This window comes from Pseudomonas sp. NPDC087817 (assembly GCF_044742875.1).
Classification (GTDB): Bacteria; Pseudomonadota; Gammaproteobacteria; order Pseudomonadales; family Pseudomonadaceae; genus Aquipseudomonas.
In genome coordinates, this window is record NZ_JBIUVJ010000039.1 from 1 (window position 1) to 49,340 (window position 49,340).

Here is a 49,340-nt window from a genome sequence, read left to right on the forward strand (position 1 = left end):
GCGCCCGCGCGCGGCGTCCGCCACACCCCGGCACGCTGACCGCTCGGCCCTGTCCGGGCCAGCGGGTCGCACACCGAACGCGCGGCCAGCAGGTTGCGCAAGGCATCCGGCGGTTCGCTGTCGGCGTCCGGGCGCTGTAGCACCAGGATATGGCAATGCTGGAGCAACTCTTCCCAGCGGTGCCAAGTGGGCAGGCCGCAAAATGCGTCCCAGCCCAAAAGCAGAAAAACCTGGGTCTCGGCGGGCATTTCGGCACGCATCAACTCCAGGGTATCAATGGTGTAGGACGGTTTGTCCCGCTGCAATTCGCGGGCGTCCACCACCAGCGGCGGCACTCCGGCCACCGCGCACTCGACCATCGCCAGCCGGTCCTGCGCCGACACCTGCGGCGTATCGCGATGCGGCGGCCGCGCGCTCGGCGTCAGGCGCAACTCATCAAGCGCCAGCGCCTCGGCGACTTCCAACGCACCGCGCAAATGGCCGATGTGTACCGGATCGAACGTTCCGCCCAGCACGCCGATGCGTCGGGGGCGAGACTCGCTGCCGGTTTGCGGCGCTGTCAGGTCGAGGTCGGTCAAGTCAGACCGGCGCCTGGCCGCGCAACTGGCCATCTCCGACCACGATGTACTTCTCGCAGGTCAGTCCTTCGAGGCCCACCGGGCCGCGGGCGTGCAGCTTATCAGTAGAAATGCCGATCTCGGCACCCAATCCGTATTCAAATCCATCGGCGAAGCAGGTCGGGGTGTTGATCATCACCGACGCCGAGTCGACTTCGGCCACGAACCGGCGGGTGTCGGCGAGGTTTTCGCTGACGATCGAGTCGGTGTGGTGCGAGCCGTAATGGTTGATGTGTTCGATGGCCTGGTCCAGACCGTCGACCACGCGGATCGACAGGATTGGCGCCAGGTACTCGGTGCTCCAGTCGTCTTCGCTGGCCGCTACGGCCTCGATAATCGCCCGGGTGCGCTCGCAACCACGCAGCTCAACGCCTTTTTCGCGGAACTGGGCGGCCATCGACGGCAGGAAATCCTTGGCAACAGTTTGATCGACCAGCAATGTCTCCATCGCACCGCAGATGCCGTAGCGATAGGTCTTGGCGTTGAAGGCGATACGCTGGGCTTTCGCCAGATCGGCGTGGGCACTGACATAAACGTGGCAGATGCCGTCCAGATGCTTGATCACCGGCACACGGGCATCGCGGCTGATGCGCTCGATCAGGCCACGGCCACCGCGCGGCACGATCACATCGACGTACTCGGGCATGGTGATCATCGCGCCGACGGCGGCACGGTCGGTGGTTTCGACCACTTGCACCACGGCAGCGGGCAATTCTGCCTCGGCCAGACCGCGTTGAATGCAGGCAGCAATGGCACGGTTGGAGTGAATCGCTTCCGAGCCACCGCGCAGGATGGTTGCGTTGCCAGACTTCAGGCACAGGCTGGCGGCATCGATGGTCACGTTGGGACGGGACTCGTAAATGATCCCGATCACCCCCAGTGGCACGCGCATCTTGCCAACCTGAATCCCCGACGGGCGGAAGCTCATGTCACGGATTGCCCCGACCGGATCCGGCAATGCAGCCACCTGGCGCAAACCAACGATCATGCCGTCGATGCGTGCAGGGGTCAGCTCCAGACGCTCCAGCAGTGCCGGCTCCAGACCATTGGCGCGACCAGCGGCCAGATCCCGTTCATTGGCTGCGGCCAGCTCCGCACGAGCAGCGTCCAACGCATTGGCAGCGGCCTGCAAGGCGCGGTTTTTCTGCGCGGTGCTGGCACGGCCGATGACCCGGGAGGCTTCGCGGGCGGCGCGACCCAATCGGGTCATGTAGTCAAGAACGGACTCAGTCATGGTCTGCTGGGGTCTTGGCAAAGAGGAAAGCGGCAGATTATAGCTGTCGCGTCCCGGGACTAACAGCGGTGACGGGCGGATGGTCGAAATGGATTGCGAATTGCCAATGTTCAGCCGTAATTAAGCCTCGGATTGTTATCATTCCGACCTTCTCAGCCTGGATAAACCCTGCCTGCCATGTCCAACCTGACCATTAGCAACAGCGCCGAGCGCCTGCCATTGGGCCTTCCGGACGCTTTTTTCGACCGTGACGCGCAACTGCTGGCCCGGGATCTGCTGGGTAAAGTCATCCGCCACCGGGTCGGCAATCTGTGGCTGAGCGCGCGAATCATCGAAACCGAAGCCTATTACTGCGAAGAAAAAGGCAGTCACGCCTCCCTCGGCTACACAGAAAAACGTAAAGCTTTGTTTCTGGATGGTGGCCACATCTATATGTATTACGCCCGCGGCGGCGATTCGCTGAACTTCAGTGCGCAAGGGCCCGGCAATGCAGTACTGATCAAATCGGCTCATCCGTGGGTCGATGAAATCAGCGGCCCGGCGAGTCTGGCGCAGATGCTGCTGAACAATCCGGATGCACAAGGTCGTCCGCGCCCGTCGCAGAAACTCTGCGCCGGCCAGACATTGCTGTGCAAGGCGCTCGGCTTGAAGGTGCCGGTATGGGACGCCAAGCGTTTCGACCATGAGGTGCTATTGGTGGAAGATACCGGGCCGGCGCCCTCGCACATCATTCAAACCACGCGCCTGGGCATCCCTCACGGTCGTGACGAGCACTTGATGTATCGCTTCGTCGACGCTGCTTACGCTCAATGGTGCACGCGGAACCCGCTGCGCCGGGGTCAGGTCGAAGGTCGCGATTATTTTGTATTGCCCATGTCGGAAGCAGATTTGAAGTAGAAGGAATTCCCTGTGAGAGCGAGCCTGCTCGCGAAAGCGCTCGGTCAGCCATGGTTATTTCGCCTGACACTCCCTTTTCGCGAGCAGGCTCGCTCCCACAAGGGCCAATTGAAGATTTGATGGAGTTGTTTGTATGGGCCCATGGCTCGATAGCGTGACCGGATGGCTGGCCGCCAATCCACAATGGCTGGCCGCAGCGGTGTTCATTGTGGCCTTTGTCGAATGCCTGGCGATTGCCGGGTTGATCGTACCCGGCACGGTGTTGCTGTTTGCCGTGGCAGTGATGGCCGGCAGCGGCGCCTTGTCGTTGAGCGAAACCCTGTTGCTGGGTTTTCTCGGCGGCATCCTCGGCGATCTGGTTTCGTACTTCCTCGGCCGCCACTTCCACCAGAACATCCGCAGACTGCCCGGCCTGCGCCATCATCCGGAATGGATGGCGGGCGCCGAGACCTATTTCCAGCGCTACGGGATCGCCAGTCTGCTGGTCGGACGCTTCATCGGCCCGCTAAGACCGATGCTGCCGATGGTCGCGGGGATGTGCGACATGCCTTTCCCGCGCTTCGCCGCCGTCAGCCTGCTGGCCGCCGCCGGCTGGAGCCTCGCCTATCTGCTGCCCGGCTGGGCCACCGGCGCGGCTTTCCGTCTGCCATTGCCGGAAGGTTTCTGGCTTGAGGCGGGCATCGTTGCCGCCAGTATTGCCGTCATGGTCGGCCTCAGCGTGAACAGCAGCCTGCGCCGCCACCGCCGCGCGACGATCTGGATCAGCAGCATGAGCCTGCTGATTCTGATCGGTCTGTTCATCGGTTATCCGTACCTGACCGCCCTCGATCAAGGCGTGATGACACTGGTCCAGGAACATCGCCAACCGGTGCTGGATGAAATCGCGGTCACCCTGACGTTGATCGGCGAGTTCCGCAACATGCTGCTGTTCAGCATCTTGCTGACCGGTCTGTTGCTGGTGTGCCGCCAGTGGCGTCAGGCCGTTTTCGCGGGCGGCACCCTCCTCGTCACCGCACTCGCCAACACCGTCACCAAACAGTTTTTCGCCCGGGTACGCCCGGAAGTGCTGACCGATCCGATCACCAGTTACAGCATGCCCAGTGGCCATGCCTCCGGCTCGTTCGCGCTGTTCCTGACCCTGGCCGTCCTTGCCGGACGCGGGCAGCCGCCACGCATGCGCCTGACGTGGCTGCTGATCGGCTGCATACCGGCAATGGCGATTGCGCTGTCGCGCGTCTATCTCGGCGCCCACTGGCCGACGGACATTCTCGCCGGCGCCATGCTCGCCGCCTGCATGTGTGCGGCAAGCCTGTGGCTGAGCCAGCGCCAATCGCCGCTCAATGCCATGCCGTTCAAGGTCTGGTGGCTGATCCTGCCGGCAATGGTGGCGTTGTTCGGCTTTTTCGTGCTGCGTCATTTGCCCCATACGCTGTTGCGCTACGCCTACTGATCAAACGCTTCTTTACGCATCTCCCCTGCCCACTCTCCGAGGATTTTTCCGACGAGAGTGAGGCCAACTTCTTATTCCCATCTCTGATTCTTCCCAGCCAACTTCCTACAAGCCTCAGTTTTATCGAAAATAAAAAACTGAAGTTACACATTCAAGATAAAAGCATTGCAACTCCCCCCTCACGCTCAGTACAAAATCAATTAGATTAAGCCCACGCGTTCACCCCGCATCCGACAAAGCAAATCACTCTCGCGAATTTGGCTTTGTACTTGAGCGCACGTCAAATAAATACTCTGCCAATACATACCCAGCAACAGCCAACTTTATACAAGTTCAATGGCAACGGAGTTTCAATGAGCCCGAAGATACCCAGAAAGCCACCCACTACATCTCCGAACAAGACAGAAAACAATTCACCCACTACTCGACAACCCGACAACAACCCGTTGTCTTCATCGCCTTTCGCCAGGCCGGTCGATACCTGGCCGCACAATACGGCGACTGAAATTTCCCTGTCCCATTCCAACAGGGATCCGGTGCGCAAGCCTGCCGTGGTCATCAGCGAATTGCCGGGCAGCCGCATTACCGCACAGGCAGCAGACAATCCGTTTAACCAGTACTGGCTGAGACCCGACTTCCTGCGGGGTCTGCAACAGGCCGATGCAGCGGGCTTTCGATTTATTGTCGGACGCCGCTTCGTCGACGTGGAACATGAAGGCGCACTGCATACGGCACATGTCGAATTCGATGCAACACTCGGCACCTGTCAGGTCAAGCTGCTGACGGAGCGCGATGCGTCCGGCCCACTTTTGGTAAAAAATCCCGGACGCCCGACCTGGCGACTCGCGACCCAGACCGGTGCAAACCCCGTCGTCAACCGAGCGCCACAAGCGGCAAACAATACACCGGCAAAAAGACCGGGTCCGGCCGGGGACGTGCAAAGCGAAAGCGCGGCCAAACAGCCGCGCGCTTCCAAACCCGCCACCATACTCAAGCAGAGCCAATACACGGCATCGGTGCACTCGCCCGACGGGCAAGGTTATTACCACCTCAAACCGGCACTGGGCTCACTGGAAACCGGCACGCGCTTCGCCTTCAAGGATCGCCACGGCAACTGGATTGAGGTCGATCCGCCAAGCGCTGGTTTCAGTGCGCAGCCCACGCATTTGAAACACTGGACCGACCAGGAAATCTGGGAGGTGTACGCCATTCAAGGGGCTGACATAGCGCGGTTCAGGGTAGAAGCGCAAACACTCGGCAAGCCCCCGCAATGGGCTGAAGCCAATGTCACGGCAAACCCGGCCGCTGACCTGCTGCACGACAGCCTGCGCTGGCTGCACCCGACACTCAGCCCGGATGCACGCGAAGCGTTGTTGCAGTCCTATAACCTGCTACCGAGCCAATTGCTGCGTTTGCGCCTGGAGATGAAGACCGAACTGAAGATTGCGCCGTGGGCCCAAGCACACAAGCAACTGACGGCAGACTTGAGTAATCCGCAGACTCTCACCCGGCTGAGTCAGGACCTGAGCAACGAACTCAATCTCAAACACGGCGCCCGGCACGACTGGTATCACCCCGAAACCAGCCTGACCACGCCGTTACGTGAGGCACTGCTGGCCAGGTTGGGTTATCGGCGCAACAAGAATGACTGCCTGTATCGAACTGACGTACCGGCCTTGTTCAGGGGCGATGATCGCACCCCGTTCGAACTGGCGAATGACAATGCAATGCTCCCCCGTTATGCGCACAAACCGGGCGCGGCGACGCACAAACCGATCAGCGCCACCTTCAGTCTGAAGGAAGGCCTGATGTATGGCAGCGCACCGGACCCCGAGTATCTCCAGTACAACTCCCAGACCAACAAATATCCCGGCAAAAGCGCCGGTGGGGCCACTTCGGATAGCAGTTCCGGTGACTCCAGTGACAGCGACAGCAGCTCGTCATCCGGTTGGTCGGACGCCGACGATCCAGTCTTTCTGGATAACGAACGCAACTACGTGACGATCCGCGAACGTCAGACCGAAATGTTCATTTACGCGCTGGACACCCGCACCCTGGAAGTCGTGCCGCATGAAGAGAACCACCTGTTCAATTCAAAGGCCCGCGAGCAGCCGCAGACCTGGTTTCCCGACGACGACTATGAAGGCCTGATTTCGGTCACCCAGGCAGGACTCGAAGCCGAGCGCATCTGGCTGTTGAACTCGACCCTGACCAAGGGCGCAAAAGTCCAGGACATTACCGAGCAGGCCGGGGACCGCGCCGAACATATTGAAGCGGCCACCCATGCCGGACGAGCCAATAAACATGAATATGACCAGTTGATTGATCAAGTCGAGGCGAGTGGCAAACCGATATTGATATTGTCCGGCGATAAAAAAGAATATGGCGATGACATTGTCTGGCCTTGAATAACAAACGCCCGACACACCTAGCCAGTCAATCCGCAACAAGTTACCGACTGCTAATAAACAGCAACTCCAACAAACATGATTACAACTCCCGCATGACGCTACGGGAGCACTTTCGTTCGCCCGCCGGTATGGAAACCGGGACCGCATCGCGGTTATTTATAAAGGATTGAAACAATGGCAAAACTTATTCAACCCGCTGTCGAAATGGTAACTTTTCGCACACTTGAGGTTTCGGAAATCAACGCTTCGGCCAACACCCACGCACCACCGGCCGGGCATCTGCAAGTACCTGCCGCGCTGCCTGAGCCGACAGCCAAACCGGACAAGTCCTCAACACCGACACTCAAGTCTCTCGACAAACGTCATGGCCCGTTGCGCATCGGCGAATTCACCGTGTCCCGGGTCGAGCTTGAGGTTCTCGGGGCGAAAATCAACGGAATGCCCCTCAGTCCGGACAATGTCAATCTGAAAGTGGCCGATCTGGACTTTCTCGACTCCATGAGTTTCGACCCGGCCAAAGTCGTGGCCCGTATCGTTGCCACGGACGTGGCCGCAAGTGAGACCGTAGCGACGCTGATGTTCGAGATTTCCACATTGCGCTCGGTCGATGCGCCCGCTCTCATGGTCAGCGCCGAACCGGTCACGCCCGGCAGCCAGATAGATCGTCTGGACAAGCTGACCAATGCCGCGCAGAAAATCGATATCCGCCGCGTCGACGCTCTCGACTACCTGCCATCCTGGGTCCACAAGGGCAAAACCTACCTCACCAGCGGTGCTGGCGTGGGTTTGCAGGCTTATGGCATCTACAGCGGTTATATGGGTCTGGTAGAAGCCATCAAGGTCGGTGACTGGGGCGAAGCGGCGTTCAACGGTGGCGCCATCAGCGCTGAACTCGGATCCTTGATCATCGAGCGGGGCTTGACCAAAACCGGTGAAGCGATGCTTCAAAATGGTTCGAAGATGTTCGGGCGGTTCCCCGCAACCACCGTGGGAAAATACCTTTCTCGGGGCGCCGGGCTGATCGCGAGCATCATCACTTTGCCGTTTGACATAGTCAGTGCGATCAAATCGTTCAATGCCGCCGCCGCAACTTCCGGCAAGGAAAGCCAGGATCATTACGTTGCGGGCGGTTTGGCGGTGGCAGGCGCAGTCATCAGCATCGCGCTCGGCATCGCCGCAATGCTCGGCTTTGGTGCCATCGCCGGCCCACTGGGCATCCTCGCGGCTGTTGTGCTCATCCTCACGGCAGAAATCTACCGGGCGGTCAGGGTTGTCGACGACATCGATGATTACATCGAGTTGACCGTCCACGAACGCTTGCGCTCCGGCTGGTTCGCCTTCACCCGGCAGGAGCTGGATGAAGACGTCATGGATCGCTTCAAAATCGCGCAGTTCTCCGCTCACTATCAAAAACAACTGCAGGGCGCGACCGAGCAACTGCTTGAAGGCGCCTACAAGAATTATGTGGAACATGTCGTCAATGGCAACTACCGGGTGGTGCTCGAACCGGTGAAAGTCTGGCGCTACCAGTGGGACGAAACGCTGGGCGAACAACCCTATAAAGCAGACAAGCTGCCCACCGTAATCAGCGCCGATGACCGCATCGACGCCCGCGACGGGCTGCCGGCCGACCTCAAAGGCGTGATCACCGGCACACCCGGGGACGACAAGGCCATTTTGTGGCGACTGGGTGGCGGCAATGATCAGGTTGTCGGCGTACAGGCCAGGCCCAATATTTTCAGTTATGCCGAAGGCGAGAAAATACTGACCGGGGGTGACAAGAATGATGTGTTCTATTTCGAGAGCACCCACCAGGAATTCGCGCGGGTCGAAAAACCGGCAAAAAGCAGCGTCCTTGATGCAGGTGAAGGCAATGACACGCTGACCTTCGAAGGCTCGCGCCCGACCCGCGATACTCGCCATGTGGGTTACGACGTGAACCTGCAGACCGGCAAGATCGCGTTGCGAAGTCACGATGCTACGGTCGCTGACCTGGAAGTGGCGCAACTCCAATCCATCGAAAATGTTTCGACACTGCGCAATGGCTCAAATCGAATCACCGGCAGCGACGAGGCCAACCAGATTTCGGCCAACGGCAACGACCACGTCACGGCCGGTGCCGGTGACGATACGATCATCATCCGCGGGACGGACTGTCGGGTCGGTGGCGGCGTCGGCATCGATCGCTATTACATCGCCGACACCGCAGCACGCCCCGTGATCATCGAAGACGGCAAGGAAACGAGCATCATCGAGTTCGGCTGGCCGTTGGCGCGGATTCAACGCTGGCAGGTCATTGGCACCTCGCTGGTCGTCACCTCCCTCAAAGGCGTGGATGGCGAGGAGCCCGATCATGTGTTGACGATTGAAGGGGTTTATCAACAGATCGACGACAAACGCGTGATAAAAAACAGCCGGCTGCTGCTCAAGACCCAGGACCGTTACGAACTGGAACCGATACTGGCGCTGGAACTGGCGGACAACCTGGATCATGACGTCGAGTGCCGGGTGCTGGTCATTGGCGACCGCCCACCTGCCCCGCACATCGCCAACAGCGGCACGGTTGATATCTTTACGCACCCGGCCGCGCATCATTTTGTCTCGCGCAATGGAAAGCGCCTGAATATTTTCGCCCCCGCCAGCACTGCCAAAGCCGCCCGAACCCTTCATCTGGACTACGACGCCGACGAAATCCTCGATGTCAGGGTCAGTTACGACGTCAGTGTCAGCAGTAATGCGTCAGGCGTTCGCTATTTGCAGTACGAACAGTTCAACCTTTGGCTGCGTCTTCCGTCGAAGCTGCTTAATTTCACCGGTGTGATCAAGGCCAGAAAAGAACGCGATAGTCAGACCGGCTTCAGCAATATCAGGACCACCCTTGTGCAGGTCAGACACCCGATCGTACTGATCATGCGCGATGGCACCTCGTATAACGTTGCCGCTCCGCGCGTGCCCTACCGGGAAGACGCCGATGCACCAGGCAGCAAAACCCTGACGACCCGGGAATGCCTCAAACTCAGGCAAGGCAAGTACCCGTTCGTCAGACCTGGGCCCATCAAACCCGTGCAACTGGGCGCCAAACCCCAGGAAATCAACTTTCCGCCACCGCCACACAATGGCACTTACGTATTGCACGGCCAGGCGTCTACCTACGATGTCTATCCGGTCAGCAACAGCACGTTCAGCCTGTCCACTCCCGGGGCCATTGCGCAAACGTCCGACGCGTCGGCATGGACCATTTTCACTACAAAAATGACTGAAAAGATTACCCGCGACGATATCCGGCTGGATGCACACCACCTGCAAATTGGTAGCGTCGTCATTCAACTTCCCAGTCTGGACCACGCCGGCCCGGTGGAGTCGATCAGCGTTGCGACGTCGACCGGCAATATCTACCAGGTCGAGCTGCTGTTTGAAGTGATGCAACTTTATGTAATCGACGCGCAGGGCTACGCAGACCTCGACAGTTTGATGGCCGATATTCGTTTGCATCAGGAAAAGAAAGAGCTGGCGACGAAAATCACCGTCAAGAACATCGGTTTTACACCGCCCATGTCCGGGAGGGTTTACTACAACTCATTGGACAACTATTGGAGCATCGATAGCGATCCAGCCCTGCGCATCAAGGAACAGGACCTGTTTATCAAGGCGAGCCAAACCGCCTGACGCTTTACCTGCTGGTTTGTGCCCTATTCGTCCTCTGCGTCGAACCGGGTTTACCAGAGCCAGCCGACGGATCGGCTGGCTCATTGAACATGGAGTGTAATTTTTATGCGGCAAAAACCTCGACCACGCTCGCCTGTGGCGCCTGAACTGCCAGGCAGTTCCACCAAACGACCACGTTTCGATGAGACGGGCTCTGATCCATTCAGGGATTTCTCTCAATGGAAGCAGGGACTGGACTCCACATCTCCAAGGGACACGCCGTCCACCGAGCCGTCCCCTGCTGATCTGCAAACATCACCTGCCTTGACCGTGCACGATTTGCCGACAACCAGTAACCCGACCACCCACACGCCCGGTCCAGGATCATTGATGGATTACACATTCGACCCGTCTTTGTTGAATAGGAAGACGATAAAAACTGACGCGTTCGGGGTAAAAGACTTCGGCGCCACTCCGTTCGTGGACCTGGAAATCAACGGTAAAACACATCATGCATTCGTCATGTTTGACCGAAGCATCAATATGTGGCGAGTAAAGAAGTGGTCGGAACTAGAGCCGGGCCCGGTGATTTACCGATCCATCAAAAACAACCTGTGGCAGGAAAGCCGCCATCTGACCTTTCTGAACAGCCATCAGATCTTTCTGGACGGCGAAAGCCATATAGTTGCCGAATCCGCGAGTGCCAACGGATTCCACGAAGTACGCAATCTCGGCTCCGACAGCGACGCGCCCATTGTCGCCCATGCCTACAGGGACCATAACCATCGCTGGGTGGAAGTTGACCTGTCCCAACCCCGAGACACCATCCCGCCACCGGTAAAACTGGCGAATTGGACGGATGGCGATCTGCGGCAAACGTACAACCTGACCGACGCCCAACTGTCGGACTTCCGTGCCGAGGCGGATGCATCCGGCAAACCGCCGTCCTGGGCCACGCGCATCCAGCACGACCAGGATCTCGTGCAGGTGACAGATTCGTTGAGGTGGATCCACCCGACAATGTCCCGCAAAGAGCGTCGCCATCTACTGCGCAGCTACAACTTGACGGCGTCGCAATTGAAGCACCTGCGCACGGACCTCGAAAGCTACCAGATGCCCGCATGGGCCGAAGAACATAAACGCATGACCATGAACAAGGACGATGATCAGCGCTTCAAACTGATCGCCGAAGAACTTGAACATCACGTGCAGATGCTGAGGACCCGAGGTAGCAAATTCGACCACGGTGACCCGACTTCTCGCTATAGCAAGGAGTTCCTTGCCGACTACACGGCCCGCCTCGGCTACCTGCGCAACAAATACGACGTGATTTACCGTACCGATATTCCGGCCATGTTCAGAGGCGAGACGCGAACGCCATTCGAGCTGTCCAGGGACAGGCGCATGATCCATCGCAAGGGCAACCCTAGCGGCACTACCACCAAGCGCGCGTTCAGCGCGACCTTCGGCCTGAAAAACGCCGAGAGTTACGCTGCATCATATGGTGGTTACTTTCACGAGCGGCACTACAACTCGCAGGCCAACCGTTACCCCGGCATCGATCCGGACGCGGGGGCAAGAAGAAGGCCTTCGGGCGACGACGACAATGTCTCGCAAAACGGCGACGGGTCCGATGGCTACGACTCTGATGCCAGTATCGCTTCCCGTGGAGAACGTGAAGGTAACGAATCCGACTCTGACAGTTCGTTCGTTTTCGATGACACGCAAAACTACACCTCCAATCGCCGCAAGCAGACAACTTCTTTTGTGTATGCCATAGACACACGTGGCGTAGAAGTCGTCCCGGGGCACGAGGAACTAGCCTTCAATAACAAGAACAGATTCTGGTTCGACGAACTGGAAGGGCATATATCAATGCCGACTCGGGGCGTGAGTGCCGAACGAATCTGGCTGGTGCGCTCGGACCTCAGACGGGCAGCCCGAGTGGACGACATTTACGCAATGGCGGAGAGCAACGACAGCCTCGAATATTACGAGGAGAGCATTTGGGAGGGGACCGACTTCGACAACTATCACCGAAGATCCCTCTGCGACGGACTCATCGACGAAATCGCCAGTTCTGGCGGCGTAGTGCTTGAACTGCCGAAAGGTGATCTCACCTTCGCCGACGACATCGTCTGGCCGGTGCCTGAGCACTACCGAACCTGACTGCAACACTGTCGACCAGGCTCGCGCCGGCCTTCGATCATCGAGCCGGCAACGGCCCGCGACCTGTTTAACGCGAAACGCCCGATGTGACGTCCATCATCACATCGGGAAACTTCAGTCAGCCATTGGATCGGCTGACCCATCGACATGGAGTCACACCTTAATGCGCAACAAACCCAAAGCCCCTCGATTAACGCCTGAGGCCGATACAGCCACGCTTTCGACATCCCGCCCCGCCACACCTGACAAGGGGCTGGAACACCTGGATTTCAATCTGCCCGGTCGCAAAACACCCGGGGGGGCAAACCCGCTCTCATCAGAGGGCGCAGTGGAAGGTTCATCAGGAAGGACTGTGCACCCCGAGCCTGCGGTGACGGTATCGGTCACGCCGCTATCGGACACTGCCCCGGCGGCGCATACGGCCCCGGTTTCGCCACTGCAACCCTACGTACAAAAGCCCGGACGCGAGCTATCCGCGCCAGATGCAGCCGGACTGAGATCCTACAAAGGCCGGCAATTCGCCGAGGTGGCTGGGGATCATGCAGAAAGCGGCACTCAGACAGTGATGGTGATGTTCGATGAAGTTATGAAAGCCTGGCGGGCAAAGCTGCCGTCCGAACGCAATCCCTCCGGGCCACCGCTTTATCGAATCGCCAACGGCAACATCTGGAGCCTGAAAAAACCGGTTGAGTATTACGATCACCTCGACTACTCCATCCATCATTTACCCGATAGCCAAGGCTACTACGGCGTTTCCAGGCGGGACTTTTTCAATGCCAATCGATGGTTACCCACTGACCTTTGGGCTTTCAGGGATTCTCGTAATGGCAATTGGGTCAAGGTCGTGCGGGTCACCGCGCTTGGAGATTCATCTGCTACACCGCTTGCACACTGGACCGATGGCGAAATCTGGAGTGCGTACCGCCTGCACGGTGCCGAAGCTCAAGTCTTTCGCACCGAAGCACAATCCCTTGGCAGGGCACCTGACTGGGCCCGCCGTTTCGACGAAGCGGATGTCTCCCGGTATTTGACCGACTCGTTGAAATGGCTGCATCCGCACAAGTCCCTGAGCGAACGCTCGGACCTCCTGCGCAGCTACAACTTGACGGCGGCCCAGCAAACTCGTTTGCGGCAGGACCTGCAAAACGGACAGTTCCCCGAATGGGCCGAACAGCACAAGCAATTGACCCAGAGCAATGACGAGCAGCGGTTCAAGCACATTGCCGAGGAACTGGATCCGTATTGCCTGCGATTAAGAAATGAAGGCGAAAACTTCAGCGACTCATTACCCGACGTTGATAAACGCTATGACCGTCAGTTTCTGGAGAGCTATCTGCAACAAGCAGGTTACAAGCGCAATGTGCATGACTCGCTGTATCGGACTGATATCCCGGGAATGTTTCGCGCTGATCTGCGCACACCTTTTGAACTGGCCAGGGACAAACGCCTGGTAAAGTTGCGGGGCAATCCCTCCGACACCACAACCAAACGGGCTTTAAGCGCGACATTTGGTCTGGCCAATGCCTTGTCCTACATGAGTTTTGATTACTACTCCAACCCTCGGCATTACAACAGCCAGGCCAATCGCTACCCAGGGCACTTCAGTGACAGTGATTCGTCGACCGGAAATCGACACAGCACGGACGGGGAATCGGATACATCGTTTGAAATGGACGACTCGCGCGACTATCCACTGCTACGGCGCAACCAAAAACTTGGGTTTCTTTATGTCATCGACACCCGCGGCGTCGAAGTCGTACCCCGGGTGGAAAACATTTATCTGAACAACATGGACTTTGACGGCGATACGCTCGAAGGCCGGATATCAATGCCTACGCGGGGTATCAGCGCCGAGCGGATCTGGCTGGTGCACTCGGACCTGAAGCGAGCTGCCCGGGTGGAAGATATCTTTCGACAAGCGGGCGACGACGCCGAGGAAATCGAGAACGCAACGTGGGCAGGCGTCGATGCCGACTCTGTAGAACGCGTTGGCCACACCCCTTACGATGCATTGATCAATCAAGTAGCCGACTCTGGCGGGGAAATACTGGATTTGCCGAAAGGTAACGGTACATTTGCCAATGACATTGTGTGGTCTGTTCCCGAACATCACAGAACCTGATTCACAAATAAGTTGAACATGTGAAATACGCCATTCATTGCACAAATGAATGGCGTATACCCTCAGGCACCGAGGGGCAGCTTATCAATAAGCTTGAACACAAAAACTACCGGTTTATTGTTATAGGCGACATGCCCGGTCACATTGGGATCTACACTCTTGAAAATATTCATTCGATTAACTGTGTCACGATACAACGGCTTTTTATTCGACTCGCTCGCCAGTTCAATATAAGTCGGGCCGACTTCAAGTTCACCCAGCGTGGCGCGCATCACTCCGGTTTTACTGATTGAAAAGAATTCACTCTGTTCGTGCTGACTGACCAGCAGATTGTGCGTACGACTCTCTATAACCAAACGTGCGCCATCATTCACACCGCGCAGCACAATGTTGATCGCATAGCTGTCACCCTGTGGCGTGAATTTAAGCAGCAGCGGTTTATCATCCTCATGGTCGGCGAGCGTAATAAAGCTCGATTCGCGCGCGTCCGCCAGTGCCACTTCAGTATCGAGTTTTTCACGCTGGGTTATCCGCGAGTCGCGCAAGCGCTGCTTCAAGCGTTGTTGATTAAGCACCACCGGCAGCCCGTTGACATAGAGATTTGCAGTGAATGCAACGTTGTCGCTTTTATTTGTAGACATAAAACCACCTCCTCGCAGAAGTCTTGCCGCTTATCCATTCGCAGCACCTGATCATTCTGCATGACAAGAAAATTGATTCAGGCCGCAACCATCGGAGCGACAGACTCTGCCGTGGCGGAAACACGAGCAATTTCGTTGACAGGAATTTTGGCGGCCTTGCGTTTACGACGCTCAATGACCATCAAATCGGCGTAGACCGCCGCCGCTTCAATAACGTGATTAACGTTATGATCGCTACCGGCATGTTTGAAAATATACTTACCGGCAATATCGTCCCAGAACCCCCACTCATCTTCATAAACAGTCATGATTATTCCTTGCTCTTAAAAAAAGTCACCCGCATCCTGCGGGCAACTTGAAATTAAGTTAAAGGAATAGCCAACACAATGCTGGCAAGTACCGCGAGTTGATTCAAAGTAAAACTAGGCGAACAGTTCACCTTGTAATTCATCGAGCAATGCTTGTATTGCATCCAGGCGTTGCTGAGGGTCGTCGAGTTGCAGCAGGTCGATCTTGTCTTCTTCCGCAAAGGGCAACAGATACGCCAACTGATTGGCCAGCGATTGCTGGCCGACCGCCTCGGTGCCCATGTTCAACGCTTCGACCATCGGATGTTCCGCCAGCGCCTTGAGCAACGCCACCAGATCGGCGTCTTCATCCTGCAACGGTTGCTCGGGTTCGTCGTCCAGCCACTCGACGTCGGCGATGATCAGTTGATCGCGCTGCACTTCAGTGCGCAGCACGTGGAAGCGTCGCCCGCCCTGCACGCGAATCCCCAGCAGGCCATTGTCCTGCTGTTGGAAATCGGTAATGCGCGCCTCGCATCCGACCAGAGCAAAACCTTGCGGCGCGACGCCGACTTCATGGCCATCGAGGATGCACACCACGCCAAAGCCGCCGCCCTGCTTCATGCAGCGGCCGATCATGTCCAGATAGCGCGCCTCGAATATCTGCAAGTCGAGGTTGCAGCCGGGAAACAGCACTGTGTTCAGCGGAAAAAGCGGCAGACTCATAGACATTTCCTTACACCACCATCGACACCGCCAACGGCAGGAACACCGCCGTGGCCACGCCCATCAGACTCATCGCCAGCGCCGCGAAGGCGCCGCACTCCTCACTTTCCTGCATCGCCACCGCCGTGCCGACCGCATGCGCGGTCATGCCCAGCGCCATGCCGCGTGCCTCGGGGCTGTGCACGCCGAGACGGTTCAACAACGCCGGGCCGAAGATCGCGCCGATCACCCCGGTGATCAGCACGAACACCGCTGCCAGCGCCGCGACGCCACCGATCTGCTCGGCCACCAGCATCGCAATCGGTGAGGTCACCGACTTCGGCGCCATGGTCATCAGGATCATGTGCTCGGCGCCGAACCACCAGCCCAGCGCCACACCCATGCCCGTGGCGACCACCCCGCCTATCACCAGCGTAGTAAAAATCGGCCAGAACAATTGGCGGATGCGCCGCAGGTTGAGATACAGCGGCACGGCCAGCGCCACCGTCGCCGGCCCGAGCAGAATGCTGAGAATCTCGGTGCTCTTGCGGTACTCGGCATAGGTCAGGCCGCAGCCCACCAGCACGCCGATCACCAACAGCATGGAGACCAGCACCGGTTGCAGAAAGATCCAGCGGGTTTTCTCGAACGCCGCCAGCACCAGTTGATAGGCACCGAGGGTGATGCCGATGCCGAACAGTGGATGGTGAATCACCGACGCCCAGGCGCCATGCCAGTCGAAGAGCATCAGGACTCCTCCGAATGCCGCGCGTGGCGCTTGACCAGGCGCTGCATCAGCACGCCAGCGAAGGCCATCGACAGGATCAGCGACACCACCAGTGCACCGACTATCGCCCAGAAATCGGCGGCAATCGCCGTGGCATAGACCATCACGCCCACCGCGGGTGGCACCAGCAGCAACGGCAGATAACGCAGCAAACTGCTGGCGGCGAGGTTCAGCGGCTCGCCGACTTCACCGCGAATGATCAGGAATATCAGCAGCAACAGCAGGCCGATGATCGGCCCCGGCAATACCGGCAACAGCAAATGATTGAGTGCCGTGCCGAGCAATTGGAACAGCACCAGCAGGGTCAGGCCACGTAACAACATCTGACATCTCCGACAGAAAGCGCCCGGCATTATAAGCACGCCTGCGCTATGGATCGGCATTCGCCAAAAGCATGGTCGGTTGACCGGAGCAAATTGCCATGATGATCTACAGTGGTTCGCAGGGCGGTCAAATCCCCCACCTGAAAAACTATAAAACCGATGAACCCAAGGAGAGTCTCAATGCCCTATGTTCCCGTTGCAGAGCTCAAAGATTATGTCGGCAAGGAACTCGGACGTTCCGAATGGCTCACCATCGATCAGGAACGCATCAACCTGTTCGCCGAAGCCACGGGTGATTATCAGTTCATTCACGTCGACCCGGTCAAAGCCGCGCAAACGCCATTTGGCAGCACCATCGCCCACGGTTTCCTGTCGTTGTCGCTGATCCCGAAATTGATGGAAGACATCCTCGTGCTGCCGCAGGGCGTGAAGATGGTGGTCAACTACGGCCTCGACAGCGTGCGTTTCATCCAGCCGGTCAAGGTCAATTCCAAAGTTCGCCTGAAGGTCGATCTGGGCGAAGTGACCGAGAAAAAACCGGGCCAGTGGTTGCTCAAAGCCACCGCAACACTGGAGATAGAAGGCTCGGACAAACCGGCCTACATCGCCGAGCCGCTGTCGCTCTGCTTCGTTTAAGCGCCGGGATGCGAAGCAGCGCACGCTGTTTCGCATCCGCTCACTTCCGGCGGCTGTATAAGGTCACATAGCTGCGGCATACTCGGTCGCCTAATTGCCCGGATCCCGCTATGCGCCCACTCGCTTCTCTTGCCCCTATTGCCTTGACCCTGATGCTTGCCGCTTGCGGCGACGGCGAGTCGCTGTTGCCGCCGGATGCGCGCCTGCCGGACGGCGGACGCTATCGTGGCGAGTTGGTCGATGGCTTGCTGCAGGGCCAAGGGCGCGTCGACTACCCTAACGGCAGTTGGTACGCCGGGCAGTTCGACAAGGGCCAGTGGCATGGCCAGGGCGAATGGCACGGCAGCAACGGCGAGGTCTATCGCGGTCAGTTCCAGCAAGGGCTGTTCGACGGTCAAGGCAGCCTGACCACCAACGCCAGCAGTTACACCGGCGGGTTCAAGCTCGGTCGACGTGATGGCGAAGGCACCCTTAAAGAAAACGCCATGACCTACCGTGGCGAGTTCAAGGCCGATCAATATTCCGGGCTCGGCCGTCTGGAAATGGATGACGGCAGCTCCTATCAAGGCCAGTTCGCCCACGGTAAACCGAATGGCGAAGGCCAGCGCGGCGACGCCAGCGGCAACTCGTTCACCGGCCATTTCGTCAACGGCCAACTGGAAGGCAACGGCACGTTCAACAGCGCCGACGGCGACATCTATGTCGGTGGTTTCAAGAACAATCAATTGCACGGCAAGGGCCGCTACGAAAACGCTGACGGCGACGTCTGGCTCGGCCAGTTCAAGGAAGGCGCACTGACCGGCAAGGGCGAACTGATCGGCGCCGACGGCAGCCATTACATCGGCTCGTTCAGCGACTGGCGCTTCAGTGGCCAGGGTCGTTTGAATCTGCCCGATGGTAGCTTCTACATCGGCGGCTTCGACAGCGACAGTTACGCCGGACGTGGCACCTTGGTGCTGACCGATGGCAGCGTGCTCAGCGGCACCTGGGTCAACGGCCAGCGTGTGCGCGATGCCGACGGCAAGTTGCTGCCCGACACCCTTGAACTCGGCTTGCTCGCCCAGGGCCGCCTGCTCGATGACGCACTGGCCGCCATCCCGGCCTCGACGCCTGCGGTCGAGTTGTACACCCTGACCCTCGGCGGCGACGGCAAGCAGAGCGTGTTCCTGCGCGAGTCCGATTACGTCGCCAACATGCTCAGCACGCGTTTCGGCGCCTATGGCCAGATCCGTCTGGTCAACCACCGCGACCACCTCGGTGACCGGCCGATGGCCACCCGCGAAAACCTGCGCCGCGCCGCGCAAACCCTGGCCGAACGCAGCGGCCCGGAAGATTTGCTGTTCATTTACCTGACCAGCCACGGCACCGCCGAACACGAACTGGTGCTCGACCAGCCGCGCATGGAACTGGCCGACCTGCCCGCCGACGAACTCGCCGCCGTGCTCGCACCACTGAAAAATCGCGACAAGATCATCGTGATTTCCTCATGCTATTCCGGCGGTTTCATCCCGGCCCTCAAAGACGAACGCACGCTGATCATGACCGCCTCGCGTGCCGATCGCGTGTCCTTCGGCTGTTCCGAAGAGGCCAACTTCACTTACTTCGGCGATGCGCTGTTCGCCCAGGCGCTGAACCAGACCGACGATCTCGAACAAGCTTTCAAACTGGCCAAGGCCACCGTCGCCGAGCGTGAACTGGCAGACAATTTCGAAGCCTCAGAGCCGCAAATCTGGGCGCCGAAAACCGTGCTGTCGCACTGGCAGTTGCTGCGCAAACAGCAAGCCAGAAAAGCGTTGCAAAGTGCTGCATTGAACGACGGAGCGACAAACAGCAACTAAGCTGAACAGTATCAAGGGAGAGACACTATGTACTTGACGCCTCAGCACGTATTGCTTGCCGGAGCCACCGGATTGACCGGTGAACATCTACTCGACCGTTTGCTCAACGAGCCAACGATTACCCGCGTGCTCGCCCCTTCCCGCCGGCCACTGGCCGAGCATCCGCATCTGGAAAACCCGGTCGGCGACCCACAGGCATTTCTGCCGCAGCTCAGTGGTCGCGTCGACATCGCTTACTGCTGCCTCGGCACCACGATCAAACAGGCCGGTTCGGAAGCGGCGTTCCGTGCGGTGGATCTGGACATGGTGGTGACGTTCGCCAAGCGTGCGCGGGAGATGGGTGCGCGACATCTGATCGTGATCAGTGCGTTGGGCGCCGATCCGAAGTCGTCGATTTTCTACAACCGGGTCAAGGGTGAGATGGAAGAGGCCTTGCGTGCGCAGAACTGGCCACAACTGACCATTTGCCGACCATCGCTGTTGCTGGGCGAACGCACTGAGCCCCGTCTGGCCGAGCAGTTGGCCGGGCCGTTGTCGAAGCTGATTCCGGGCAAGTATCGCGGCATCGAAGCGTGCCAACTGGCCCGAGCGATGTGGCGGTTGGCGCTGGAAGAACAGGATGGAGTGCGGGTGATCGAGTCGGATGATCTGAGGAAGCTGGGCAAGTAACTCCTTCACTGGATGATGATCGTTCCCACGCTCTGCGTGGGAATGCAGCCATGGACGCTCTGCGTCCCAAAAAGCGTGACGCGGAGCGTCACAGGAGGCGTTACCACGCAGAGCGTGGGAACGATCAGTCGCTACAATCCGCCCGTCGCCTGAAAACCTACGCCAAGCACCGTCAGCAAAGACAACGGCAACAGCAGCGTATCGAGCAAAGCACTCGCCGGCAGATCCACCCCCGGATAGCTCGGCGCTTCAGCGCCGAACCGATCCATCGCGCAACATCCGCCATTCATTGCATACAAATCCAGCCGCGTCCCCGAATACACCACTGGCGCTCCCGGTTTGGCCGCATCGAGCGTCCGCGCGGTGGCACACCCCGTCAGTTGCAGCGCGAGCAAAACCACCAGCAGCTTATTCATCGCTGCTCAGATGATGCTCGCCCCAACGCGGCAGCATGTCCTGAGGAATACCCAGCAGATTGAGAATCCGTGCCACGACGAAATCGATCAGGTCATCGATGGTCTGCGGCTGGTGATAAAAACCAGGGGACGCAGGAAGAATGGTCACGCCCATGTTCGACAGCTTGAGCATGTGCTCCAGATGAATGCTCGAATACGGTGCTTCGCGTGGTACCAGAATCAACTGGCGACGCTCCTTCAACGTCACGTCTGCCGCACGTTCGATCAGGTTGTTGCAAGCGCCGGTGACAATCGCCGACAACGTACCGGTCGAACACGGCACCACCACCATCGCTGCGGGTGCACCGGAGCCCGAGGCCACCGGCGACATCCAGTCTTCCTTGCCGTACACGCGGATCTGCCCGGCGGCTGCGCCGGTGTATTCGGTGAGGAACGCCTGCATCATCTGCGGCTTGGGCGGCAGTGTGACGTCGGTCTCGGTGGCCATCACCAATTGCGCTGCCTTGGAGATCAGAAAGTGCACCTCGCGATCTTCACGCACCAGACAATCGAGCAGGCGCAAACCGTACTGCGCACCGGATGCACCGGTCATCGCCAGCGTGATGCGTTCCGGGCCGCCGTTCTGCGAAAAAGTGTTCATTGCAGCGCCTCGGCGAGTTTGCCGTGCAGGCCGCCGAAGCCGCCGTTGCTCATGATCACCACGTGGGTGCCGGGCTGAGCCTGGCTCTTCACGCGATCGATGATGCCTTCCAGCGAATCGCTGACAATCGACGGCACGCTACACAACGCTGCGGTGCCGGCCAGATCCCAGCCAAGGTTGGCCGGCGCGTACCAGATCACCTGGTCGGCGTCGTTCACACTCTCCGGCAAACCGTCACGGTGCGCGCCGAGTTTCATCGAGTTGGAGCGCGGCTCGATGATCGCGATCAGCGGTGCATCGCCGATGCGCTTGCGCAGGCCGTCGAGCGTGGTGGCAATGGCGGTCGGATGATGGGCGAAGTCGTCGTAAATGGTGATGCCGCGCACTTCAGCGACTTTCTCCATGCGCCGTTTGACGTTTTTGAACGCACTCAACCCGGCAATGCCCATCGACGGCACGACGCCGACGTGACGCGCCGCCGCCAGCGCGGCCAAGGCATTGGCGACGTTGTGCTGACCGGTCAGCTCCCACTCGACCGTGCCCTGGGACACGCCTTCGAACATCACCTCGAACGCCGAGCCATCGTCTTTCAGCAACTTGACCTGCCACTGACCGCCGACACCGGTGGTCTGCACCGGGGTCCAGCAGCCCATCTCGATCACACGCTGCAAGGCCGGCTCGGTGGTCGGGTGAATCACCAGGCCTTCGCTCGGGATCGTACGCACCAGATGATGGAATTGCCGCTCGATCGCTGGCAGATCAGAGAAGATGTCCGCGTGATCGAACTCAAGGTTGTTGAGGATCGCGGTGCGTGGGCGGTAGTGAACGAACTTCGAACGTTTGTCGAAGAACGCGCTGTCGTATTCGTCGGCTTCGATCACGAAGAACGGCGTACCGCCCAGACGTGCAGATACCGAGAAGTTCTGCGGCACGCCGCCGATCAGGAAACCCGGGCTCATGCCGGCGTGCTCCAGCACCCAGGCGAGCATGCTGCTGGTGGTGGTTTTGCCGTGGGTGCCAGCGACAGCCAAGACCCAGCGACCTTGCAGCACATGATCGGCCAGCCACTGCGGGCCGGATACGTACGGCAGGCCTTTGTTCAGCACATATTCCACCGCTGGATTGCCGCGGGACATGGCGTTGCCGATCACCACCAGATCCGGCGCCGGATCAAGCTGGGCCGGGTCGTAGCCCTGAGTCAGCTGAATGCCTTGGGCTTCAAGCTGTGTGCTCATCGGCGGATAGACGTTGGCGTCGGAGCCGGTCACGTGATGGCCCAGCTCTTTGGCCAGTACGGCCATCGAGCCCATGAAAGTCCCGCAGATACCCAGAATATGAATGTGCATAGTCGACCTCGTAAAACATGGCCGCAGGTTAGCGTAGGGAGGGAAAATTCGCACCTTTGTTTCGGGCTGATCGCTCCTACAGATTCGTGCCCATGATCGTTCCCATGCTTCGCGTGGGAATGCAGCCCGGGACGCTCTGCGTCCCATCCAAAGCCGAACGCGGAGCGTCCGTTGAGGCATTCCCACGCAGAGCGTGGGAACGATCAGTCACGCAGACCGGGCAATCCCATGCTTACGCAGTTTTCTATAAAGGGTATTGCGGCTGACACCGAGTTGCTGCGCCGTGTGGGTCATGTGCCAGCGGGTCTGCTCCAGTGCATTGAGCAATGCCGAGCGTTCGGCGTCTTCCAGCGGATGATCGGATTGCATAACCTCCAACTCTACCGCCGGCCGTGCCTGACGAATCATCACCGGCAAATCCTCCAGCCCGATCCGCCCTTCATCACACAACGCCGCCAGCGTACGCAGCACGTTGCGCAACTGCCGCACGTTCCCCGGCCAATTGAACGCCAGCAATGCCTGCCGCGCCGGCTCTTCGATCAGAATCGTTTCGCCGCCCGCCTCCTCGGCCAGCAGGAAATCCAGCAACTGCGATTTATCACTGCGTTCACGCAACGCCGGCAACGCCACTTCCAGGCCATTGAGCCGGTAATACAGATCCTCGCGAAAACTGCCGTCCGCCACCCGCTCCAGCAGATTGCGGTGAGTGGCGCTGATGATCCGCACGTTGACCGCTTCCGGCTCGCCGCCGATCGGCACCACCTGCCGATCCTCCAGCACCCGCAACAAGCGTGTCTGCAAGGCCAACGGCATGTCGCCGATTTCATCGAGGAACAACGTGCCGCCATCGGCCTGCTGCAACTTGCCGCGCATGCCGTCCTTGCGCGCACCGGTGAAGCTGCCACCGCGATAACCGAACAGCTCGCTCTCGATCAGGCTCTCGGGAATCGCCGCGCAGTTGAGGGCGACGAAGGCTTTACTGGCGCGTTGGCTGGCCTGATGGACAGCCTTGGCGAACGCCTCTTTGCCGGAGCCGGTCTCGCCATTGATCAGTAGCGGCACATCGCGCTCGAACACGCGCAGGGCTTTGCGGAAGTCCGCTTGCAAAGCCGTATCGCCGAGGCAAATGCTCGATAGACGCGGCGCCTCCGCCACAACCGGCGACGAAGGAATGATCGGCGTCGACTTGCGCGACTCGCCGCGTAATACGGCAAACAAATGTCGCCCATCGCGGGTGCGCAACGGCCAACTGGCGCTGGCATTGGCACTCGCGCGGCCGAGCAATTCATCCAGCGAACAATCGAAAAACGCCTCCACCGGTTTGCCCAGCAATCCGCCGCGAATATGCCCCAGCAGATTCAGCGCACTCTGGTTGACCGCACTGATCCGCCCTTCCCCGTCGAACGCCAGCAAGCCCTCACTGAACAGCCCGACCGACTCGGCCTGCAAGTGAAAACGCAGCAACCACTGGTTATCGAAGCAACGCAGGAAATAGCAGCTCTCGATCATCTTCGCCGAGAGGTTGACCAGCGCCATGGTGTGAAACTGGCTCTGCCGCGAGACGTCGTGGCGCGCCGAGGACACGTCGAGCACCGCGAGCAGTTCGCCATGCGGATCGAACACCGGACTCGCCGAACAGGTCAGGCCGGTGTGGCGTCCGCGAAAGTGTTCGTCCTGGTGAATGGTCAGCGCCTGACGTTCGACCAGGCAGGTGCCGATGCCATTGGTGCCTTCACAGGCTTCGCTCCAGTCGGCGCCGAGCCAGAGGCCGGCACGTTCGAAGATCTTGCGTTCGGCAGGTGCAGTGACACAGTTGAGGATCACCCCGCGCGCATCGGTCAGCAAAACTGCATGGCCGGCGCCAGAGAGTTGTTGATGCAGGCTGCTCATTTCGTTGCCGGCGATCTGCAACACCTGTTGCAGGCGCTCGCGGCTTTCAAGCACGCGCCCGTGCTCAAGCACGGTGGGCGCCATGCTCAGGGCCGGATCGAGGTGATAGTCCTCAAGACAGCGCAGCCACGAGCGGGCAATCGACGGATCGGCGCCGGGCCCGTGCAGATGCGGTTTGCCCTGGGTCGCGGTGAGAACCTGCTGGGCATGGCGACTCAAATGGTTGTCGTGCATTTCTTATTGTTCTCCCCGAGGCTCGGCGGCCCAATGCTTGAGGTGACGCCCAGCATCCTCCAGCCGCTCTGGCAATGCAATGCTGGCAAGACTGCCCGGTCACCAGCTGTGCCAAAAGCGGTACACACTGTCACCCAATCTGTACCGAAACCGTCACAGGCGTTATCCGCCCGTCCGACAAAAACCGCGCAAGGCCTTGATTTCACTGCCCTGCACGGCAGTGGCCCGACCTTTGCTCTACGCTTATAGCAAGCGCACTTGCGCGTTTCTCTAATAAGTACAAAGCCAAGGAGAACATCATCATGCGTTACGCTCACCCCGGTACTGAAGGCGCCAAAGTCTCGTTCAAGAGCAAGTACGGTAACTACATCGGCGGCGAGTTCGTCGCGCCTGTCAAAGGTCAGTACTTCACCAACACCTCGCCAGTGAATGGCCAACCGATTGCAGAATTCCCCCGCTCCACTGCCGAAGACATCGACAAGGCACTGGACGCCGCCCACGCCGCTGCCGATGCCTGGGGCGCGACCTCCGTGCAGGCGCGCTCGCTGATCCTGCTGAAAATTGCCGACCGTATCGAACAGAACCTCGAGCTGCTGGCGATCACCGAAACCTGGGACAACGGCAAAGCCATCCGCGAAACCCTCAACGCCGACATCCCGCTGGCCGCCGACCATTTCCGCTACTTCGCTGGCTGCCTGCGCGCCCAGGAAGGCAGTGCTGCCGAAATCGACGGCAACACCGTGGCCTATCACATTCATGAACCACTGGGCGTGGTCGGCCAGATCATCCCGTGGAACTTCCCGATTCTGATGGCCGCGTGGAAACTCGCACCAGCGCTGGCCGCCGGCAACTGCGTGGTGCTCAAGCCTGCCGAGCAGACCCCGCTGGGCATCTCGGTGCTGGTCGAACTGATCGGCGACCTGCTGCCGCCGGGCGTGCTGAACATTGTTCAGGGCTACGGCAAAGAAGCCGGCGAAGCGCTGGCGACCAGCAAACGCATTGCCAAGATCGCCTTCACCGGCTCGACCCCGGTCGGCTCGCACATCATGAAATGCGCTGCCGAGAACATTATTCCGTCCACCGTTGAGCTGGGTGGCAAATCGCCGAACATCTTCTTCGAAGACATCATGCAGGCCGAGCCGACTTTCATTGAGAAAGCCGCCGAAGGTCTGGTGCTCGCATTCTTCAACCAGGGCGAAGTCTGCACCTGCCCGTCCCGCGCGCTGGTGCAGGAGTCGATCTACGACGAATTCATGCAAGTTGTGATGAAGAAAGTCCTGCAGATCAAACGTGGCGACCCGCTGGACACCGACACCATGGTCGGCGCCCAGGCGTCGGAACAGCAATTCGACAAAATCCTTTCGTACCTGGAAATCGCCAAGGGCGAAGGTGCCGAGCTACTGACCGGCGGCAAGGTGGAAAAACTCGAGGGCAGTCTGTCGACCGGCTATTACATCCAGCCGACCCTGCTCAAGGGCACGAACAAAATGCGTGTGTTCCAGGAAGAAATCTTCGGCCCGGTGGTGAGCATCACCACCTTCAAGGACGAAGCCGAAGCCCTGGCCATTGCCAACGACACCGAGTTCGGCCTCGGCGCCGGCCTGTGGACCCGCGACATCAACCGCGCATATCGCATGGGCCGGGCGATCAAGGCCGGTCGTGTGTGGACCAACTGCTACCACCTGTACCCGGCGCATGCCGCGTTCGGCGGGTACAAGAAGTCCGGCGTCGGCCGTGAGACGCACAAGATGATGCTCGATCACTATCAGCAGACCAAAAACCTGCTGGTGAGCTACGACATCAATCCGTTGGGCTTCTTCTAAAAACATGGGGCGACACTGATGTTTCGGTGTCGCCCATTCGACCGCCATCGCTGGCAAGCCAGCTCCCACAGGATTGTGGGTGAATCCACTTTGTTGAGTTCGACTCAGATCACTGTGAGAGCTGGCTCCCACAGGGTTGTGGGTGAATCCACTTTTTGAGTTCGGCTCAGATCACTGTGGGAGCTGGCTTGCCAGCGATGGCGCCCTGACTGACACACCACCAATGGCCTGGCCGCTCTGGCACAGCCCTTGCGTACCCGTCATTCGGGATTTGCACTGAAACCGCCGCTGCGTGAACAGCACCTATCCACTTCAACCGCCACACCCGAAAGTCCAACAGATCAAACAATAAAAAAGACAGCGAGGACTTATGACTTCCACCACACAGCTCAAACCCACACTCGGCACCCTGCACCTCTGGGGCATTGCCGTCGGCCTGGTGATCTCCGGCGAATACTTCGGCTGGAGTTATGGCTGGGGCACCGCAGGCACTCTGGGTTTTCTGGTCACGGCGCTGATGGTCGCGACGATGTACACCTGCTTCATTTTCAGCTTCACCGAACTGACTACTGCAATCCCACATGCCGGCGGGCCGTTTGCCTACAGCCGTCGGGCGTTCGGCGAGAAGGGCGGACTGATCGCCGGGATCGCCACGCTGATCGAGTTCGTCTTTGCGCCACCGGCGATTGCCATGGCCATCGGCGCCTATCTGAATGTGCAGTACCCGGAGCTTGATCCGAAGATCGCGGCGGTTGGCGCGTATTTCGTGTTCATGACCCTGAATATTCTAGGCGTCAGCATTGCTGCGACTTTTGAACTGGTGGTCACCGTACTGGCCGTCGCCGAATTGCTGGTGTTCATGGGCGTGGTTGCGCCGGGCTTCAGCTTCAGTAACTTCGTACTTAACGGCTGGTCGGGTTCGAACGAATTCACCATGGGCTCGATCCCCGGGATCTTTGCGGCGATACCGTTTGCGATCTGGTTCTTCCTTGCCATCGAAGGCGCGGCCATGGCCGCCGAAGAAGCCAAAGACCCGAAACGCACGATTCCCAAGGCTTACGTCAGCGGGATTCTGACCCTGGTGTTCCTCGCCATCGGCGTGATGGTGATGGCCGGCGGTGTCGGCGACTGGCGCCAACTGTCGAACATCAACGACCCGCTGCCACAGGCAATGAAAGCCGTGGTCGGTAACAACTCGACATGGATGCACATGCTGGTGTGGATCGGCCTGTTCGGGCTGGTGGCGAGTTTCCACGGCATCATTCTTGGCTACTCGCGACAGTTCTTCGCCCTCGCTCGCGCCGGTTATCTGCCGAAAAGTCTGGCCAAGCTCTCACGCTTTCAAACGCCACACCGGGCGATTCTGGCCGGCGGCGTGATCGGCATTGCGGCGATCTACAGCGACGGCCTGGTCAATCTGCAAGGCATGACGCTGACCGCTGCGATGATCACCATGTCGGTGTTCGGCGCGATCGTGATGTACATCATCAGCATGCTCAGCCTGTTCAAACTGCGCAAAACCGAGCCGAACCTGGAGCGCACCTTCCGCGCTCCGGGCTACCCGGTGGTGCCAGCCATTGCGCTGTTTCTGGCGCTGGTGTGTCTGGTGGCGATGGCGTGGTTCAACACGCTGATCGGTTGCGTGTTCCTGGGCTTCATGGCCGCTGGTTATCTGTACTTCCAGCTGACCGCCAAACAACGCGCCGAAGCGCCGGCAGACGCTATGCTCGAAGGTATCTAGTTGCACCGGCACCGGGCTTCGAACCCGGTGCCCGCTATATAGAAGTGCATACACCTCCCTTGTGCGGGAGATGAACCTGTGGCGAGGGGATTTATCCCCGATCGGCTGCGAAGCAGTCGTAAACCCATTTATCGCTGTGTAGCTGATACTCCGCGATCTCAGGGTTGGCGGCCGCTGCGCGCCCCATCAGGGATAAATCCCCTCACCACGGAGTCCGTTCCCACAAGGAACTGAGTTATCCACAGAATCAAGAGGACACCGCCCCATGGCCGCATTTGCCCATTCCGTCGGCGCCCAGACCTATCGCTTCGACAGCCTCAAGGATGTGATGGCCAAAGCCAGCCCGGCGCGTTCCGGGGACTTCCTCGCCGGCGTCGCCGCGCTCAATGACGGCGAACGCGTGGCCGCACAAATGGCGCTGGCCGACATCCCGCTGACGCATTTTTTGCAGGAAGCGCTGATTCCCTACGAGTCCGATGAAGTCACCCGACTCATCATCGACACCCACGACAAACAGGCCTTTGCCGTGGTCAGCCACCTCACCGTCGGCGGTTTCCGCGACTGGCTGCTCAGCGAGGCGGCCGATGAAACCAGCCTGCGCGCCCTCGCCCCCGGACTGACCCCGGAAATGGTCGCGGCGGTGTCGAAGATCATGCGCGTGCAGGATCTGGTGCTGGTCGCGCAGAAAATTCGCGTGGTGACGAAATTTCGCGGCACCCTCGGCCTGCGCGGGCGTCTGTCGACCCGTCTGCAACCCAATCACCCGACCGACGAGCCATCCGGTATTGCCGCGAGCATTCTCGACGGCCTGCTGTACGGCAACGGCGACGCGATGATCGGCATCAACCCGGCCACCGACAGCATCGCCTCGATCTGCGCGATGCTGGAAATGCTCGACGCGGTCATCCAGCGCTACGACATCCCGACTCAGGCCTGCGTGCTGACCCACGTCACCACCTCGATCGAGGCAATCAACCGTGGGGTGCCGCTGGACCTGGTGTTCCAGTCCATCGCCGGCACCGAAGCGGCCAACGCCAGTTTCGGCATTAACCTGAATGTCTTGCAGGAAGGCTACGACGCCGGGCTGAGCCTGAATCGCGGCACCCTCGGGCAAAACCTGATGTATTTCGAAACCGGTCAGGGCAGCGCCCTGTCAGCCAACGCCCACCACGGCGTCGATCAACAGACCTGCGAGACACGGGCCTACGCCGTGGCGCGACATTTCAAGCCGTTTCTGGTGAACACAGTCGTAGGATTTATCGGCCCGGAATACCTCTACAACGGCAAACAGATCATCCGCGCCGGCCTCGAAGACCACTTCTGCGGCAAGCTGCTCGGCGTGCCGATGGGCTGCGACATCTGCTACACCAACCACGCCGAAGCCGATCAAGACGATATGGACACCCTGCTGACCCTGCTCGGTGTCGCCGGGATCAACTTCATCATGGGCATCCCCGGCTCCGACGACATCATGCTCAATTACCAGACCACTTCGTTCCACGACGCGCTCTACGCGCGCCAGACCCTGGGTCTGAAACCGGCGCCGGAGTTTGAACAATGGCTGGCCAGGATGGGCATCTTCACCCAAGCGGATGGCAAGGTGCATTTCGGCAATAACCTGCCGCCGGCCTTTCGCCAGGCCTTGGCGCAACTGGGATGAGTCTTATGGAAAAACCGCCTGTCGACCCGCAAAACCCATGGCTGGAACTGCGCCGCCTGACCCCGGCACGCATCGCCCTCGGCCGTACCGGCACCAGCCTGCCGACCAGTGCCCAGTTGGATTTTCAGTTTGCTCACGCGCAAGCGCGAGATGCGGTGCATCTGCCGTTTGATCACGCCGGACTCAGCGCGCAACTCAGCGAGCACGGGCGCGAGAGCCTGTTGCTGCACAGCGCGGCGACCGATCGCAACAGCTACCTGCAACGCCCGGATCTGGGGCGCAAGCTCAGCGATGACTCGGCGCAAACCCTGCGCGATTACGCGCAAGCGCATCCCGGCGGCGTTGACCTGGCGATTGTCGTGGCTGACGGCCTGTCGGCACTGGCTGTGCATCGGCATACATTGCCGTTTCTCACACGCCTGGAAGAGCAGATGAGTGCTGACAACTGGTCCATTGCCCCCGTCGTTCTGGTGGAACAGGGGCGGGTCGCCGTCGGTGATGAAATTGGTCAACTGCTCGGCGCAAAAATGGTCGTGATGCTGATCGGTGAGCGCCCGGGCCTCAGTTCGCCGGACAGCCTCGGTTTATATTTCACCTACAATCCAAAAATCGGACTGACCGATGCCTACCGCAATTGCATTTCCAACGTGCGGCTGGAGGGCTTGAGCTACGGGATGGCGGCGCATCGCTTGCTGTACCTGATGCGCGAGGCCTGCCGGCGGCAGCTGTCGGGGGTCAATCTGAAGGACGAGGCGCAGGTTCAGACGCTGGAAGCGGACGCCGGTGCAGACATGAAAGGAAACTTCCTACTCGGTCCGCCCCCAACCTGAACCGTTTCCGCATTGCGTTTCTGCGCAGGTTTCAGGCAGGATCGATACACGGCCGCCAGGGTTTCCCATCGCCGTCAGAGCAGTTGAAGACAGCCACTTGAAGACGAGACCTATCATGCGGATTATTCAAGCGACCCTCGAACATCTGGATTTGTTGACTCCGTTGTTCGTCAAATATCGCGAGTTCTACGGTTCCCTGCCTTATCCGGATTCCTCCCGCGCGTTTCTCGAAAAACGCCTGCGCCGCAAGGAATCGGTGATCTATCTGGCCCTGGCCGATGATGACGACAAAAAACTGATGGGTTTCTGTCAGCTGTATCCAAGCTTTTCCTCGCTGTCGCTCAAGCGCGTGTGGATCCTCAATGACATTTACGTCGCCGAAGATGCCCGCCGCCAATTGGTCGCCGATAACCTGATCCGCACCGCAAAAAAAATGGCCAAGGAAACCCAGGCCGTGCGCATGCGCGTGTCCACCAGTGCCGATAACGAGGTGGCGCAGAAAACCTATGAATCGATCGGATTCAAGGAAGACACCGAGTTCAAGAACTACGTGCTGCCAATCAGTGAAGAGCTCTGAACACCTGCATCGACGGCATATTTATGGGCAGTTCCTGTGGCGAGGGAGCTTGCTCCCGCCAGGCTGCAAAGCAGCCCCAAGCCCCAACACCTCGATCCTGCAGGCTCACCGCATGCCTGCGGGTTCGGGAGTGCTGCGCCCTCCAGCGGGAGCAAGCTCCATCACCACAACAAAGCGCTCGGCACGACAATCCATGCTTCCCTGACAAATCCTCACACCCCGACATCCCCCGCTACAAAACCAACGCGCTTTTCATCTTTCAGACCGTATAATCCCGATCTTTCCGGCTTGTAAGAAAAACTACACCCCGTTGTAGGCTTACACCAAGTCATCCGCACAGGCCTGCCGAGTCGGGCCATCACCACAGGTGCCTCCATGGATTTCAACCCGCTCGACCTTATCCTGCATCTCGACGTCTACCTCGATTTGCTGGTGAACAATTACGGGCCATGGATCTACGCCATCCTGTTCCTGGTGATTTTCTGCGAGACAGGTCTGGTGGTGATGCCGTTCCTGCCGGGCGATTCGCTGCTGTTCATCGCCGGCGCCGTTGCGGCGGGCGGAGGCATGGACCCCGTGCTGCTCGGCGGCCTGCTGATGCTGGCGGCAATCCTGGGCGACAGCACCAATTACGTGATCGGAAGAACGGCCGGAGAAAGGCTGTTCAGCAACCCGAACTCGAAAATCTTCCGCCGCGATTACCTGCAACAGACCCACGACTTCTACGACAAGCACGGTGGCAAGACCGTGACCCTGGCGCGTTTCCTGCCGATCATTCGTACCTTCGCGCCATTCGTCGCCGGCGTGGCAAAGATGCCCTACCCACGCTTCTTCGGTTTCAGCGTCTTCGGTACCGTGCTGTGGGTCGGCGGTCTGGTGACGCTGGGTTACTTCTTCGGCAACGTGCCGTTCATCAAGAAGAACCTGTCGCTGCTAGTGGTGGGCATCATCCTGCTGTCGCTGGTGCCGATGATCATTGGCGTCGTGCGTAGCCGTTTCGGCGGCACCAAAGCGCAATCGCACTAAGCCGATGTGGTCGCTGAGCGCCTGGCGACGCCGGCGCATTCTGGCGAAGCACCCGATTGCCGATGACATGTGGCAACGGGTGCGCCATCACCTGAGCTTTCTTGACGGCATCACCGCCGCCGAAGACCAGTGGTTGCGCGAAGCCTGTGTGCTGTTTCTCGAAGACAAACACCTGACCGCCCTGCCCGGCGTCGAACTGCATCAAGAACAACGCCTGCTGCTCGCCGCCCAGGCGCAGTTGCCGCTGCTCAACCTCGGTGATTTGAACTGGTATCAGGGCTTCCACGAAATCGTCCTCTATCCCGACGACTTCCTCAGCCCGCAACGCCATCGCGATGCCAGCGGCGTCGAGCATGAATGGGACGGCGAACACAGCGGCGAAGCCTGGCAGCAGGGGCCCATCATCCTCGCTTGGCCTGGCGTGATGGCCAGTGGTGGCTGGGAAGGCTACAACCTGGTAATCCACGAACTGGCGCACAAACTCGACATGCTCAACGGCGACGCCAATGGCCTGCCGCCGCTGCACGCCGACATGCGCGTCAGTGACTGGGCCGAGGTGATGCAAAAGGCTTACGACGACCTCAATCATCAACTCGACCGCAACCCTGACGCCGAAACGGCCATTGACCCGTATGCCGCCGAGAACCCGGCCGAGTTCTTCGCCGTCACCAGCGAGTACTTTTTCAGCGCCCCGGATCTGCTCGACGAAGCTTATCCACAGGTCTACGCGCAACTGCAGCTTTTCTATCGTCAGGATCCGTTGGGCAGACTGCGGCAACTTCAGGCCACGGACCCGGTCTATCAGGCGCACGACTAAGCTCTGCACGACTTTCGGTACATGGCGCGCCCGGCAGAATATGCCTATAATCGCCGCCACTTTTTGGTCAATCCGGCCAAGTGTTTTTGGTCAACTACGGGGGCAACGCCCAATGAGCTACAGCAAGATTCCGGCTGGCAAAGACCTGCCGAACGACATCTACGTCGCGATCGAGATCCCGGCCAACCACGCGCCGATCAAATACGAAATCGACAAAGACAGCGATTGCCTGTTCGTTGACCGTTTCATGGCCACCCCAATGTTCTACCCGGCCAACTACGGTTACATCCCGAACACCCTGGCTGACGACGGTGATCCCCTCGACGTGCTGGTTGTGACCCCTTACCCGGTTGCGCCAGGCTCGGTCATCCGCGCACGTCCAGTCGGCATCCTGAACATGACCGACGACGGCGGCGGCGATGCCAAAGTCATCGCAGTTCCACACGACAAGCTGTCCCAGCTGTACGTCGACGTGAAGGAATACACCGACCTGCCACCACTGCTGATCCAGCAGATCGAACACTTCTTCGCGAACTACAAAGATCTCGAAAAAGGCAAATGGGTCAAGATCGAAGGTTGGGCCGGTGCAGACGCCGCTCGCGACGCGATCACCAAGTCGGTTGCTGCCTACAAAGGCTAAGCACCTGCGCTATGCGTGATGCTTGATGCTTGAAGAAAACCCCGGTTGATCCGGGGTTTTTTGTGCCCGGGAAAAACCGCCTTAAACAGAGTGTTTATGGAGGACTACAGAAAAGTTTTAGCCTGTGTAATTTCCCACAAGGACGTCTTACATCCCGTCGCAAAATTCAGCCCGTTTTTGAACGCCCGGTTTATTCAAACTGCTCTGGCACGGCCGTAGACTCCGTGTTTATGAGAAAGAACACTAGCGGTCCAAGATTCAAAGCACTCCTGGAAGCTGCGAACATCTCGACGACGGGTTTCGCAAAGTTCTGGGGCACGGAAGCCCAAAATGTCCACAACTGGTACACCCGGGGCGTCCCGGCGTATCGCATGGAAGAAGTCTCACGCCTGCTGTCCGTCAACAGCGAATGGCTGAAAACCGGCGAAGGCACAAAAGAGGTGCCGAGCCTGACTCCGCCTGCCAGCAACGGCGACAGCTATGACGCCCAAGATCCCCAGGGCGCCTATCGATTCATCCACCCCAACGACCTCGAACTGGCATTCTTCAAAGAAACACCCCTCGCCAACGGCTCCGACAAAACCCACGTCATTCAAGACCCGGACTTCTCCATCCGCCTGCTACGCGCGCACCTGGATCAACTGGAAATTCGCCCCGCCGACGCCATCTGCGCGCACATGATCGGCAACAGCATGGCCGAACGCATCGAAGACGGCTCTATCGTCGCCATCGACCGCAGCCTGACCCAAGTCGTTGACGGCGAAATCTACGCCATCGAACACGACGGCATGCTGCGCATCAAATACCTGCACCGCATGCCCGGCAACGGCCTGCGCCTACGCAGCCACAACAACGCTGAATACCCGGACGAAGTCTTCCACCCGGCGCAGATTGAAGAGCAAAGGATCCATATATTGGGTTGGGTATTCTGGTGGTCGACCCTGAGCAAACGCCGGCCAGTGGTGCCGTTTCTCTGAGTTGTTTTGACTGACGCCGGTTCACATAGAACCCTGTGGGAGCGCACTTGCCCGCGCAGAGGCCCTGAAAAACAGTACAAAATCCTGATTTGTACCGCTGCAGTCGCTCTAACCCGCACTTCAGGCTGGGAATCCCGGGCAAAACTCAGTATCCTGCGCCCCACATTTGCGCATCGACCCGCTCCCGGCGGCTGCGATGACGCCCGACGCGGCAGACCAACGTCTGACCAAGTCCCACAGCCGGACGCAGATCCGGGTGTACGTTTTGAAGGCTGGCGCGGTTTACCAAAAATAAACCAAGCCAGTCCCCGAGAAGCCGGCCACAAGCCGGCTTTTTAATGCCTGAAATAACCCCGTCCTATCCAGAAGTCTGCCTGATCACCCACGTGATTCACCGCAGCCCTGTGCCATTTATCACGACTGGACAGCAGCCGGAGTTTACCCGGCTTCATTGTGGCGCATCCTTATAGGTGACGGACTCCAGCCGATCCAGCCCGTCCCCGACGTAGAAGCTCAACGGACGCGGCAAGGCATTGGCCGCTGTATCACACTGGCGAATCAGCGTCGAAGCCCGGTGCTGTAACGGGAACTTGCTGTACAGACGGTGCTGCCCCAACTCTGCGAAGCCCAACGTAATGATCAGCGGACTGTCCAGATAGGCCTGTAGCCGCAGTTCGCCGCTCTGCACCTGCTCCTGCAACCGGGCATCTCTGAAACGGTAACGGGCCGGGTACGACGACTTGCCGATTTCCACGCTGACCTGGTCCGCCTTGTCCCCAGAGGCCTTCCACAGCATCGTCACGCCCGCCGGAAACGGTTCTACGGGGCGCGCCTGCAATTCGCATTTCACCGCGGAGTCGACCTCTTCCATTACGTTATCTGTTTCGTGGCCTTGAGGAATCAGCGCCATGGTCAGTACCTCGGGCGCAAGCGCCAACTCGATCATCAATGGCTGTGGCAGTGCATCGAGTTGTTGACGTTGCTCGTCGCTAAGCGCCTGACGCGCTTGCGCCGATATGTCCAAAGTCACTTCAATGCCCAGCGTACTGGCTGCGCGGGCCTGGACAATTTCGTCGAATACTCCACGCAAGGCAGTGCGCTGGGCATCGCTCAAGGGCTGCAATTCGCTCATGTGCACCAGGCCGCCGTCTTCCAGATCTGCCCACCAGCGCAGACTCTGCGGGTCAATTTGGAGTGCGACCAAAATGTTGTCGATCAATTCCTGCTTGTGGGTATCCACCCGGACGCTAGAACCTGCTGACTTCTGAAAGGCCAGAGTCATCGGCTCGTCATTGCAGCCAGCCAATAAGAGAGCGCCGAGCAGCGCCAGGGGTTTCAATCTCATCCATTAACATCCTTGTGGGGAGGGGGCTATCCATAAAGTTTGGGGGGCTGTCACTTGGCTGCTTTGAGGTATTTGGTATCACTGGAGCCACCAATGAGGATCATCGTGCAACCTGTGCCAAGCCCATGTTCAGCCATTTTCTGAGACTGCCTCGCATGCGTTTGCCGCGCAGTCTATGTCGGTCATCGGCGCAATCAAAGACCGAACGTTTACCTGGACTCACTTGTCACCATCACCGCAAATGGGCAGCCAATGCTTGCCAATTTCTACTTCTCAGGGCTAAATCCCGCCCCTGTCATCACCCTCAGAATTTACCCGCACTCCCGTCGCCAGCCGGATTCCGGCATTGAGTCTCACGGGAATCCACGGAATGGCCCCGCACATCCCTACTCTGCTGGTCGTCTCGGTCTTTATGTATTTTTAATGGGTCTTTTGTCGGCAACATTGTCCTGTCACTCAGTGCCGCGATGTACTGGACGGCCATGCGCACGCTGGTGGGTCGCACACTTTACCTGTCGGGATTTTTGGCGGGTTCTGTAGTCTGCCTACTGCGGTGCCTGAACCGGGCTATAAATCCGAGAATCACTCCACAAGGAAGTTAGAAATTGATCCCCCGCACTTTGAGTTCACAACTGAAATCCGCCGCCGCAATAACGCTGTACCTCTGTCTTTCCGCATGCGTCGGAGTAGGCATCTCCCTCCCGGAAAAAGTCACACTGAAAACCGATGCCTACAGAGCGCAAAGTTACCGCTCGATCACCCCGCAGATCACCCGAACAGCAACATCAACTCCCACCCGCGAATGGTGCGGGATCACGGTCTGGGCGCTGGTGATCCCGGTGCCGTTGAAGCTGCCGGTGTGCAGTTCGTACTACGAGCAATCCTTTGGCAGCGACGAATTCGGCAGGGAAGTTGTTCTGCTCGACACGCAACAAACAGTGTCATCCCCGCTCTACGCCTGCGGCCCACTCATGGTGCTGGGGCCGATTGTTCACGGTTACGAAGGCAATGCCCTGTGCGGTGTTTTTCCTAAATGATTAGGTGATTCACGGGTAGCTGAAGGACTTCACCAAGGTCAACTCCCCCACCGCCCGCATCGGCACCAGGAAGGTCTCCATTTTCTCGCTTGGAGTTCCTTCCTCCGTGATCACCGTGACTTGCGCTGTGGTCAGCGGTTGCACCGCTTCATCGCTGCCGTCTTCATCGCTGCGATAACCACCGCCGAAGTAGTTTACGTACACCAGATACTGCCCCTTGATCGGCGCCGGCATCGCGAAGATTTCCGGGCCGTAACCCGTGGTCACGTCAACGTCGAGCGCTGCGCCGTTGGCGGCGGTGCGGTCGCCGTACCAGATGTGCGCGCCGTCGGGGGTGATCAGGTGCAGGTCGAGATCGGTGCCGTCGCTGTCCCACGCCAGCAGAACGCGCAGCTTGGCCGGGGTGGCGCCGCCGCTGGTGTTGAGGAACTGAGTGCGGTGACGTTGTTGGCCGTCGGGGCTGCGCACTTCGACGCTGTTGCTGCCGTTGGGGAAGGAGAACGGGCGGTCGAAGCGCCCGCTGTCGTCGATTTTCAACGGCATGCTGACGCCGTTGACGATCAAGCGGCCGGGCTCGCGGCTCTTTGGCGTGGCTTTGATTTCGCCGCTGATGCGGGCGGTGTTGGCCTGACCGACCGGGGTATTTACCGACGAGGCCGGGTAGTTAACGGTCTGGCGGAAGCTTTCACCCTCGCCTTCGGGGGCGCCGCTGCGCCAGCCGCCGATCGGGGTGTCGAGTTTGACGCTGTCGGCGGCGATGGCCGGCGATAGCGCGGTCAACGTGCAGAGCAGCAGCAAGACCTGTGGATAACGGAGTGTCATGGCCTATTCCAGCAAGAGGTGACGGGCGAGCCCTTCAATGTAGGTTTCATCCTGGCCATTGGGATGTGCTTCAAAGGCCAGGTGCAGATATTCGTGAGTCAGGTCGAGGCGATCCTGCAACGTCAGGACGCCGCGCACGTAAATGCGCTGGCGTTCGCGGTCGACGAAGGGGCGGCCGAAAGCGAGTTTGCACACGGCGAATGTGCTGACTTCGTTGTAGCCGGTTTCGCTTTCCAGCGTCGGGCGCCAGCCGCGTCGCTGTTTTTGCAACCAGTCTTGCGCGGCGGGCAGCGCTTCGCAGGAGGCAACCGGGTTGTCCCAGCGGCTGAGGCTGGCGCGCGGATAGGCGTGCAGCAGAATCGCGTCGTAACGCTGACCGGCGTTGGCTTGCTCGACCGCTTGTTGCCAGGCGAGTTTGTCCGGGCCGGGCTGATCGGAGTGATAGGTGACGGTGCTGCCGGCCAACACCAGATCGGCGGTCCATGCGGCGATGTTGCGCGACTCGGTCGAAGCTGGACGTGGGGCGACGCGCTGGCGGGTGCTGCTGTCATCGATGCTCAGGCAATCGCCGTTGCGCGTGGCGTTTTGCAGCAGATAAGTGCGGATCGCCACGGCCAGAGCTTTAGCGGCTTCGGCCGGCTCGGGTTTGGCTTCGCGCTCCAGCACCCGGGCGACGTATTCTTCGCTATCCAGTCTGGCGACGAGTTTGTCGTTGAGCAGAAACAGTTCGCCGGCGCTGTGGATATCCAGCGCATTGCCGTTGGCGAATTCGACGCGGTAGTCACCCTGTAACGGGCCGGAAGTTACGACCCGGTCACCCGCCAGCACGCGGGTGACGGGATAGCGCGAGAACAGCCCGACCTCGACACAGCGCCCCGCCTCCGCCGGCCATGCCGCTGGCAGCACAGTCGCCAACGCCTGGCCGTAATGACGCAGAACCATCTGACTGGTGCCGCGTCCACCAGCCCAAAGCGGCGAGCCATCAGCCGTCCAACCAGCAAAACCACCCTGCCGCGAATGCCGATCCTGATCGCCGAGCCAGCTCCAGGTTTTCACCCGCAGGCGTCCGCCGAGTTCACCGACGACATTGCCGTCGGCAGCGTTCAGCACCACATCGAGCAACACCCGGCGCATCTGCTCCTGCGCTGGCAGCGAAGCCAACACCTTGAGCAAGTCAGCCACAGAAACCCGCGTGGCCGGCTGCACCGAAGGCAATTCCAGCAACCACGACGGCGCCTGCCGAGCCTGCCAATACGTGCGCCAGTCAGGGGCGGCAATGCCCAATCGCGCCGGTTCAAAGTACAACCCGCAGGATTTCACCAGTGCCTGATCTCGCTCGATCTTGCCGCCCGCCGAGCAGCAGTAGACTTCCTCTTTCAACTGCCCGCGACATTCATAAGCCGGTTCGCGAGCACCGGTATCCACCAGCCACGCATAAATGAACAGCTTCCACAGACTGCCCAGCGGTGCATCCAGCGAAGACGGCAACGGTTCGCGAGCAATCAGCTGCGTTTGACTCAACGACAACAACTCACCCTTGTACGCCACGCGCAACGGCTCATCCTGCGCCGTCGCCAGCGCAGGAATCAGCCATAACAGCAGCCACAACAGCGGCCGGGTCATGTCAGTTGACCGTGACCTGACCGAGGGCGGCTTTCGCTTCCTGAGCCTGATGTTGCGGCGCGTAGACCTGGGTGAAACGCACCGGCGGCAGGCTGAACTGCCCCTTCTGCGAGAACCGCACCAGATGACGCAGACGCAATTCGCCGCTCAGCGCATCCACCGGCACCGCGTAGGCCAGTTGCCCCGGTTCGAAGCGCGCCTTCTCCAGCGCGGTCGGCTCGGTGCCGTCCTTGCCCTGCAACTTGATGCCCCACGTGGTGCGTTCGACATCGGCACCCGGTGGCAGCGGCACTTCGAGCATGCCGTAGCGCAGCGGCTTCGGCGCTTTGCTGGTGAGGATCACTTCGTCCAGATACAGGCTGTCGCTGGACAGAGGCTTGGTGCCGACCGCCTCCAGTTTGAAGGTGAACGCTTCGTCGCCCGGCACCAGTCGCGACAGACGACGGGTGATGGTCACGGCCATTGGATCGACGGCCGGTTGCTGGGTCTGGAAGCTCAGCGCGGCGCGCAGCGGACGCTCTTGAGTGCCCGAGACGGACAACACGCTCGGCACCGGCGTCGCGCCCTGCCATGTCCAGAACATCTCGCCGGTCGCGCCGTAATTTTTCTTCCAGCCTTCTCCCGGGGTCAGCGCGATGGTCGGCGACGCTTGCGCGATGCTGCGTTGCAACCAGCTCAGCGCCAGCGCCCGCTCAAGGGTCGATTGTTGCGGCAGCAGACGTTGCAGCAACGCCGTCGCACGCGCCTGATCAAACGGTTGCAGCGACAGATTAAGCGCCTCGGCGAAAGGCTGCGAGCTGACCGACAGACGTTGTTGCGCCGCACCTACCTGACGATTGAACGCTTCGGGCAATGCCACTTTCGATTGCGTGGCCAGCGACGCGGTCAAGACTCGCGCCGCAGCCAGACCGAGCGCCGATTGCGGATCGCTCATCACCAGACTGTCTCCGCCATCGTCCATCAGGGTTTCGGCGTTGCCTTCACCAGCCTTGGCCAGATCGTCCATCAAACCGCTGAGCAGCGTGTTCACCGGCAGATGCATCTGCTTGGCGAACGACAGAATCAGCGCCCGTTGCAGCAGCGGCGTGTTCGGCGCCTGCTTGGCATAAACCTCCAGCACCCGCTGCCAATGCTCCGGCGGCAGGGTCAATTCCAGCACCTGGCTGGCGTTCCAGTCGGCGTAGTAGGCGTAGGCGGTGAGGAACGCGTCCGGCTCACCGTCGAAGCCCCACCAGGTGAAGCTCGCCGACGGCCCGGCCATTTGCACCAGACGCAGGCGGCTGTTCTGCATGATCAGACGCAAGCGATCGCGGATCTGCGGGCTCGACGCCAGCGACGGATAAGCGATGCTCAGCGGCAGCAAACGGCTGGCGGTCTGCTCGACGCCGCCGTACGGGTAGCTCAGCAGATCATCGAGGGCCGAGCGGAACAACGCTTGCGGACTGTCATCCAGGCGCAGGCGAATGTCGGTGGCGTCTGCCGGCAGGCTCAACGGGGTGTCGCCGCTGGCGACGTCGAGGCTTTGGGTTTGCGTCACTTGCCAGCCGTCACCGGTGGCGCTCAGGCGTACGGCCAAAGCGTCGGCAGTTTTACCGTCCTGCACCAGTTCGGCAGTCCACTCGCCCGAGGCCAGGGCAAACGCTGGCAGCGGCACGTAGTTGATGCCGTTATTCAAAGTCACCGGCAGGCGTTGTTCGGCACCCGCGTAATGCGTGACCAGTTCCGCCTTGACCGGTTTCTCGGCCTGACTGAACGCAAACACACCGAGCTGCGGCTGATCGCCCTTGCGGAAATTGCTCGGGCCGCTCCACTTCAGGTACAGCGGTTTTTCCGAGCGGACGAATTGCTTCTTCTGCCCTACCTGACCGTCATCGGCAATCGCCCGCGCGGTGATGCGCCAGCGGGTCAGCGAGTCCGGCATCTTGAAGGTGAAACGGGTTTTGCCGTCAGCACCGGTCAACAACTCTGGTTGCCATGCGGCGGTGTCGACGTCTTCGCGACGCGGACGCTCCAGCACTTTCACTCCGCGCTCGCTGCGGTTGGCCTTGCCAGGCGCGCCGGGGCTGCCCGGCAACGCGACGTCGTAACTGATGAACGACAGGCTGGCGCTGGTACGCACATTGTTACGACGCGGGTGGTAGAAGAACTGGTCGATGGTCGGCGCAACTTCCGGTTGCAGCGCGTAGACCATTTCATCGACCACGCTGACGGTCAGGTGCGCCGGTATCGCTTTGCCGGCGAACTGCGTGGTCAGGTCGACGGTGACGGTATCACCCGGCAGATAAACCGCTTTGTCAGTGCTGATCGCCACGTCGATTTGCGGGGCAATCACTTTGATCCCGGCGTTCTGGAAGCTGTACTGGCCACCCTTGGTGTACAGCACGGAGAAGGTCAGGTTCGGCGCAAAGTTGTCCTTCACCGGGATGCGCGCGCGGTATTGGGTGTCGCTGAGTTTTTCCAGTTTCAGCCAGTCGCCACCCTTGGCCAGCAGCGCGGTGGCTTCGACCTTGTCACGCTCCAGCGACAGCAGTGCATCGCTCACTGGCTCCGGGAAGGTGATCAACGCCAGCGCTTCATCGCCGGACTTGTACTCCGGTTTGTCGAGGACGATTTCCACGGTGCCCGGCACCGCTTTGACGCCATCGCCAGTGACCGAGTGGCCGGTGGCACCGAGTACGCGACCGTGTTGATCCTTCAATGTCAGGTTGTAAGTACCCGGACGCTCGAAGGCAATGCTGAAACCTTTGTCCTTGGCCGCAAGCTTGCCCTCGCCGGTGCTCTGGTCTTCCAGACGCACCCAGGCGTAACTGCTCGGCGTGACCGCTTTGCTCTGCTCGGTGCCGCCCTCGTTGGCGTAGCTGAACGCAACCTTGTCATTGACGGCACTGAAGCGTTGCGGCGCGCTCAAGCGGAAGCTTGCCGCGCCCCGGTCGATGAGGATTTCCTTGGTGGTCTTGACCCGATAAGCCGCGCCATCGCTGGCAAACACGGTGAGCATGTAGCGGCTCGGTTTATCGGCCGCCGGCAGGTCGAGGGTCGCGTTGCCCTTGCTGTCGGTGGTCAGTTCGGTGCTGGTCAGCTCCACCGGGAATTGCCCGAGGTATTGCAGCTCGTTGTCGACCATCGACAATTGCTGGGCGCGCAAACTCAGGGTCAGCTTGGCGTTGGCCACAGGTTTGCCGTCCGGGTAGAGCAGCACCAGGCTGCCCTTGACCGGTTCGCCCGTGCGGTATTCCTGCTTGGCCAGATTCAGCGAAATTTCAAAGTGCGGCTTGATGTACTCGGCAACGCGGAAGGCGCTGCTGTAAGCCTGATCCTTGTAGTTGAAACGGATCTCGTAACCACCGGCCACGGCGTTGTCCGGCAACTGGAAACGGCCCTGAGTGCCGGCCTTCGAATCGAGTTTCAAATCGAGACGCTGCAATTCGGTGCCCGTCGCATCCAGCACGCTGACAGTGACATCGGCCGCCCCCGGCAACACCGAATCCCGTGCATTCTTGAACTCGCGACCGACAATTTTCAGCGACACCCAATCGCCCGGGCGATACAGCGGCCGGTCGGTGAAGGCATAGAGTTTGGTGTCGTAGATTTCGCTGTCGTAATAGAAGTTCTCGGAGACGAACACCCCGCCCTCTTCGTCTTCGCCAATCACGAACGAACGCTCGGGGCTGACGTGTTTCAGGCGCAGCAAACCATCGGCGTCGGTGGCGCCGCTGCTCATCACGCCGAGGCCGTCAGTCCACAGCACATTGACCTTCGGCACCGAACTGCCTTCGTGTTTGCGCGCAGCCCAGACCAGCAACTCATCACCGGCAATCTTGCTGACGGCAACGGTGTTGGAGACGAAAACCATGGTGGTCGCGCGGTACTTGCCGATCAGTGCTTCGACCAGATACAGACCCGGCTTCAGGTTGCCCAGAGGGATGTAGACGTTGCCCGGCGCGACGCTGACGAAGTCGCTGGAAGAGCCGGCCAGATTGACCCCGGCCGGCGGCTGAATCGGCTTGGCCTGCCACAGCGGATAACGGAACTGGCTGACCACCGGCAGACCCGGGATCAGCGCAAATTGCGGCTGTGCGTCGTATGGCGTCGGCGCGGCGATGGCATTGCCCATCTTCAGTTCCGGCACTTCCTCGGTGACCTGTTTGCGCGATTCGTAGGAGAACGCACGCTGCATCACCCGACGGGATTTGCGGTACCAGTTGTCCCACAGATACGCGAGGGTATTGGACAGGCCTTCACCCTTGAACTGACCGTCACTGACCACGCGGTGCAGGTTCTTCTGGCGCTTGAGGAAGTCCAGCGGCTTGTCGATGCGATACACGCGAATGTCCGCGCCGCCGTACGGTTCCATGCGGAACCGGCGGTAGTCGCGGCCCGGCGCTTCAAGGCGCACCATCGCCTGTTCGTCGGCGGCGAAACTGCTGTCGGCGAGCAGGAAGAAGCTTTCACCGGAGACCGGCGTGTAGCCGCTTGGCTCCACCGAGTCTTCAGCGTTGACGGTCGCCAATGGCAACAACAGCGCCAGCAGCAGGGAAATTCGAGCGCAGAGTCGCAGCATGCGGGCACCGGTCATTGGGAGAGAAAGTTCAGTCGATAGACGCCGATGAAGTTGGGATTGGCTGCGTCGGGTATCCATCGGGTGTCCTTCCATGTCATGAGTTGCTGCAGGCTTGCCGAACGCATGCCGTTGTCAGTGGGGGTGGTGGTGCCAGTGTGATAGGCGATGTAGCGACCCATCCAGATCATCAGGTGCTGGTCGTCGCCCTGATCGAAAAACATCAGGTCGCCGGGGCGTGCCTGGGACACGTCGCGGCTGACCAGATGACTGTTGAACTGAATCAGTTTGATTGCGTTGACGTACGGCCCGACCTTGCCGCCACCCTGCTGCCATTGCTGGGCGAGCTTGCGTTGCTCGTCGCTGAGCGACAGTTCCGGCGGCAGGTAGCGATTGGACAGGCCATTGCTGCGCAGCCACTTGTCGTCGTGGACTTTCAGCGCTTCGTTGGCGGCAAAACGCACCAGCCCGGCACAATCCTGCTGATACCAGCGCGGGCTCGGGCCTTGACTCAGTTGTTCCTGAGCGATGCGTACGAACCAGGCGCGAAATACCTGGGACTGTGCTGGATCCAGCGCTGGCGCCTCAACGGCTCGGGCACCCGCGCTGAGCAATAACGCGAGCAGGCCGAGGCTGCGGATCAGTGCCGTCACAGCGCTTTCCATTCCAGCGGCAACCACTGCCAGTGGCCGTCAGGCTCGCTGCCTTCCGGCAAGGTCAGGGCATATTTGCCGTAGCCACCGAGGGTTCGCAGTTTCGGGATCAGGTAGGTTTGCGCGGCGTTGTAGAACACCGGTTCCATGTCCTGCGGCAGGCTGTCGAGGGTTTCCTGCTGCATCAGTTGCGCCATCGAATCCGGGCCGAAGTAGATCGGCATCAGCACGTCTTTGGGCAGTACGTCGGCCATCGGCGGGAAGCGTTTGTCGAGGGTGCCGAGAGCTTTGTCCACCAGTTTGTCGTCGAGAGAAAACAGCAGTGTCGAGCCGTGACGGGCGAGGCTGACTTTCATGAACGCCTTGCCGCTGATCGCGTCCGGATTCTCGGCAGTCTTCGCCGCATAGGGGCCGAAATTGGAGCTGACCTGACGCTGCCAGACGTGGCTCTGACCTTGTTGTTTCTCGACCACCGGGAAGACGTTTTCTTCAACGTTGGACTCGAATGCACCGACCATCGAGCCGAACAGTTTGCCGAGGTCGCCGTCGAGTTTGCTGCTGTCCTCGTCCTTCAGACTGGCGACCAGCAATGGCGTGTACAAACGTGAATCGGCGTACCAGCACAGGCCCGCAGCGCCGGCCACATGCTCGGTGAGGGTCTGCGCGACGGCCTCTTCGGCGCCGAGTTTCACCAGCAACGGCTTTTGCGGTTCAGCCGCGACCGGCAAGGTCACGCAAGCACTGGCGCCCAGCGGCATTGCCTGCCACACCGGTTTGAAATCGAAGTCCGGCTGGTTGTCCAGTTCGTCCATGGCCAGGTAGCTGTGCCAGCCCTTGTCGTCCATGTCGAAACGCAGCCCGGCGAAGTTCGGGATAAAGCGCTGATAACCCATGGCGAGGACGCTGGAGTTGACCGAGAGACGCTGTTTGGTCTCAGGGGTTTTTGCTGGCAGGCCGAAGGCTTCCGGGAACAGTTTTTCACCGTTGAGCAGGGCCGCCAGCGCTTGCGGCGAAACGTGACCCGACTCTTCGGAGACGCCACTTTCGGGGTCGTAATACTTGGCCGGATTGGACAGCACCACCAGTTTGTCGCCGTGGGAGGCGAACAACAGGGCTTTGCTGGCGTTGTAGGTCAGCTGGTACAGGGGCACGGTATCGCCGCCGACCTTGAGTTCGCCCATCTGGCTGAGTTGCGTGTCATCCAGCGCGACTTTCGCCAGTGGCTCCAGCAGTTTCGCCAGCCCGCCGCGATCCATCACCAGCAGGAAATCCTTCAAGCGGCCATCAGCGCCGCGCCACAGCGCAACGTCCGCGGGTTGATCGAAAAGTTGTTCGATCAAACTGTCCTGCAGCTTCAGGTCATGCTCGTAGATGATCCGGCGCAGACTGCCGATCAGGCCCAGGCGGTCGGCGTGGGTTTCGTAATAGAAGACGAAATCTTCGGTGAGCGTGGCCTTGAGGAACGGTACCGTCAGCAGGTCCTTGGGCAACTGGCTCAGGGAGCGGGTTTCGAGCAACGCATCCGGACGGCTCAGGCCAAGCTTGTCGCTGGCCAATTCCGCCGGCGGTGCCTTGGGCTTGAGCAGCAGCCAGCCAAAACCACCCGCCACGCCGGCCACCAGGCACAACCCGGCCAGCAGCAAAGGCCAGCGCCGCGAAGGTTTGGCCGCTGGCGTGTCGGCAGCCGAAGTAACAATGTTATCGCTCATCTTCTCAAAGCCCGATTTCATCCGTGGCGGGATGCTTAATAGTTGAAAGTCTTGACCAGCAGCAGATCACCGATCGCCCGCAGGGGCACGATGAAGGTCTCGCGTTTTTCGTCGACGGTGTTTTCGTTGAGCACCAGCGTGATTTGCGAGGTAATCACCTCGTTCTGATTGCTGGCCTCATCGAAGTTATAGCCGCCGTTACCGTAGTTGCCCCAATAGTTGACGTAAACCAGATAGGTGCCATGCAGCGGCGCGGTCATGGTGAACATCTCCGGACCGGGACCATCAACGCCATCCGGGTCGAGACCGCCGCCGTTGCTCAACGCCGGCCGCGCCCAAAAGGCATGCTGACCGTCGGGCGTGACAATGTGCAGATCAAGTTCGGCTTTCGGATCGTCCCATCCCAAGACAAGACGAATTTTCGCCGGCGTGCGCAGGTTATTTGCTTCATAAAATTGCACACGCTTGAGCGACTGGCCTTCGGCGCTGATCACCTCGACGCTGTTCGATCCCGCGCCAAACGCATACGGGCGGGCAAATCGCCCCTGGTCGTCGGTATACAGATTCAGTGGATTGCCGTTGACGGCGAGGCTGTGCGGCGGGCGCATATGGCCGATGGCTTTGAGCTGGCCTTCGATCATTGTGCGATTACGCTGGATGCCGCGATCGATCGGCGGCGTCGGGTAGGCGACTTGCGGGTTTTCCGTGCGGTCGAGCAAACCGTGATAACGCCAGCCGCCCACCGGTTCCGCCAACTCGGCAGTCGGCGCGGCCAGCAGCGCGGGCGCGCAGGCCAACCCGATCAGCAGCATAAGAAATGAACGCATGTGATGCCTCCTGCCATGCCTGAACGAAACCTTGCACCCGATCCTCGGTACTTCACAGCGGTGAAAACTGCGTTTCGTCTGAAAGACCCGTGACTGTCGGGTCGTAGAAGGCGCGAAGATTAGCCATTCGGCAGTTTTTTAACAATCGGATACATCTGGATTTGCGGTGAGAATCACGCAGTGTTGTTGAGCGTGAGCCGAATAGCGCTCTTATTCGGCTCACAAAATGAGCCGAATAAGCCTTAACCTTCATGAATCCCTAAAAAACCTGTGGCGAGGGGATTTATCCCCGATCGGCTGCGAAGCAGTCGTAAACCGTTACCCACAGTTTTCCCTGAAAAAACCGGTCGGCTGTTTTTGGGGTTGCTGCGCAACCCATCGGGGATAAATCCCCTCGCCACAGGGTTATGTGCACGGCCTTGGACTAGGTACCTCATTTGCCCATAACCCCCCTATCTGCTAGTGTCGCGCCGGTTTAACGTCAACCGGAAATCGCCGCCATGGCCCGCAAAAAAGCTGCACTGGATTTCGAACAGTCCCTCGCCGACCTGCAAACACTGGTCGAGCGTCTGGAGAATGGTGAATTGTCGCTGGAAGACTCGCTGACCGCTTTCGAGCAGGGCATCGGCCTGACCCGTGACTGCCAGGCAGCGCTGGCGCAAGCCGAGCAGAAGGTGCAAGTGCTGCTGGAGCGCGATGGCGAACTCGCCGAGGAACCCTTCGACGCGGAACAGCCAGAATGATTGCAGCGTATTCGGCGACCAGTCAGGCGCGGGTCAACGCGGCCCTGGAAACCCTGTTCAACGCCCCGCTGCCGGAACTGGCGCGCCTCTACGAAGCGATGCGCTACAGCGTGATGAACGGCGGCAAACGCGTGCGTCCACTACTGGCCTACGCCGCGTGCGAAGCGCTCGGCGGCAAGGCAGAGCAGGCCAACGGCGCGGCCTGCGCGGTTGAACTGATCCACGCCTATTCGCTGGTGCACGACGATTTGCCGGCGATGGACGACGACGATCTGCGTCGCGGTCAGCCGACCACCCACAAGAAATTCGATGAAGCCTGCGCGATTCTCGCCGGTGACGGCTTGCAGAGCCTGGCGTTCAGCGCCCTGCTCGACCCACGCCTGAGCGATCTGAGCACAGACATTCGCCTGCAACAGGTCACAACGCTGGCGCACGCGGCAGGCCCGGCGGGTATGGTCGGCGGTCAGGCCATCGACCTCGGCTCGGTTGGCCTGAAGCTCGATCAGAACGCCCTAGAACAGATGCACCGGCACAAGACCGGCGCGTTGATCGAGGCCAGCGTCAAACTCGGCGCCCTGGCCAGCGGCCGGGCCGAGCAGGATGAACTCAAGGCCCTGCAGACTTATGCACAGGCCATCGGCCTCGCGTTCCAGGTGCAGGACGACATCCTCGACGTCGAAAGCGATACCGAAACCCTCGGCAAACGCCAGGGCGCCGACATTGCCCGCGACAAGCCAACCTACCCGGCGCTGCTCGGTCTGGACGCCGCCAAGGCCTATGCCCTGGAACTGCGCGATCAGGCCCTGCACGCCCTGCGACCGTTTGACGCGGCAGCCGAGCCGTTGCGCGAGCTGGCCCGGTATATCGTCGAGCGCCGCAACTGACGGCGAATCAGCCAAAAAAGACCAACGCGTGGGCAGGGGGCGATGCATCAGGTAAACTGCCGCATCTTTTATACCTATAACGATTCGCCTG

At 59.8% G+C, this 49,340-nt stretch carries 39 protein-coding genes; 21 read left to right on the top strand and 18 right to left on the bottom strand.

Features of this window, described 5'->3' with window-relative positions; translation table 11 throughout:
- Both nadD and ACIONG_RS20960 read right to left on the bottom strand, forming a co-directional pair.
- Nucleotides 1–611: nicotinate-nucleotide adenylyltransferase (gene nadD / locus ACIONG_RS20955; RefSeq protein WP_401302469.1), on the bottom strand; the 611-nt coding region annotated here is incomplete at its 3' end.
- On the bottom strand, nucleotides 580–1,851 hold the full coding sequence (locus ACIONG_RS20960; RefSeq protein ID WP_315445979.1) for a glutamate-5-semialdehyde dehydrogenase: 1,272 nt from the start codon (nucleotides 1,849–1,851) through the stop codon (nucleotides 580–582). The genes ACIONG_RS20960 and nadD, both read right to left, overlap by 32 nt.
- A gap of 177 nt (nucleotides 1,852–2,028) precedes the next feature.
- Here ACIONG_RS20960 and ACIONG_RS20965 point away from each other — a divergent pair, with 177 nt between their 5' ends.
- The 6 genes from ACIONG_RS20965 to ACIONG_RS20990 all read left to right on the top strand — a co-directional run bounded on the left by ACIONG_RS20965 (nucleotide 2,029) and on the right by ACIONG_RS20990 (nucleotide 14,545).
- On the top strand, nucleotides 2,029–2,748 hold the full coding sequence (locus tag ACIONG_RS20965) for a DNA-3-methyladenine glycosylase (protein WP_401302471.1): 720 nt from the start codon (nucleotides 2,029–2,031) through the stop codon (nucleotides 2,746–2,748).
- A 133-nt stretch (nucleotides 2,749–2,881) separates the two neighbouring features.
- Complete coding sequence (locus ACIONG_RS20970; protein ID WP_401302474.1) at nucleotides 2,882–4,198, top strand: bifunctional DedA family/phosphatase PAP2 family protein; 1,317 nt, start codon at nucleotides 2,882–2,884, stop codon at nucleotides 4,196–4,198.
- Between the two features lie 536 nt (nucleotides 4,199–4,734).
- Nucleotides 4,735–6,606 carry a hypothetical protein gene (locus ACIONG_RS20975; protein ID WP_401302476.1) on the top strand — a complete coding sequence of 624 codons (1,872 nt, stop codon included), beginning with the start codon at nucleotides 4,735–4,737 and terminating at the stop codon, nucleotides 6,604–6,606.
- Nucleotides 6,607–6,783: 177 nt separating this feature from the next.
- Nucleotides 6,784–10,275, top strand: coding sequence for a calcium-binding protein (locus ACIONG_RS20980; protein WP_401302478.1), 3,492 nt, complete (start codon nucleotides 6,784–6,786; stop codon nucleotides 10,273–10,275).
- A 369-nt stretch (nucleotides 10,276–10,644) separates the two neighbouring features.
- Entirely contained in the window at nucleotides 10,645–12,423 is a 1,779-nt protein-coding gene (locus ACIONG_RS20985; RefSeq protein WP_213026676.1) for a hypothetical protein, read from the top strand.
- Nucleotides 12,424–12,586: 163 nt separating this feature from the next.
- Entirely contained in the window at nucleotides 12,587–14,545 is a 1,959-nt protein-coding gene (locus tag ACIONG_RS20990) for a hypothetical protein (protein WP_401302480.1), read from the top strand.
- 62 nt (nucleotides 14,546–14,607) lie between these two features.
- Here the strand turns inward: ACIONG_RS20990 and ACIONG_RS20995 are convergent, their stop codons facing one another.
- The 5 genes from ACIONG_RS20995 to ACIONG_RS21015 form a co-directional block, all read right to left on the bottom strand.
- On the bottom strand, nucleotides 14,608–15,186 hold the full coding sequence (locus ACIONG_RS20995; protein WP_401302482.1) for a hypothetical protein: 579 nt from the start codon (nucleotides 15,184–15,186) through the stop codon (nucleotides 14,608–14,610).
- A 77-nt stretch (nucleotides 15,187–15,263) separates the two neighbouring features.
- The gene (locus ACIONG_RS21000) at nucleotides 15,264–15,494 is read right to left on the bottom strand and encodes a hypothetical protein (RefSeq protein WP_103303698.1); all 231 of its coding nucleotides are present in this window, start codon (nucleotides 15,492–15,494) and stop codon (nucleotides 15,264–15,266) included.
- Nucleotides 15,495–15,608: 114 nt separating this feature from the next.
- The gene (locus ACIONG_RS21005; RefSeq protein ID WP_401302484.1) at nucleotides 15,609–16,199 is read right to left on the bottom strand and encodes an LON peptidase substrate-binding domain-containing protein; all 591 of its coding nucleotides are present in this window, start codon (nucleotides 16,197–16,199) and stop codon (nucleotides 15,609–15,611) included.
- A gap of 10 nt (nucleotides 16,200–16,209) precedes the next feature.
- Nucleotides 16,210–16,926 (bottom strand): LrgB family protein, encoded by a 717-nt coding sequence (locus ACIONG_RS21010; protein WP_103303700.1) that lies wholly within the window; start codon nucleotides 16,924–16,926, stop codon nucleotides 16,210–16,212.
- Nucleotides 16,926–17,288 carry a CidA/LrgA family protein gene (locus ACIONG_RS21015; protein WP_213026680.1) on the bottom strand — a complete coding sequence of 121 codons (363 nt, stop codon included), beginning with the start codon at nucleotides 17,286–17,288 and terminating at the stop codon, nucleotides 16,926–16,928. Before ACIONG_RS21015 ends, ACIONG_RS21010 begins: the two co-directional genes overlap by 1 nt.
- Nucleotides 17,289–17,468: 180 nt before the next feature.
- On the opposite strand from ACIONG_RS21015, the gene ACIONG_RS21020 reads away from it, so the two are divergent.
- The 3 genes from ACIONG_RS21020 to ACIONG_RS21030 all read left to right on the top strand — a co-directional run bounded on the left by ACIONG_RS21020 (nucleotide 17,469) and on the right by ACIONG_RS21030 (nucleotide 20,431).
- Nucleotides 17,469–17,924, top strand: a complete 456-nt coding sequence (locus ACIONG_RS21020; protein ID WP_034153755.1) for a MaoC family dehydratase — start codon at nucleotides 17,469–17,471, stop codon at nucleotides 17,922–17,924.
- A gap of 110 nt (nucleotides 17,925–18,034) precedes the next feature.
- Nucleotides 18,035–19,762 carry a C13 family peptidase gene (locus tag ACIONG_RS21025; RefSeq protein ID WP_103303702.1) on the top strand — a complete coding sequence of 576 codons (1,728 nt, stop codon included), beginning with the start codon at nucleotides 18,035–18,037 and terminating at the stop codon, nucleotides 19,760–19,762.
- A 27-nt stretch (nucleotides 19,763–19,789) separates the two neighbouring features.
- Entirely contained in the window at nucleotides 19,790–20,431 is a 642-nt protein-coding gene (locus ACIONG_RS21030; protein ID WP_401302487.1) for an oxidoreductase, read from the top strand.
- Between the two features lie 131 nt (nucleotides 20,432–20,562).
- Here the strand turns inward: ACIONG_RS21030 and ACIONG_RS21035 are convergent, their stop codons facing one another.
- The 4 genes from ACIONG_RS21035 to ACIONG_RS21050 form a co-directional block, all read right to left on the bottom strand.
- On the bottom strand, nucleotides 20,563–20,847 hold the full coding sequence (locus tag ACIONG_RS21035; RefSeq protein ID WP_103303704.1) for a YceK/YidQ family lipoprotein: 285 nt from the start codon (nucleotides 20,845–20,847) through the stop codon (nucleotides 20,563–20,565).
- Nucleotides 20,840–21,487: a flavin prenyltransferase UbiX gene (gene ubiX, locus ACIONG_RS21040; RefSeq protein ID WP_401302490.1), complete on the bottom strand. Its 648-nt coding sequence runs from the start codon at nucleotides 21,485–21,487 to the stop codon at nucleotides 20,840–20,842. The genes ACIONG_RS21035 and ubiX overlap by 8 nt, the downstream gene beginning before the upstream one ends.
- Entirely contained in the window at nucleotides 21,484–22,833 is a 1,350-nt protein-coding gene (gene mpl, locus ACIONG_RS21045; protein ID WP_401302492.1) for a UDP-N-acetylmuramate:L-alanyl-gamma-D-glutamyl-meso-diaminopimelate ligase, read from the bottom strand. Before mpl ends, ubiX begins: the two co-directional genes overlap by 4 nt.
- 207 nt (nucleotides 22,834–23,040) lie before the next feature.
- On the bottom strand, nucleotides 23,041–24,957 hold the full coding sequence (locus ACIONG_RS21050; RefSeq protein WP_401302494.1) for a sigma-54-dependent Fis family transcriptional regulator: 1,917 nt from the start codon (nucleotides 24,955–24,957) through the stop codon (nucleotides 23,041–23,043).
- 302 nt (nucleotides 24,958–25,259) lie between these two features.
- Between ACIONG_RS21050 and ACIONG_RS21055 the strand changes: the two genes are divergently transcribed.
- The 9 genes from ACIONG_RS21055 to ACIONG_RS21095 all read left to right on the top strand — a co-directional run bounded on the left by ACIONG_RS21055 (nucleotide 25,260) and on the right by ACIONG_RS21095 (nucleotide 35,048).
- Complete coding sequence (locus ACIONG_RS21055; RefSeq protein WP_213026685.1) at nucleotides 25,260–26,780, top strand: aldehyde dehydrogenase family protein; 1,521 nt, start codon at nucleotides 25,260–25,262, stop codon at nucleotides 26,778–26,780.
- 370 nt (nucleotides 26,781–27,150) lie between these two features.
- On the top strand, nucleotides 27,151–28,521 hold the full coding sequence (eat, locus tag ACIONG_RS21060) for an ethanolamine permease (protein WP_103303708.1): 1,371 nt from the start codon (nucleotides 27,151–27,153) through the stop codon (nucleotides 28,519–28,521).
- Nucleotides 28,522–28,786: 265 nt separating this feature from the next.
- Nucleotides 28,787–30,181 (top strand): ethanolamine ammonia-lyase subunit EutB, encoded by a 1,395-nt coding sequence (locus ACIONG_RS21065; RefSeq protein ID WP_213026686.1) that lies wholly within the window; start codon nucleotides 28,787–28,789, stop codon nucleotides 30,179–30,181.
- A gap of 5 nt (nucleotides 30,182–30,186) precedes the next feature.
- Nucleotides 30,187–31,011: an ethanolamine ammonia-lyase subunit EutC gene (eutC, locus tag ACIONG_RS21070; protein WP_401302497.1), complete on the top strand. Its 825-nt coding sequence runs from the start codon at nucleotides 30,187–30,189 to the stop codon at nucleotides 31,009–31,011.
- Between the two features lie 115 nt (nucleotides 31,012–31,126).
- On the top strand, nucleotides 31,127–31,588 hold the full coding sequence (locus tag ACIONG_RS21075) for an N-acetyltransferase (RefSeq protein WP_074691599.1): 462 nt from the start codon (nucleotides 31,127–31,129) through the stop codon (nucleotides 31,586–31,588).
- 375 nt (nucleotides 31,589–31,963) lie between these two features.
- Entirely contained in the window at nucleotides 31,964–32,614 is a 651-nt protein-coding gene (locus ACIONG_RS21080) for a DedA family protein (RefSeq protein WP_103303711.1), read from the top strand.
- A gap of 4 nt (nucleotides 32,615–32,618) precedes the next feature.
- Nucleotides 32,619–33,431, top strand: coding sequence for a zinc-dependent peptidase (locus ACIONG_RS21085; protein WP_103303712.1), 813 nt, complete (start codon nucleotides 32,619–32,621; stop codon nucleotides 33,429–33,431).
- A gap of 112 nt (nucleotides 33,432–33,543) precedes the next feature.
- Entirely contained in the window at nucleotides 33,544–34,071 is a 528-nt protein-coding gene (gene ppa, locus ACIONG_RS21090; RefSeq protein WP_008052339.1) for an inorganic diphosphatase, read from the top strand.
- 230 nt (nucleotides 34,072–34,301) lie between these two features.
- Entirely contained in the window at nucleotides 34,302–35,048 is a 747-nt protein-coding gene (locus ACIONG_RS21095; protein WP_103303713.1) for a helix-turn-helix transcriptional regulator, read from the top strand.
- A gap of 448 nt (nucleotides 35,049–35,496) precedes the next feature.
- Here ACIONG_RS21095 and ACIONG_RS21100 read toward each other — a convergent pair whose 3' ends face one another.
- Nucleotides 35,497–36,393, bottom strand: a complete 897-nt coding sequence (locus ACIONG_RS21100; protein WP_401302500.1) for a hypothetical protein — start codon at nucleotides 36,391–36,393, stop codon at nucleotides 35,497–35,499.
- A gap of 605 nt (nucleotides 36,394–36,998) precedes the next feature.
- Here ACIONG_RS21100 and ACIONG_RS21105 point away from each other — a divergent pair.
- Nucleotides 36,999–37,430 carry a hypothetical protein gene (locus ACIONG_RS21105; protein ID WP_103303716.1) on the top strand — a complete coding sequence of 144 codons (432 nt, stop codon included), beginning with the start codon at nucleotides 36,999–37,001 and terminating at the stop codon, nucleotides 37,428–37,430.
- Between the two features lie 9 nt (nucleotides 37,431–37,439).
- Here ACIONG_RS21105 and ACIONG_RS21110 read toward each other — a convergent pair whose 3' ends face one another.
- From ACIONG_RS21110 to ACIONG_RS21135, 6 genes are read right to left on the bottom strand one after another with little or no spacing between them, the layout of a single operon-like run.
- Nucleotides 37,440–38,252 (bottom strand): YfaP family protein, encoded by an 813-nt coding sequence (locus ACIONG_RS21110; RefSeq protein ID WP_103303717.1) that lies wholly within the window; start codon nucleotides 38,250–38,252, stop codon nucleotides 37,440–37,442.
- 3 nt (nucleotides 38,253–38,255) lie between these two features.
- Nucleotides 38,256–39,875: a DUF2300 domain-containing protein gene (locus ACIONG_RS21115; protein WP_401302503.1), complete on the bottom strand. Its 1,620-nt coding sequence runs from the start codon at nucleotides 39,873–39,875 to the stop codon at nucleotides 38,256–38,258.
- Between the two features lies 1 nt (nucleotide 39,876).
- Entirely contained in the window at nucleotides 39,877–44,451 is a 4,575-nt protein-coding gene (locus ACIONG_RS21120; protein WP_401302505.1) for an alpha-2-macroglobulin family protein, read from the bottom strand.
- Nucleotides 44,448–45,098: a DUF1175 domain-containing protein gene (locus tag ACIONG_RS21125; protein ID WP_034153738.1), complete on the bottom strand. Its 651-nt coding sequence runs from the start codon at nucleotides 45,096–45,098 to the stop codon at nucleotides 44,448–44,450. The genes ACIONG_RS21120 and ACIONG_RS21125 overlap by 4 nt, the downstream gene beginning before the upstream one ends.
- Complete coding sequence (locus ACIONG_RS21130; RefSeq protein ID WP_103303776.1) at nucleotides 45,083–46,795, bottom strand: DUF2138 domain-containing protein; 1,713 nt, start codon at nucleotides 46,793–46,795, stop codon at nucleotides 45,083–45,085. Before ACIONG_RS21130 ends, ACIONG_RS21125 begins: the two co-directional genes overlap by 16 nt.
- Nucleotides 46,796–46,830: 35 nt before the next feature.
- Nucleotides 46,831–47,622: a YfaP family protein gene (locus ACIONG_RS21135; RefSeq protein ID WP_401302507.1), complete on the bottom strand. Its 792-nt coding sequence runs from the start codon at nucleotides 47,620–47,622 to the stop codon at nucleotides 46,831–46,833.
- 500 nt (nucleotides 47,623–48,122) lie between these two features.
- Here ACIONG_RS21135 and ACIONG_RS21140 point away from each other — a divergent pair, with 500 nt between their 5' ends.
- Together ACIONG_RS21140 and ispA are read left to right on the top strand one after the other, a co-directional pair.
- On the top strand, nucleotides 48,123–48,365 hold the full coding sequence (locus ACIONG_RS21140; RefSeq protein WP_003228627.1) for an exodeoxyribonuclease VII small subunit: 243 nt from the start codon (nucleotides 48,123–48,125) through the stop codon (nucleotides 48,363–48,365).
- A complete protein-coding gene (ispA, locus tag ACIONG_RS21145; protein WP_315445952.1) occupies nucleotides 48,362–49,249 on the top strand; it encodes a (2E,6E)-farnesyl diphosphate synthase in 888 nt (295 codons plus the stop codon). Before ACIONG_RS21140 ends, ispA begins: the two co-directional genes overlap by 4 nt.
- Nucleotides 49,250–49,340 lie beyond the last annotated feature (91 nt).

Bases quoted from the DNA above. Each gene is read 5' to 3' on its own strand.
- ACIONG_RS21030 (WP_401302487.1), top strand. From the start codon at position 19,790: ATGTACTTGACGCCTCAGCACGTATTGCTTGCCGGAGCCACCGGATTG.
- ACIONG_RS21130 (WP_103303776.1), bottom strand. From the start codon at position 46,795: ATGAGCGATAACATTGTTACTTCGGCTGCCGACACGCCAGCGGCCAAA.
- ACIONG_RS20990 (WP_401302480.1), top strand. From the start codon at position 12,587: ATGCGCAACAAACCCAAAGCCCCTCGATTAACGCCTGAGGCCGATACA.
- ACIONG_RS21055 (WP_213026685.1), top strand. From the start codon at position 25,260: ATGCGTTACGCTCACCCCGGTACTGAAGGCGCCAAAGTCTCGTTCAAG.
- ACIONG_RS21035 (WP_103303704.1), bottom strand. From the start codon at position 20,847: ATGAATAAGCTGCTGGTGGTTTTGCTCGCGCTGCAACTGACGGGGTGT.
- ACIONG_RS21075 (WP_074691599.1), top strand. From the start codon at position 31,127: ATGCGGATTATTCAAGCGACCCTCGAACATCTGGATTTGTTGACTCCG.
- ACIONG_RS21100 (WP_401302500.1), bottom strand. From the start codon at position 36,393: ATGAGATTGAAACCCCTGGCGCTGCTCGGCGCTCTCTTATTGGCTGGC.
- ACIONG_RS21000 (WP_103303698.1), bottom strand. From the start codon at position 15,494: ATGACTGTTTATGAAGATGAGTGGGGGTTCTGGGACGATATTGCCGGT.
- ACIONG_RS21085 (WP_103303712.1), top strand. From the start codon at position 32,619: ATGTGGTCGCTGAGCGCCTGGCGACGCCGGCGCATTCTGGCGAAGCAC.
- ACIONG_RS21095 (WP_103303713.1), top strand. From the start codon at position 34,302: ATGAGAAAGAACACTAGCGGTCCAAGATTCAAAGCACTCCTGGAAGCT.
- ubiX (WP_401302490.1), bottom strand. From the start codon at position 21,487: ATGAACACTTTTTCGCAGAACGGCGGCCCGGAACGCATCACGCTGGCG.
- ACIONG_RS21140 (WP_003228627.1), top strand. From the start codon at position 48,123: ATGGCCCGCAAAAAAGCTGCACTGGATTTCGAACAGTCCCTCGCCGAC.
- ispA (WP_315445952.1), top strand. From the start codon at position 48,362: ATGATTGCAGCGTATTCGGCGACCAGTCAGGCGCGGGTCAACGCGGCC.
- ACIONG_RS21065 (WP_213026686.1), top strand. From the start codon at position 28,787: ATGGCCGCATTTGCCCATTCCGTCGGCGCCCAGACCTATCGCTTCGAC.
- ACIONG_RS21015 (WP_213026680.1), bottom strand. From the start codon at position 17,288: ATGTTGTTACGTGGCCTGACCCTGCTGGTGCTGTTCCAATTGCTCGGC.
- ACIONG_RS21120 (WP_401302505.1), bottom strand. From the start codon at position 44,451: ATGACCGGTGCCCGCATGCTGCGACTCTGCGCTCGAATTTCCCTGCTG.
- ACIONG_RS21050 (WP_401302494.1), bottom strand. From the start codon at position 24,957: ATGCACGACAACCATTTGAGTCGCCATGCCCAGCAGGTTCTCACCGCG.
- ACIONG_RS21125 (WP_034153738.1), bottom strand. From the start codon at position 45,098: ATGGAAAGCGCTGTGACGGCACTGATCCGCAGCCTCGGCCTGCTCGCG.
- mpl (WP_401302492.1), bottom strand. From the start codon at position 22,833: ATGCACATTCATATTCTGGGTATCTGCGGGACTTTCATGGGCTCGATG.
- ppa (WP_008052339.1), top strand. From the start codon at position 33,544: ATGAGCTACAGCAAGATTCCGGCTGGCAAAGACCTGCCGAACGACATC.
- ACIONG_RS21110 (WP_103303717.1), bottom strand. From the start codon at position 38,252: ATGACACTCCGTTATCCACAGGTCTTGCTGCTGCTCTGCACGTTGACC.
- ACIONG_RS21010 (WP_103303700.1), bottom strand. From the start codon at position 16,926: ATGCTCTTCGACTGGCATGGCGCCTGGGCGTCGGTGATTCACCATCCA.
- ACIONG_RS21025 (WP_103303702.1), top strand. From the start codon at position 18,035: ATGCGCCCACTCGCTTCTCTTGCCCCTATTGCCTTGACCCTGATGCTT.
- ACIONG_RS20965 (WP_401302471.1), top strand. From the start codon at position 2,029: ATGTCCAACCTGACCATTAGCAACAGCGCCGAGCGCCTGCCATTGGGC.
- ACIONG_RS21135 (WP_401302507.1), bottom strand. From the start codon at position 47,622: ATGCGTTCATTTCTTATGCTGCTGATCGGGTTGGCCTGCGCGCCCGCG.
- ACIONG_RS20995 (WP_401302482.1), bottom strand. From the start codon at position 15,186: ATGTCTACAAATAAAAGCGACAACGTTGCATTCACTGCAAATCTCTAT.
- ACIONG_RS21020 (WP_034153755.1), top strand. From the start codon at position 17,469: ATGCCCTATGTTCCCGTTGCAGAGCTCAAAGATTATGTCGGCAAGGAA.
- ACIONG_RS21115 (WP_401302503.1), bottom strand. From the start codon at position 39,875: ATGACCCGGCCGCTGTTGTGGCTGCTGTTATGGCTGATTCCTGCGCTG.
- ACIONG_RS21080 (WP_103303711.1), top strand. From the start codon at position 31,964: ATGGATTTCAACCCGCTCGACCTTATCCTGCATCTCGACGTCTACCTC.
- ACIONG_RS20985 (WP_213026676.1), top strand. From the start codon at position 10,645: ATGGATTACACATTCGACCCGTCTTTGTTGAATAGGAAGACGATAAAA.
- ACIONG_RS20960 (WP_315445979.1), bottom strand. From the start codon at position 1,851: ATGACTGAGTCCGTTCTTGACTACATGACCCGATTGGGTCGCGCCGCC.
- eutC (WP_401302497.1), top strand. From the start codon at position 30,187: ATGGAAAAACCGCCTGTCGACCCGCAAAACCCATGGCTGGAACTGCGC.
- eat (WP_103303708.1), top strand. From the start codon at position 27,151: ATGACTTCCACCACACAGCTCAAACCCACACTCGGCACCCTGCACCTC.
- ACIONG_RS20980 (WP_401302478.1), top strand. From the start codon at position 6,784: ATGGCAAAACTTATTCAACCCGCTGTCGAAATGGTAACTTTTCGCACA.
- ACIONG_RS21005 (WP_401302484.1), bottom strand. From the start codon at position 16,199: ATGAGTCTGCCGCTTTTTCCGCTGAACACAGTGCTGTTTCCCGGCTGC.
- ACIONG_RS20970 (WP_401302474.1), top strand. From the start codon at position 2,882: ATGGGCCCATGGCTCGATAGCGTGACCGGATGGCTGGCCGCCAATCCA.